The organism is Vibrio rubrogenes (assembly GCF_059641415.1).
On record NZ_JCARSY010000007.1, the window covers coordinates 1 to 57,671 of the forward strand.

General features: G+C 45.1%; 55 protein-coding genes, 1 tRNA gene and 1 riboswitch (1 of these 57 running past the window's edge). Of the genes, 28 read left to right on the forward strand and 28 right to left on the reverse strand.

The genetic code is table 11. The features are described 5' to 3' along the window. Positions 1–291: 291 nt before the first annotated feature. From AC55NX_RS06935 to AC55NX_RS06945, 3 genes are all read right to left on the reverse strand, one after another. On the reverse strand, positions 292–1,554 hold the full coding sequence (locus AC55NX_RS06935; RefSeq protein ID WP_496995081.1) for a cyclic di-GMP phosphodiesterase: 1,263 nt from the start codon (positions 1,552–1,554) through the stop codon (positions 292–294). A gap of 310 nt (positions 1,555–1,864) precedes the next feature. Continuing rightward, complete coding sequence (locus AC55NX_RS06940; RefSeq protein ID WP_496995082.1) at positions 1,865–3,364, reverse strand: hypothetical protein; 1,500 nt, start codon at positions 3,362–3,364, stop codon at positions 1,865–1,867. Between the two features lie 296 nt (positions 3,365–3,660). Next, positions 3,661–3,745, reverse strand: a tRNA-Leu gene (locus AC55NX_RS06945). A 198-nt stretch (positions 3,746–3,943) separates the two neighbouring features. Between AC55NX_RS06945 and AC55NX_RS06950 the strand changes: the two genes are divergently transcribed. Beyond that, complete coding sequence (locus AC55NX_RS06950; RefSeq protein ID WP_496995083.1) at positions 3,944–4,423, forward strand: RDD family protein; 480 nt, start codon at positions 3,944–3,946, stop codon at positions 4,421–4,423. A gap of 22 nt (positions 4,424–4,445) precedes the next feature. Here AC55NX_RS06950 and lptG read toward each other — a convergent pair whose 3' ends face one another. Both lptG and lptF read right to left on the reverse strand, forming a co-directional pair. After that, positions 4,446–5,519 (reverse strand): LPS export ABC transporter permease LptG, encoded by a 1,074-nt coding sequence (gene lptG / locus AC55NX_RS06955; protein ID WP_496995084.1) that lies wholly within the window; start codon positions 5,517–5,519, stop codon positions 4,446–4,448. Beyond that, entirely contained in the window at positions 5,512–6,621 is a 1,110-nt protein-coding gene (lptF, locus tag AC55NX_RS06960; protein WP_496995085.1) for an LPS export ABC transporter permease LptF, read from the reverse strand. Before lptF ends, lptG begins: the two co-directional genes overlap by 8 nt. 192 nt (positions 6,622–6,813) lie before the next feature. Between lptF and pepA the strand changes: the two genes are divergently transcribed. The 3 genes from pepA (at position 6,814) to AC55NX_RS06975 (ending at position 11,797) form a co-directional block, all read left to right on the forward strand. Beyond that, positions 6,814–8,325 (forward strand): leucyl aminopeptidase, encoded by a 1,512-nt coding sequence (gene pepA, locus AC55NX_RS06965; RefSeq protein ID WP_496995086.1) that lies wholly within the window; start codon positions 6,814–6,816, stop codon positions 8,323–8,325. Positions 8,326–8,397: 72 nt separating this feature from the next. Continuing rightward, positions 8,398–8,847 (forward strand): DNA polymerase III subunit chi, encoded by a 450-nt coding sequence (locus tag AC55NX_RS06970; RefSeq protein ID WP_496995199.1) that lies wholly within the window; start codon positions 8,398–8,400, stop codon positions 8,845–8,847. A gap of 88 nt (positions 8,848–8,935) precedes the next feature. Continuing rightward, the gene (locus AC55NX_RS06975) at positions 8,936–11,797 is read left to right on the forward strand and encodes a valine--tRNA ligase (protein WP_496995087.1); all 2,862 of its coding nucleotides are present in this window, start codon (positions 8,936–8,938) and stop codon (positions 11,795–11,797) included. A gap of 107 nt (positions 11,798–11,904) precedes the next feature. Here AC55NX_RS06975 and AC55NX_RS06980 read toward each other — a convergent pair whose 3' ends face one another. The 4 genes from AC55NX_RS06980 to rluA all read right to left on the reverse strand — a co-directional run bounded on the left by AC55NX_RS06980 (position 11,905) and on the right by rluA (position 16,011). After that, positions 11,905–12,900, reverse strand: a complete 996-nt coding sequence (locus tag AC55NX_RS06980; RefSeq protein ID WP_496995088.1) for a M48 family metallopeptidase — start codon at positions 12,898–12,900, stop codon at positions 11,905–11,907. Then, the gene (locus AC55NX_RS06985) at positions 12,900–14,072 is read right to left on the reverse strand and encodes a YjgN family protein (protein ID WP_496995089.1); all 1,173 of its coding nucleotides are present in this window, start codon (positions 14,070–14,072) and stop codon (positions 12,900–12,902) included. Before AC55NX_RS06985 ends, AC55NX_RS06980 begins: the two co-directional genes overlap by 1 nt. A 205-nt stretch (positions 14,073–14,277) precedes the next feature. Continuing rightward, positions 14,278–15,240 carry a D-2-hydroxyacid dehydrogenase gene (locus AC55NX_RS06990; protein ID WP_496995090.1) on the reverse strand — a complete coding sequence of 321 codons (963 nt, stop codon included), beginning with the start codon at positions 15,238–15,240 and terminating at the stop codon, positions 14,278–14,280. A 33-nt stretch (positions 15,241–15,273) separates the two neighbouring features. Continuing rightward, positions 15,274–16,011 carry a bifunctional tRNA pseudouridine(32) synthase/23S rRNA pseudouridine(746) synthase RluA gene (gene rluA, locus AC55NX_RS06995; RefSeq protein WP_496995091.1) on the reverse strand — a complete coding sequence of 246 codons (738 nt, stop codon included), beginning with the start codon at positions 16,009–16,011 and terminating at the stop codon, positions 15,274–15,276. A 373-nt stretch (positions 16,012–16,384) separates the two neighbouring features. Here rluA and AC55NX_RS07000 point away from each other — a divergent pair, with 373 nt between their 5' ends. Then, positions 16,385–17,674, forward strand: coding sequence for an NRAMP family divalent metal transporter (locus tag AC55NX_RS07000; RefSeq protein ID WP_496995092.1), 1,290 nt, complete (start codon positions 16,385–16,387; stop codon positions 17,672–17,674). Positions 17,675–17,763: 89 nt separating this feature from the next. On the opposite strand, the gene rapA is transcribed toward AC55NX_RS07000, so the two are convergent. Then, the gene (rapA, locus tag AC55NX_RS07005; protein ID WP_496995093.1) at positions 17,764–20,670 is read right to left on the reverse strand and encodes an RNA polymerase-associated protein RapA; all 2,907 of its coding nucleotides are present in this window, start codon (positions 20,668–20,670) and stop codon (positions 17,764–17,766) included. Between the two features lie 485 nt (positions 20,671–21,155). Here rapA and AC55NX_RS07010 point away from each other — a divergent pair, with 485 nt between their 5' ends. From AC55NX_RS07010 to AC55NX_RS07050, 9 genes are all read left to right on the forward strand, one after another. After that, complete coding sequence (locus AC55NX_RS07010; protein WP_496995094.1) at positions 21,156–21,425, forward strand: PIN domain-containing protein; 270 nt, start codon at positions 21,156–21,158, stop codon at positions 21,423–21,425. A 62-nt stretch (positions 21,426–21,487) separates the two neighbouring features. After that, a complete protein-coding gene (locus AC55NX_RS07015; RefSeq protein WP_496995095.1) occupies positions 21,488–22,864 on the forward strand; it encodes a PhoH family protein in 1,377 nt (458 codons plus the stop codon). A 283-nt stretch (positions 22,865–23,147) separates the two neighbouring features. Then, the gene (locus AC55NX_RS07020) at positions 23,148–24,536 is read left to right on the forward strand and encodes a glycoside hydrolase family 1 protein (protein WP_496995096.1); all 1,389 of its coding nucleotides are present in this window, start codon (positions 23,148–23,150) and stop codon (positions 24,534–24,536) included. Between the two features lie 218 nt (positions 24,537–24,754). Next, the gene (locus AC55NX_RS07025; protein ID WP_496995097.1) at positions 24,755–26,617 is read left to right on the forward strand and encodes a beta-glucoside-specific PTS transporter subunit IIABC; all 1,863 of its coding nucleotides are present in this window, start codon (positions 24,755–24,757) and stop codon (positions 26,615–26,617) included. Positions 26,618–26,694: 77 nt separating this feature from the next. Continuing rightward, positions 26,695–27,561, forward strand: coding sequence for a BglG family transcription antiterminator LicT (gene licT / locus AC55NX_RS07030; protein WP_496995098.1), 867 nt, complete (start codon positions 26,695–26,697; stop codon positions 27,559–27,561). 293 nt (positions 27,562–27,854) lie between these two features. Beyond that, a complete protein-coding gene (gene argF, locus AC55NX_RS07035) occupies positions 27,855–28,859 on the forward strand; it encodes an ornithine carbamoyltransferase (protein WP_496995099.1) in 1,005 nt (334 codons plus the stop codon). A 274-nt stretch (positions 28,860–29,133) separates the two neighbouring features. Next, on the forward strand, positions 29,134–30,063 hold the full coding sequence (gene pyrB, locus AC55NX_RS07040) for an aspartate carbamoyltransferase (protein ID WP_496995100.1): 930 nt from the start codon (positions 29,134–29,136) through the stop codon (positions 30,061–30,063). A 15-nt stretch (positions 30,064–30,078) separates the two neighbouring features. Further along, positions 30,079–30,543 (forward strand): aspartate carbamoyltransferase regulatory subunit, encoded by a 465-nt coding sequence (gene pyrI, locus AC55NX_RS07045; protein ID WP_059119826.1) that lies wholly within the window; start codon positions 30,079–30,081, stop codon positions 30,541–30,543. Positions 30,544–30,632: 89 nt separating this feature from the next. Continuing rightward, a complete protein-coding gene (locus tag AC55NX_RS07050; RefSeq protein ID WP_496995101.1) occupies positions 30,633–31,019 on the forward strand; it encodes a RidA family protein in 387 nt (128 codons plus the stop codon). A 117-nt stretch (positions 31,020–31,136) separates the two neighbouring features. Here AC55NX_RS07050 and AC55NX_RS07055 read toward each other — a convergent pair whose 3' ends face one another. From AC55NX_RS07055 to mlaF, 8 genes are all read right to left on the reverse strand, one after another. Next, complete coding sequence (locus AC55NX_RS07055; protein WP_496995102.1) at positions 31,137–31,880, reverse strand: 1-acylglycerol-3-phosphate O-acyltransferase; 744 nt, start codon at positions 31,878–31,880, stop codon at positions 31,137–31,139. A gap of 92 nt (positions 31,881–31,972) precedes the next feature. Further along, positions 31,973–33,238 (reverse strand): UDP-N-acetylglucosamine 1-carboxyvinyltransferase, encoded by a 1,266-nt coding sequence (gene murA, locus AC55NX_RS07060; RefSeq protein WP_496995103.1) that lies wholly within the window; start codon positions 33,236–33,238, stop codon positions 31,973–31,975. Positions 33,239–33,247: 9 nt separating this feature from the next. Continuing rightward, positions 33,248–33,502, reverse strand: a complete 255-nt coding sequence (ibaG, locus tag AC55NX_RS07065; RefSeq protein ID WP_496995104.1) for a BolA family iron metabolism protein IbaG — start codon at positions 33,500–33,502, stop codon at positions 33,248–33,250. Between the two features lie 17 nt (positions 33,503–33,519). Further along, positions 33,520–33,828, reverse strand: coding sequence for an STAS domain-containing protein (locus AC55NX_RS07070; RefSeq protein ID WP_496995105.1), 309 nt, complete (start codon positions 33,826–33,828; stop codon positions 33,520–33,522). Then, on the reverse strand, positions 33,825–34,460 hold the full coding sequence (mlaC, locus tag AC55NX_RS07075; protein ID WP_496995106.1) for a phospholipid-binding protein MlaC: 636 nt from the start codon (positions 34,458–34,460) through the stop codon (positions 33,825–33,827). Before mlaC ends, AC55NX_RS07070 begins: the two co-directional genes overlap by 4 nt. Before the next feature lie 3 nt (positions 34,461–34,463). Continuing rightward, positions 34,464–34,973, reverse strand: coding sequence for an outer membrane lipid asymmetry maintenance protein MlaD (gene mlaD / locus AC55NX_RS07080; RefSeq protein ID WP_496995107.1), 510 nt, complete (start codon positions 34,971–34,973; stop codon positions 34,464–34,466). A gap of 2 nt (positions 34,974–34,975) precedes the next feature. Continuing rightward, positions 34,976–35,767, reverse strand: a complete 792-nt coding sequence (gene mlaE, locus AC55NX_RS07085) for a lipid asymmetry maintenance ABC transporter permease subunit MlaE (protein WP_496995108.1) — start codon at positions 35,765–35,767, stop codon at positions 34,976–34,978. After that, positions 35,757–36,560 carry a phospholipid ABC transporter ATP-binding protein MlaF gene (mlaF, locus tag AC55NX_RS07090; RefSeq protein WP_496995109.1) on the reverse strand — a complete coding sequence of 268 codons (804 nt, stop codon included), beginning with the start codon at positions 36,558–36,560 and terminating at the stop codon, positions 35,757–35,759. Before mlaF ends, mlaE begins: the two co-directional genes overlap by 11 nt. Positions 36,561–37,090: 530 nt before the next feature. On the opposite strand from mlaF, the gene AC55NX_RS07095 reads away from it, so the two are divergent. The 12 genes from AC55NX_RS07095 to mgtE all read left to right on the forward strand — a co-directional run bounded on the left by AC55NX_RS07095 (position 37,091) and on the right by mgtE (position 46,355). Next, positions 37,091–38,056: a calcium/sodium antiporter gene (locus tag AC55NX_RS07095; protein WP_496995110.1), complete on the forward strand. Its 966-nt coding sequence runs from the start codon at positions 37,091–37,093 to the stop codon at positions 38,054–38,056. A gap of 21 nt (positions 38,057–38,077) precedes the next feature. After that, a complete protein-coding gene (gene kdsD, locus AC55NX_RS07100) occupies positions 38,078–39,049 on the forward strand; it encodes an arabinose-5-phosphate isomerase KdsD (protein WP_496995111.1) in 972 nt (323 codons plus the stop codon). After that, the gene (gene kdsC / locus AC55NX_RS07105; protein WP_496995112.1) at positions 39,049–39,606 is read left to right on the forward strand and encodes a 3-deoxy-manno-octulosonate-8-phosphatase KdsC; all 558 of its coding nucleotides are present in this window, start codon (positions 39,049–39,051) and stop codon (positions 39,604–39,606) included. The genes kdsD and kdsC overlap by 1 nt, the downstream gene beginning before the upstream one ends. Next, positions 39,603–40,166 (forward strand): LPS export ABC transporter periplasmic protein LptC, encoded by a 564-nt coding sequence (gene lptC, locus AC55NX_RS07110; protein ID WP_496995113.1) that lies wholly within the window; start codon positions 39,603–39,605, stop codon positions 40,164–40,166. Before kdsC ends, lptC begins: the two co-directional genes overlap by 4 nt. Continuing rightward, on the forward strand, positions 40,147–40,644 hold the full coding sequence (gene lptA / locus AC55NX_RS07115) for a lipopolysaccharide transport periplasmic protein LptA (protein ID WP_059119812.1): 498 nt from the start codon (positions 40,147–40,149) through the stop codon (positions 40,642–40,644). The genes lptC and lptA overlap by 20 nt, the downstream gene beginning before the upstream one ends. A 3-nt stretch (positions 40,645–40,647) precedes the next feature. Then, positions 40,648–41,373, forward strand: coding sequence for an LPS export ABC transporter ATP-binding protein (lptB, locus tag AC55NX_RS07120; RefSeq protein ID WP_496995114.1), 726 nt, complete (start codon positions 40,648–40,650; stop codon positions 41,371–41,373). A gap of 73 nt (positions 41,374–41,446) precedes the next feature. Then, positions 41,447–42,919, forward strand: a complete 1,473-nt coding sequence (locus tag AC55NX_RS07125; RefSeq protein ID WP_496995115.1) for an RNA polymerase factor sigma-54 — start codon at positions 41,447–41,449, stop codon at positions 42,917–42,919. 24 nt (positions 42,920–42,943) lie between these two features. Beyond that, entirely contained in the window at positions 42,944–43,231 is a 288-nt protein-coding gene (hpf, locus tag AC55NX_RS07130; protein ID WP_496995116.1) for a ribosome hibernation promoting factor, read from the forward strand. A gap of 2 nt (positions 43,232–43,233) precedes the next feature. Next, positions 43,234–43,683 carry a PTS IIA-like nitrogen regulatory protein PtsN gene (gene ptsN, locus AC55NX_RS07135; protein WP_496995117.1) on the forward strand — a complete coding sequence of 150 codons (450 nt, stop codon included), beginning with the start codon at positions 43,234–43,236 and terminating at the stop codon, positions 43,681–43,683. A gap of 18 nt (positions 43,684–43,701) precedes the next feature. Continuing rightward, positions 43,702–44,568: an RNase adapter RapZ gene (gene rapZ / locus AC55NX_RS07140; protein WP_496995118.1), complete on the forward strand. Its 867-nt coding sequence runs from the start codon at positions 43,702–43,704 to the stop codon at positions 44,566–44,568. Positions 44,569–44,605: 37 nt separating this feature from the next. Next, entirely contained in the window at positions 44,606–44,884 is a 279-nt protein-coding gene (locus tag AC55NX_RS07145) for an HPr family phosphocarrier protein (RefSeq protein WP_496995119.1), read from the forward strand. A 112-nt stretch (positions 44,885–44,996) separates the two neighbouring features. Continuing rightward, positions 44,997–46,355: a magnesium transporter gene (gene mgtE, locus AC55NX_RS07150; RefSeq protein WP_496995120.1), complete on the forward strand. Its 1,359-nt coding sequence runs from the start codon at positions 44,997–44,999 to the stop codon at positions 46,353–46,355. A gap of 138 nt (positions 46,356–46,493) precedes the next feature. On the opposite strand, the gene AC55NX_RS07155 is transcribed toward mgtE, so the two are convergent. From AC55NX_RS07155 to pmbA, 5 genes are all read right to left on the reverse strand, one after another. Continuing rightward, positions 46,494–46,988, reverse strand: a complete 495-nt coding sequence (locus AC55NX_RS07155; RefSeq protein WP_059119804.1) for an Hcp family type VI secretion system effector — start codon at positions 46,986–46,988, stop codon at positions 46,494–46,496. A gap of 124 nt (positions 46,989–47,112) precedes the next feature. Further along, the gene (locus AC55NX_RS07160; RefSeq protein ID WP_496995121.1) at positions 47,113–47,586 is read right to left on the reverse strand and encodes a hypothetical protein; all 474 of its coding nucleotides are present in this window, start codon (positions 47,584–47,586) and stop codon (positions 47,113–47,115) included. 4 nt (positions 47,587–47,590) lie between these two features. Continuing rightward, on the reverse strand, positions 47,591–48,058 hold the full coding sequence (locus tag AC55NX_RS07165) for a DUF1240 domain-containing protein (RefSeq protein WP_059119802.1): 468 nt from the start codon (positions 48,056–48,058) through the stop codon (positions 47,591–47,593). Continuing rightward, on the reverse strand, positions 48,058–48,933 hold the full coding sequence (locus AC55NX_RS07170) for a hypothetical protein (RefSeq protein WP_059119801.1): 876 nt from the start codon (positions 48,931–48,933) through the stop codon (positions 48,058–48,060). The genes AC55NX_RS07165 and AC55NX_RS07170 overlap by 1 nt, the downstream gene beginning before the upstream one ends. Positions 48,934–49,176: 243 nt before the next feature. Further along, on the reverse strand, positions 49,177–50,523 hold the full coding sequence (gene pmbA, locus AC55NX_RS07175) for a metalloprotease PmbA (RefSeq protein ID WP_496995122.1): 1,347 nt from the start codon (positions 50,521–50,523) through the stop codon (positions 49,177–49,179). Between the two features lie 109 nt (positions 50,524–50,632). Here pmbA and yjgA point away from each other — a divergent pair, with 109 nt between their 5' ends. Beyond that, positions 50,633–51,160 carry a ribosome biogenesis factor YjgA gene (gene yjgA, locus AC55NX_RS07180; RefSeq protein WP_496995123.1) on the forward strand — a complete coding sequence of 176 codons (528 nt, stop codon included), beginning with the start codon at positions 50,633–50,635 and terminating at the stop codon, positions 51,158–51,160. 58 nt (positions 51,161–51,218) lie between these two features. Here the strand turns inward: yjgA and thiQ are convergent, their stop codons facing one another. The 5 genes from thiQ to mpl form a co-directional block, all read right to left on the reverse strand. Continuing rightward, positions 51,219–51,923 carry a thiamine ABC transporter ATP-binding protein gene (gene thiQ, locus AC55NX_RS07185; RefSeq protein WP_496995124.1) on the reverse strand — a complete coding sequence of 235 codons (705 nt, stop codon included), beginning with the start codon at positions 51,921–51,923 and terminating at the stop codon, positions 51,219–51,221. Then, entirely contained in the window at positions 51,910–53,508 is a 1,599-nt protein-coding gene (gene thiP / locus AC55NX_RS07190; RefSeq protein ID WP_496995200.1) for a thiamine/thiamine pyrophosphate ABC transporter permease ThiP, read from the reverse strand. Before thiP ends, thiQ begins: the two co-directional genes overlap by 14 nt. Positions 53,509–53,522: 14 nt before the next feature. After that, positions 53,523–54,500, reverse strand: a complete 978-nt coding sequence (gene thiB, locus AC55NX_RS07195) for a thiamine ABC transporter substrate binding subunit (protein WP_496995201.1) — start codon at positions 54,498–54,500, stop codon at positions 53,523–53,525. Positions 54,501–54,590: 90 nt separating this feature from the next. Continuing rightward, positions 54,591–54,726: riboswitch (TPP riboswitch) on the reverse strand. 40 nt (positions 54,727–54,766) lie between these two features. Then, entirely contained in the window at positions 54,767–55,390 is a 624-nt protein-coding gene (locus AC55NX_RS07200; RefSeq protein ID WP_059119798.1) for a flavin prenyltransferase UbiX, read from the reverse strand. After that, complete coding sequence (gene mpl / locus AC55NX_RS07205) at positions 55,383–56,747, reverse strand: UDP-N-acetylmuramate:L-alanyl-gamma-D-glutamyl-meso-diaminopimelate ligase (protein WP_496995125.1); 1,365 nt, start codon at positions 56,745–56,747, stop codon at positions 55,383–55,385. Before mpl ends, AC55NX_RS07200 begins: the two co-directional genes overlap by 8 nt. Positions 56,748–57,051: 304 nt before the next feature. On the opposite strand from mpl, the gene fbp reads away from it, so the two are divergent. Continuing rightward, positions 57,052–57,671 carry the 5' portion of a class 1 fructose-bisphosphatase gene (fbp, locus tag AC55NX_RS07210; RefSeq protein ID WP_059119796.1) on the forward strand. It continues 394 nt past the right edge of the window, so only the first 620 of its 1,014 coding nucleotides appear in the window; its start codon is at positions 57,052–57,054; its stop codon lies off the right edge, out of view.

Below are 57,671 nucleotides of genomic sequence, written 5' to 3' on the forward strand. Positions count from 1 at the left end.
GCAGAAGCAAAAAGTGACATTACATAAGTAATGTTGAATTGACTGTGCTCTTGTTGAATAACAGTTGCCTGCTTCCAACTTGATTTGGTCACTCGATTCATTGATAAAATCTTTTTGGATATTTATCGACAAGTGCCCACACAGATTGATTGGTCTATATTGTTAAAGAGCGATTCTTCCAAACGTTCTCCGTTCGAAGTGGCGGCCATTCTAACGGGATAAATTTTAGAGTCAAATACTTTTTAGGGATGATTTAGAATTTTTTATGATTTGCTGTTTTTTCAAGCATAATTACTGATCATCATTATCAAAAAAGTACGAAATCCGTGAACGAGGGTTCAAATATTCACGCACTTTATCCGGTAGTTTTGCCGGTAAAATGACATTAACGATCGTTAATTCTTTCTCTGCCAAATCCACAATAGGTGCTTCAGTCCTTGGCACTGACGGATCATAAATCAGGACACTCGGATAGAGTAAGTCATTTGAGTTAATCGAAATCACCAACCCGACCATGTCATTTGATAGCTGTACGACCGTACCCGGAGGATAAACCCCCATAAACTTCACTAAGATACTTAAATTATCAAAATTGTATAAATCTCGGCAGTTTTTATACAAATGTGATAGCGCAGCATACGGAATTTTCTGTTCACTCATAATATTGCCATGGCACAATGAATCAAAAGCGTTGGCAACGGCAATAATCTGCGCTAACTCATCAATGTCATCACCTTTCAGCCCTTCAGGATAACCAGAACCATCCATAAGCTCATGATGCTGGCTAATCACCCGTTTCGCGCTTTCCGGAAATCCTTCTATCCCATTGGCAATATCAGAGCCATAACGTGTATGTTGCTTGAGGTAGTTTTTTTCCGGTTCAGTGAGTGGCGTCTGTTTCCGGACAATCGCGGCCGGAACTTTAATCTTACCGATATCATGGAACAGCGCAGCAAAAGCTAACTCTTTGATCTTCTCTGCATCAAATCCTTTGACACGACCAATCATCATTGCAATCACAGACACGTTCAATGAATGAAAGTAGATATCTTCAAACTCACTTTTGCTATTCATCAAGTGGAGAGTCACACTTTCTTCTGCCAGCAGCTCATCCACAACATCCGCCACCAATTGGGAGGCTTCATCGACAGCATCTTGAGGACGATTGCGAATCTTATTCATCACACTTCGAATTCGAGCCAGAGAACGTTCGAATTCTTTTTCACAACGAACCACACGACGACGATAGGCTTTCAGCTTATCAATCCGGTTTTCTTTCTCTTCCCAGAGTTTTTTCGCCTCATCATCAATCGCGGACTCATCGATTTGATTATCCCCATCGGGTTCAGAGGCTTGCAAAGGTAATGGTTGTGTATCACTTTGAGCCGGATTCAAATAAACATGTTGAATACCAAGATGCTTAATAATATTAATCTGATCTTGGTTCTTAATTTTAAAGCTGTTGAGCAGAAATGGATGATCATTCCACTTCACGGGCAAGCGGATATGTAATCCCGGCTGTAATCTGTCTACTGTAATTTTTATATTTGCCACAATCGAATTAACACTCTTATCTGTAAGAACTATCCATGACTTTTACATTGTAGATGTAACTGTGTGCAACTGCATTCAATCGACCATCAATTCACATTAATTAGTCAGCATCTTGAACAATTTAGCAAAAAGTTACTTTATGACAAAAGACTCAAAAAGTTAAAATAATTCTTATCGCAATATTAAATATATCTTGACGTAATGAAGCAGAGCTCATATGTCAAACGAGTGGTAAAATAAATTGAGAAAAGGGAAGCAAATGCTTCCCTTTCGACTCACCGATAATTGCTGTTATTCAAATCAGGTCATATTAGTCCACGTTGAGTACATCTTGGGTACAAATATGACCAAGTGTTACGCTAGGTGCTTGAACATTACCAATCGAGGTTCCAGGGACCCAAACGCTCCATCCCCCCACATCAAAACCTGTCCGGTAAGTCACTTTATGATTATAAACATAAGCCTCTTGAATCACTTTGAATTCAACTTCACAGTTTTTCCGCCCGACTGTGACTGCTCCTTTAGCAACTCCTTGGCTATCAGTATAAGCACTGACAACTGACGGCTCGTATAGCGGATAACGATAACTATCACTTTGATAGTTATACTCAAATACATTGAGATCATACAAGAAATTTACTGGCGTATTTGCTGCCGGTTGTCCTGCAGAATCTGTCAACACTACCTGCCAAGTTAATTGATTATACACCTGTGTGGTCAAATAAAGCCCTGACGGACCGCCACGAAGTATATTAGGCAAGTGTGAAGTGTCTTTTAACATCAAACGGACCACATCCGGCTCACCCTGAACAGAGAATGATTTCATCGATGCCACTGACGGACCGATCAGCACACGATATTGCTTGCTCGTATCGGCTGTTTTTTCCGGATTGTGTTTAACTTGAAGGAGAAGTTGTGTTCCTTCTGTGACGAGATAATGAGCAGTGTTTTCTTCACGTTCAACAGAGCCACTCAAGACACTTAAGTTAAACAGCCACTGTTTAGGCGAATCACTATCATCAACTTCAATATCAATTTTTTTACCTTGGTCAACGGTATAAAGGTAATAATCAACATCCGAAGCAGAATCAAGATTACCCTCGATCAAATTACGTGATTCCGGTAGCCGAGTCGATGTTTGCGGTGAATCATTCGGCTCATAGACATCGATTGCCGAATTGACCGAAACACCAAACTGAATGCTGGCATTCTCTGCGGCTTTCGCTTCCATGTACCAATAATAGTGCCCCGGTTCAACAACTGCTGAAACAACCTCATCAGCATTACTGGGTTGATCAGATGAGCCGACAATAAAAAGCTGGTCATTCGCACCATGCTTGAGCACGGACAGTTTCATGTCGGTCGTTTCAGCCTGATTGACTAACAGAGCTATAATTTTTGACCGCTGTTTGACTTCAAAGTGATAACAATAGACACCGTCTTTTTGAACACCGCTCAGCGTATATAAATTCCCCGTATCTAATGTGTCACATAAAGGGGTAACGGTATCCAAACCATCTTCAGCCGTTGCAGATGGCTGGAAACTTTGTGTCGATGTTTTCGCTACATGTTCAGCTAAGGACTCCAATTTTCCGATATGGGGTAGGAGCGACGCTTTATCGGAAAGATCGAGTTCCATCGGCACAGAGGTTGGGTGCTGCGCTGACTCAATGGGTGCGATTTGCTGACTAAGCTGTGCCTGATCTGCCGAGAGTAATTGATTAAAATAAGGGGCATTTTCAGTTTCAGCCAGTGTATATCCACTGAAAATACTCGGTAATAATATAATCCATGACAATTGCTTACGCATATTGCCCTCCATAATGAGAAAATAGAAAATAACAATATCACCCCATATGCAACTAATTTAAACCAGCTCAGTGATTTTTTTTACTTTATTTGATCATACATATAACAAATTGATAATTATAAAAATAAATAAATCAATAGATTAAACTGATGAATTTGAAGGCGCAGACGAACCGGAAGCAACCGGAGAAAACAGATAGAAGGGATGGAAGAGATGGAATTGACTGTGTCAATGGATAATTGATGTCCAGATACAACAAAGCCCCGACGAACGTCAAGGCTTTGTCATCTAAATCATGGTACCGATGGGCGGACTTGAACCGCCACGCCCGAAGGCAACGGATTTTGAATCCGTCGTGTCTACCAATTTCACCACATCGGCATCAGGGGCTACCCCTTTAGTGAGGTGAATTATACGGAAGAAATGAATCAGCGCAATAATAAAAAGTGAAAAAAAGCTAAAATTCAATTGATTGTTGATTATTTCACCATAAATACCAGTTTACTCGGTTTGCCCTCTTTTTTACCCTCGCAATAATGACTATCCTCTCGGGAATTATTTTACTGAGATAGATAAACGATGTCACATCAACCTCACTTACAAACCGCAGGCTTTATCCGCCGTATTGGTGCGCTTGTTTACGATACCTGTCTGATTTTGGTGCTGGAAATACTTGCTGCCGCTGTCATTGTCCTCATGCTTGAAGCAATGGTTGCCGTTGGACTGCTCAATTACGGTGTCTACAAGGATGTCAGCGGTTTCTTAACACACCATCCATTATGGAGTTCCATATTTACCGCTTATCTGGCTATTATCTGGATCGGTTTTTTTGTTTGGTTTTGGACTCAAAAAGGACAAACGCTCGGCATGAAAGCTTGGCGGCTGATTGTTAGTAATGCAGATGGTACGCCCATTACCATCACACAAGCACTAATTCGTTTATTTACTTCAGGATTTGGTCTCTCGAACCTAACCGTTCCGCTCGATCCTCAGAAACGGGGATTCCATGATATTTGGGCTAAAACCAATCTCTATGTCATCCCCAAAGACGATGCGTAAGCCGCTCTCTTCTGAAGAGAGATTACAGTTTCCGACGCAACAGAGCCAACGCGACCGAGAGGAAAACGATACTGGGGGCAACAGCCCCTATTGCTGGGTGGAAGCCGTATACTAAACTCAGTGGCCCAAAAAATTCACTGGAAATATAGAAGGTAAAACCGGCAATTACACCTGACAAGATCCTCGCCCCCATCGTGACACTGCGTAGCGGGCCAAAGATGAACGAAAGCGCCATCAGCATCATCACTGCAATCGAAATCGGCTGGGTGACTTTACGCCATAATGCCAGCTCATAACGGGATGAATCCTGTTCAGATATTTTCAGATAATGTACGTAGTCATACAGGCCACTGAGGGAAAGTTCTTCCGGTTTGACCGTGACAACCGCTAATTTATTAGGTTCAAGTGAAGTGTGCCACGGATAAGTGGAGAACTGCTGTTTCGAGATAACAACTTCATCACTCATATGGGTGATATGAACGTTCTTCATTTCCCACTGCTGATTACTTTGTTCATAATCAGCCTCGGTGGCAAAAATCACTTCTTGCAGCTTCTTGTGCTCATCAAAACGCCAGATGTTCAAACCGTAAAGCTTGTCATCACTCACTTTATTAATAAAAATAAAGTCATTGGTATCTCTGGCCCAAACCCCCATGCGAACAGAAAGCAGTTGACCGCCAGATGTGGCAAATGCACGTAGATCACGCGCCATCTTCTGCGCTTGAGGCGCTCCCCACTGTCCTAATAAGGTAATTACAATCATCAATGGCACTGCCGTTTTCAGTACCGAAAGCCCGATATCCAGTTTGGAAAAACCAGAAGCCTGCATCACCACAAGTTCGGAGCTGGCTGCCAGCATCCCAAGACCAATTAAAGCCCCCAGCAAAGCAGCCATCGGGAAAAACATTTCGATATCCCGGGGAATACTCAGCATCACAAAATACAATGCCTTAATCATGTCATAACTTCCCTGACCAACTTTTCGCAGTTGCTCTACATACTTGATAATCCCGGATAAGCCGACAAAAGTGACCAGTACCAAACTGGTTGTCGCAATGATCGTTCGGCCTATGTATAAATCTAAAATCTTAAACACGACTTGCTACCTTTCTCTGTCTATACCGATCCTTCAACCGGCGGACAAATACACTATCGAGGCTGTTAATGAATAGAGCGGTTCCCAACAATGCAGCATTCAACGGCCACATCCCGACACCGGGGGGAATTCCCCCATCTTCAATGGCTGATTTCGTTGCACTGATCGCTAAGAAATAAGTCAGATAGACTAAAATCGCGGGGCCCATTTTTGCAAATCGGCCTTGGCGGGGATTCACAGCAGACAGCGGGACAACCAGCATAGTTAACAGTGGAATACAAACCACCAGAGAAATCCGCCACTGTAACTCAGCCTGAGCATGGCTATCGGGATTCCTCAGCAGTTCCAACGTCGGGATCGCTTCCCAGTCACGTCCCCGGTTTTCAACCTTGCGCTGGCCGATCAAGCCTTCATACTCATCGAACTTGGTCACCATATAACTGACCTGCGTAGGAATCCCTTCATAACGGGTACCGTGCTGCAAACTGATGATTTGACGACCATCCTTGAGTTCTTTTACATTTCCCGAATCGGAAAAAATCACACTGGGCAGTATCGAGTCTTTCGGTGTCAGCTGCGCCACAAACACATTGCGTAACTTCTTGTCTTCAATATCATCGATGAAAACAACGGAAGAACCGTCCGGTGTGCGCTGGAAGTGCCCTTCCTGAAGTAAATCAACACTATTCTCAGCCGCGAGTTTATCCATTAGCAACGCTTCACGATCTTGGCTCCACGGAGACAACCAGAGTGAATTAATCGCGGCCGCACTGGCGGTAATTATCGCCAGGTACAATGCCGCACGCACCAGAAACTTATTACCGATACCGGTTGCGTTCATCACCGTAATTTCACTTTCTGCATACAGCCGGCCAAAGGTAATCAAAATACCGATGTATAAGCTAAGTGGCAGCATCAACTGCCCCATCGCTGGCATATTCAATCCGACGATTGAAAAGATCAATCTGGCTGGGATCTCTCCATCGGATGCATCCGCCAGAACACGGATAAATTTTTGGCTCAAAAACACTAAAAAGAGGATGAAAAAAATCGCCAATTGGCTTTTTAGTGTCTCTCGGATCAAATATCTAACGATAATCACACTGAAATTACCTATGAAAAACTTGTTTTTTTAATCGAATCACTATAATTTTTCGTTGAAACATGTATTTTTTAAAATCTTATGCCTCTCGGGAAGCTGAGTAAAAATGATTCGGATTTCGCTGTTGTTCAGCCAGTAAGAGTGCATTATCTACGATTTAGTTCTATTTGTCTTCACGATGTAGGAGTACGCATGGAGTTTAGTGTAAAAAGCGGCAGTCCGGAGAAGCAACGCAGCGCATGTATCGTTGTCGGAGTATTTGAACCACGCCGGCTTTCTCCAGTTGCTGAACAGCTTGATAAAATCAGCGATGGCTATATCAGTTCATTGCTACGACGCGGTGATTTGGAAGGAAAACCGGGACAGATGCTTCTGCTGCATCAGGTTCCGGGCGTTCTTTCCGAACGCGTATTGCTTGTTGGCTGTGGGAAAGAAAGAGAGTTAGGAGAACGTCAGTACAAGGAAATTATCCAGAAGACGATTAGTACCCTGAATGAAACAGGCTCAATGGAAGCCGTATGTTTCTTGACCGAATTGCATGTCAAAAGTCGGGATACCTACTGGAAGGTTCGTCAGGCTGTCGAAGCAACCAAAGATAACCTGTACACCTTCGATCAGTTTAAAAGCATCAAACCGGAAACACGTCGTCCGCTGCGCAAGCTGGTATTCAATGTGCCGACTCGACGCGAGCTGAGCCTCGGTGAGAAAGCGATCAATCATGGACTGGCGGTATCTTCGGGGATTCATGCCTGTAAAGATCTCGGCAACATGCCACCGAATATTGCCAACCCGGCTTATCTGGCTTCACAGGCACGTCGTCTTGCTGATGATTACCCCAGTGTTACCACGAAAATCATCGGTGAAGAAGAGATGGAAAAGCTCGGTATGACGTCATACCTTGCTGTCGGACGAGGTTCTAAGAATGAATCGATGATGTCGGTGATCGAATATAAAGGACATCCGGATCCAGAAAGCAAACCCATCGTCCTGATTGGTAAAGGGCTGACTTTTGACTCTGGCGGTATTTCATTGAAACCCGGTGAAGCCATGGATGAAATGAAATATGACATGTGTGGCGCAGCGTCGGTTTTCGGTACGATGAAAGCCATTGCCGCGTTAAATCTGCCACTCAACGTGACAGGTATTCTTGCCGGATGTGAAAACATGCCGGGCAGCAACGCCTATCGCCCCGGAGATATCCTGACAACAATGTCCGGACAAACGGTTGAAGTGTTGAATACCGATGCAGAAGGACGCTTGGTTCTCTGTGACGTACTGACCTACGCCGAACGTTTTGAGCCTGATTGTGTGGTTGATGTTGCGACGCTGACCGGAGCTTGTGTTGTTGCATTGGGTCATCATCTCAGTGGCGTGATGTCCAATCACAATCCGTTGGCACATGAGTTGATCAACGCATCGGAGCAATCCAGCGACCGGGCATGGCGCTTACCGATTACCGATGAATATCAAGAGCAGTTGAAAAGTCCGTTTGCAGATATGGCGAATATTGGTGGTCGTCCGGGCGGTGCCATTACCGCAGGATGTTTCTTATCTAAGTTTGCCAAAAAATATAACTGGGCTCATCTTGATATTGCCGGTACAGCTTGGCGCAGCGGTGCACAGAAAGGCTCAACGGGACGCCCCGTACCACTGCTGGTTCAGTTCTTACTCAATCGTAGTGGACTGATCGAGAACGAAGAGTAACTGTATGGTTACCGAGCATAGAAGAGGGTCGCACCGACCCTCTTTATTTTTTGATGTTTGTCCGACATGCCGATGAAAACCGCCACATTTTATCTGATTTCACCCGATAGCCGTCAGGCACACCCCGAAGGATTTCGGGAATATGTACTGTTTCTCGCCCAATACTTTGCGCGTCAAGGGGCAAGAATCTATCTGAACTGTCATCATCGCGATGAAGCAGAACTGCTTGCCGAGCTTTTCTGGCAAGTCCCTGCTGAAACGTTTCTGGCACACAACCTTGTCGGAGAAGGCCCGAAAAATGGTACACCTATTGAAATCGGTTACCCACAGGTTTCCCCGTCCCGGAACCGGCAAATCGTCATAAATATGGCAGAAAACAACACAACCTTTGCGAATCGCTTTACAGAGGTGATAGACTTCGTTCCTTGCGAGAAAAATGCCAGACAATTGGCCAGAGAACGGTATAAAATCTATCGTCAAAACGGGTATAAGCTCCAGACCATTGAAATCGCTTACCCATAAACATTATTGCTCAGGTTTTCTGCATTCAGAGACCTTAGTCATAACGTTTAATCCCGATTAATTCAGACAGTATCCATCTAAGAGCACTATGGAAAAGACATACAACCCGACATCAATTGAACAAGCTCTCTATCAGACTTGGGAAAAGCAAGGCTATTTCAAGCCTAACGGTGACACATCAAAAGCATCTTATAGCATTATGATTCCGCCACCGAACGTCACAGGTAGCCTGCATATGGGTCATGCCTTCCAAGATACCATCATGGATACCCTGATCCGTTGCCAGCGTATGAAGGGTAAAAATACCCTCTGGCAAGTCGGAACTGATCATGCTGGTATTGCAACGCAGATGGTTGTCGAACGCAAAATCGCTGCAGAAGAAGGTAAAACCAAACACGATTACGGCCGGGATGCCTTCATCGACAAGATCTGGGAATGGAAAGGTGAATCCGGCGGAACCATCACGCAACAGCTTCGTCGTTTAGGCGCTTCTGTCGATTGGGATCGTGAACGCTTTACCATGGACAAAGGCTTTTACGCTGCGGTTCAGGAAGTCTTTATCCGACTGTATGAAGAAGACTTAATCTATCGGGGTAAACGTCTGGTCAACTGGGATCCGAAACTGCATACGGCCATCTCCGATTTAGAAGTTGAAAATAAAGATAAGAAAGGCCATATGTGGCACTTCCGCTATCCATTAGCCGATGGCGTGAAAACAGCAGACGGCAAAGACTACATCGTAGTGGCAACAACACGTCCTGAAACCATGCTGGGAGATACTGGTGTTGCAGTCAATCCCGAAGATCCGCGTTATCAGGATCTGATTGGCAAGCAGATTATACTGCCGATCGTCAATCGTCGTATTCCGATCATCGGTGATGAACATGCCGATATGGAAAAAGGGACGGGCTGTGTAAAAATTACCCCAGCGCATGACTTCAATGACTATGAAGTCGGCAAGCGCCACAACCTGCCGATGATCAACATTTTTACTTTCGATGCCAATATCCGCCAAGAAGCTGAAGTCTTTACCAGCAAAGGGGAAGCCAGCGAAGATTATCCATGTGAGTTACCGGAGAAATATCAAGGTGTTGAGCGATTTGCTGCCCGTAAGCTGATCGTAGCTGAATTTGAGTCACTCGGTTTGCTCGAAGAAATCAAAGATCATGATTTAACGATCCCATATGGCGATCGGGGCGGTGTCGTAATCGAACCGATGCTGACCGATCAGTGGTATGTTCGTACAGCACCGTTGGCAGATGTTGCAACCAAAGCGGTTGAAGATGGTGAAATTCAGTTTGTCCCCAAACAGTACGAGAACATGTACTTCTCTTGGATGCGCGACATTCAGGACTGGTGCATTTCACGCCAGCTGTGGTGGGGGCATCGCATTCCGGCATGGTACGACGATCAGGGGAACGTTTACGTTGGTCGTCATGAAGAAGAAGTACGCAGCAAACATTCGCTCGCTGCTGATGTAGCGCTTCATCAGGATGAAGACGTGCTGGATACGTGGTTCTCTTCTGCACTGTGGACCTTCGGTACTCTGGGATGGCCGGAACAAACCCCTGAACTCAAAATGTATCATCCGTCGGATGTACTGGTGACAGGCTTCGATATTATTTTCTTCTGGGTTGCCCGGATGATCATGATGACGATGCACTTCATGAAAGATGAAAACGGCAAACCACAGGTACCGTTTAAAACCGTCTATGTTACCGGACTGATTCGGGATGAAAACGGCGATAAAATGTCGAAGTCCAAAGGGAATGTTTTGGATCCTATCGATATGATCGACGGGATTGACCTTGAATCGCTGGTCACCAAGCGGACTGGCAATATGATGCAGCCCCAACTGGCAAGCAAAATCGAGCAGAATACCCGCAAGACTTTCGAAAATGGGATAGAAGCTTATGGCACAGATGCACTGCGTTTCACGCTGGCAGCCATGGCATCAACCGGACGAGATATCAATTGGGATATGAAACGTCTTGAAGGTTACCGGAACTTCTGTAACAAACTCTGGAATGCCAGCCGTTACGTGCTGATGAATACCGAAGATCAGGATTGTGGATTCGCACCGGATGCGCAGCTTGAATATTCACTGGCCGATCAATGGATCGAGTCTCAGTTTGAGCTGGCAGCCAAAAACTTTAACCTCCATATCGATAACTTCCGGCTTGATATGGCAGCGAATACACTATACGAGTTTATTTGGAACCAATTCTGCGACTGGTATCTGGAACTGACCAAACCAATCTTGTGGAAAGGGACTGAAAATCAGCAACGTGCAACCCGCCGTACCCTGATTACCGTCTTGGAAAAAACCCTGCGTCTCGCTCATCCGGTGATTCCTTACATTACTGAAACTATTTGGAAGAGCATCAAACCGCTTGTTGCGGGTATTGAAGGGGAGACCATCATGTTGCAGGCGCTGCCACAGTATGATGAAGCGAACTTCCATCAGAAAGCGCTGGATGACATTGAATGGGTAAAAGCCTTTATTACCAGTATTCGTAACCTGCGTGCCGAGTATGATATTAATCCGGGTAAACCGTTGTCTGTCATGCTCAAGGCTACTGATGCGAATGATGCAGCTCGTCTCGCTGCCAACCAACAAGTCTTAACCGCTCTGGCAAAACTGGCAGATGTACGCGTCTTAAACGCGGATGAAGAAACACCAGCCTGTGCGACGGCATTAGTCGGCAAATCTGAACTGATGATTCCGATGGCCGGGTTGATCGATAAAGCTGCGGAACTGGATCGTCTCGCCAAAGAGATCGCCAGAACGCAAGGTGAAATCAAACGGATTGAAGGCAAGCTTGGTAACGAAGGTTTTGTCGCCAAAGCACCTGAAGCAGTTGTTGCCAAAGAGCGGGAAAAACTCGCAGGCTATCAAGAAGCATTGGTGAAACTGGCAGAGCAACAAACGACGATTGCAGCGCTGTAATCTCCGCTACGACTCCAGACACAAAAACAGCGGCATTGCCGCTGTTTTTTTATAGCCTTTATCAATGGGTTGTCATCAACGATCACTTGAGTTGTCGAGGGTGTTCCCTATGGCTTGCGCATCGATTCAATCCGTTCAGAAAAATTAGGATGCGAACTCAACCAGTCCGGCATATGTTGCATTTGCTGCTGCTGAAGCAACTCAAACATCTCGGCCATTGGCTCACTGGTATGATAGATTTTCAACATTGCCTGTTTGGCAAACTGATCGGCCTGACGCTCCATGTCACGCGATAAGCCGGTATTCATCACAAAGACGCCGGCACCGATCATCTGATGCACAACACCCGATGTATCTCCGGTTAACGAAGCCACCACGACCGCCATTAAACTCGATTCAACCAACCGTTCCATCATATGGCGATGATAAACATGCCCCATTTCATGCAAAATCACCCCATCGAGTTGCTGATCGTTCCGGGCAAGTTCAACCAAAGGATCAAGGAGTACGATCTTACCTCCGGGCAACGCGAATGCGTTGGCGATTTCACTGTCGCGAAACTCAATCTGTACCGGGAAAGGCATCGGTGGGAGTTGCTGTTGGAGTAAAGCGACTCGCTGTCTAATCGCTTGTTGCTGCTTAGCCGGAATATGGCTCGTTTCAAACTGTTCCCCCAACTGGTCGAGAATTTTTTCTCCGACGAAGACTGGCACACGCTCGGGTAGCATTCGGGCCGCATGATGACTGAACCATGGAATCCCATAACGATAACCGGCAAACAGCATCGCAATACAGAAAACAATACTAACCAAAATCAACCATAGGTTAGATTCAATCTGGCGGATTCTGAGCGATTTCTTGCCCTTCTTTTGCAACAAACAGTCGATATCTTCATTCCGCTCAGGGACAAAAACCCATCCATCGGGAAAAGAGACCCGAACTGGGAGATTGCCAACACTATCACTCAGCGTCAGCTGCTCAAACGAAGTCTGACTGACCAACTCGTTATCACAATGCAGTTCGATCTGTTCTCCGGAGATTTCGATATCCGCAGCGCACCGCTGTGATAAACGGGGCGGATAAGCCGCCCCTTCCACTCGCATTATCCAATCCCTAAATTGATATCAAAGGCCTGTACCAGCTCATCTCCCAACGCTGAACGCACATCGGAATCTTGATCCACCGCCTCAATCATATCTAAATTGCCGATCACCTGAGTCTGCTCGGCTGAATATCTCGCCATACGAACTTTCACCCACGGATGGGCTAACCCTAACGTGAAAACTAACCCCAGCATGTTCGTCAATAACAGACCAACGTATTGCAATACAGAGAAGCTGGAATTGAGTGCAATTGACTGCTCATCCAATGAAACAGACGTTTGGGAAAAAACGTAATTTCTAATCCGGACACTCATATACGCAGCGGAAATCATCCCTAACACAATAAATAACAGGTATCCAAAGATAATACCTGCGAGCATGCTGTCGTTCATCGAATACATTAAGTTGTCCATATTCATGATGATATTCATCACCATTGAATAAAAGAAAATACCGATAAACACGGATAGAATCAGCGCGCCGCCAATAAAAATTCCGATAGCACCCAAATTGATGAAAAAGAGTTTTTTACTGGCCAGTACCGCGGAAAAATTCGCATTCCCGTATCGGTAGCCATTCATAAAATAGCGCCATACTCCGGTCATCACCCATGCCTGAATAAATGCACACAGCGCAATAAAAGCAATCACCATGATCACAATCATCACCACACTCTGGCTCATCTGCGCGATCAACGAAATACCAGCAATCCCCAGAATAAAAGCGAGAATGGCAACAATGCTGCGTCCCATAAAGGTGAGATAAGCTTGTTTGAGTGAACCTGCAAAAGAAAAGTGAGTATTTCGATAACTGGTCATTGCAGAATCAAAGCGGACATTACTCCACATCATCCAAGGTAACACCGCGTAAAATAAAATTAATAAGGCAGCAGATGCGACTTCAGAGACAGAACTGAGCATCACCCAAATTAATAAACACAGCATGGCAACCGCACGCCCTTTGAGAATTTGTTTGGGGGTGCCGTGATATTCAAAATTATCTTCGGCGAGATATGTATTCCCATAGAAATAACGTTTGGTTCTCACTTTGGCCCAAGCCGAATAGATTCCCAATGTCAGTACGGAGAGCAAAATATTCACAATCCAAATGCCAAAAAACTCCCCGGTCCGCCCATTAAAACGGAGAGGATTCACAGTATTATTTTCGTTCATGAGTCAATCCTGACGTTACATTCAATATATATCCGAATCACCATAACGATAATTCGGGTACATGATATAAAGTAGCAATATTATCAACAATGCGAATATTCTGCACGCGTCTGCGTGACAAGCGCATGAATATGAGACGTCTTGCCAAAAAATAGTGCACAAATATCCCAAATTACTCGGTTGAGGTGATGAGATTCACCACTCACTAAACAATTCGGTTCTGTTTTTGCCCCTGATGAAATGCGGCAATATTATCCATTAATCGCTGAACCAATTGCTGAATAGCAGAATCACTTCCCCAGGCAATGTGCGGTGTCAGCAACAGATTCGGTAAATCAATATTTGCCAATAGTGGATTGCGCTCATCGGCTGGCTCCTGAGTGAATACATCAACACCGGCAGCAGTAATAACGCCGGACATCAACGCTTCAACCAGTGCTGTTTCATCCACAAGTCCGCCTCTTCCGGTATTGATCAGAATCGCGTTGGCTTTCATCATGGATAACTCATCGGTACCAAGCAAATGATGGGTCTCTTCGGTTAAAGGGCAGTGTAATGAAACCACATCAGCCTGACGTAACACTGTTTCAAACGGTAAAAATCCCTCTCGGCAAACTGACACACCTTTACGCTCGGCAAAGATAACCTGCATCCCTACAGCACTGGCCAGTTGAGCAGTCGCTTGTCCCAACGTACCATGACCGATAATCCCGATAGTGCTACCGGCCACATCACCGATTGGATGAGTAAAAAAGCAGAACTGACGACGCTGTTGCCACTCTCCCCGCGCAATATCATGATGATAAGCCATCAGATGCCGTCGTAGCGCGAATATCATACCGATCACATGTTCAGGCACAGAGCGCGTGGCATACCCCTGCACATTCGTGACAGCGATGTCATGCGCCCGGCAATATTCGATATCAACATTGTTCACACCGGTTGCCGCAACAGCAATCAAGCGTAACTTGGGAAGTTGAGAGAGTAACTCAGCGTTGAGTACCACTTTATTGGTAATGAGAATATCGGCATCCAGCACTCTTTCCAGTAATTGTGTCGGTGATGTCTCATCATAACTCACCCACTGATGTTCGAAAGGAAGCTCAGGGAAGTGAATATGGTTCGGGATCGTGGCTCGATCAACAAATACGATTCGCGGTAATGACATCCTTTGCTCCTTATTCTGGGTTGGGGAATGCGGCTATGGCCTCGGCAACTTCTTATAATCCGGCAGTTTTCTCTCTGGGTCAAAATGTTCGAAAATGATCGCTTCGGCTACCGGATAAAACTCACACGGCACAAATATGCGTCGCAACCAATGACTTTTGGGATGATAGAAACTCAGTTCAGCGGCATGTAAATGGAGTCGCGGCGCAAACGCTTTGGCTGCTTCCGGAGCATAAAACTCATCGCCCACAATCGGGTGACCGATGGCAAGCATGTGAACCCGCAACTGATGGGATCGCCCGGTCACAGGAAAAAGACGCACAACCGTCGTCTGCGTTTCTCTGGCGACGACCTGAAACAAAGTCCGGGACGGCTTACCGGTTTCAAAACAAACTTTCTGGCGGGGACGATTCGGCCAATCACAGATCAACGGCAAATCAACTTCGCCCTCATCGGATTCAACGTTGCCCCATACCCGCGCATAGTAGACCTTATGCGTTAATCGATACTGAAACTGTTTTTTCAATGTACTTTCTACATGTTTATTCTTGGCAAACAGCATCAGTCCGGAGGTCGCCATGTCCAGACGATGGACCACCTGAATTTCCGGATAATCATCCACCAAGCGACTCCACATACTGTCATGATGTTCCGGATCTTTGCCGGGAACAGAAAGCAAACCGGAAGGTTTATTGACCGCCACAATATGCTCGTCTTGATAAATAATCTCCGTCCACGGTGTTGTCGGAGGCGTGTACGATGTCATTGCCATATCAGCATCTCTAGAGAAAAAACGCGCTGCATTATATACCGAAATCACTGCAAGATGCAGTCTGATTGGTCTGTCTTATGATGGGCGCAATCGTAGATTCTCCCCCTCACCAAGTGCTCATACCACTATCGGATTCGTTCCTCTTTTTTAACATTTATGTATATATAAATTGACACCTACGACAAATATGATATTCATGAGTTTCATTGACAAAATAATAAAGACACGCACGAAAAATATAGCGTGCATTGTCAGTCTATCGTTACCCGCGATAGTGCAAATACACAGAATAGTGCAAACACACAGAATAAAAACGACACAACATCACTACACACAATTGCTTTAAATAATTGCTTCAAACTAAGGAACAAGAATGGAAAATGCTGCCGCTTATCCCTCTCTGCAGGGATCTTCATTGTCCAGAGTGATCAAATCACTCGGTCCCGGAATTATGATGGCTGCCGCTGCCGTCGGTGGATCTCATCTCGTGGCATCAACCAAAGCCGGTGCAATCTATGGCTGGCAACTGGCAGTCTTAATCTTGCTCGTGAACCTTTTTAAATACCCTTTTTTCCGGGCAGGTGTTCAATACACAATGGGCACAGGGGAATGTCTGGTTCATGGTTATGCTCAGCTCGGCAAACCTTACCTGTGGATTTTTATGCTGCTGAGTATCATTTCAGCGGTAATCAATACGGCAGCACTGACGCTCTTTAGTGCCAGTCTGTTGGGATATTTCATGCCGTTTGAATTATCCAGTCTGACTTTATCGATCATTGTCGTCGCTACCTGTCTGATCATTTTATTTGCCGGCCACTACAAAGCACTCGATTCACTGGCGAAAATGATCATGGCCGTTCTCACCATTGCCACCCTGTCAGCGGTTGTGATTGCCATTGGCCACCCGGTCGCCACCGTCGCCGACGCACCCGATCCATCCCCCTGGACACTTGCGGCGATCGGCTTTCTGGTTGTGACCATGGGATGGATGCCGGCACCGATTGAAATCTCCAGCCTCACCTCGATTTGGCTGAAAAATCAGTGTGCTCAGCAGCATGTCACGCCAAAATCGGCACTGTTCGATTTTAATGTCGGCTATATCGGGACTGCGATTCTGGCGATTGTCTTTCTTGCCCTCGGCGCATTATTGATTCATGGCACGGGAACCGAGTTGTCCAAGTCAGGTATTGGATTTACGCACCAGTTAGTCAGCTTATATGCATCGACCATCGGTGAATGGGCCCGTTACCTGATTGCCGTGATCGCTTTCTTCTGTATTTTTGGCAGTACGATTACCGTCATCGATGGCTATTCCCGGGTGATTGCAGAGTCACAACGCCTGTTAAAACGAGAAAAGGCAGATGAGAAAACGGACGAGAACAAGCATCGTTATCTAACGCCATGGATGCTTATCGTTTCGGTAGCATCTCTGAGCATTCTCGCTTTTGCCAAGTCCGCCTTACTGCCGATGCTGAATTTTGCCATGATCATGGCATTCGTCACGACACCCGTCTTTGCACTGCTCAACTATGTTTTAGTCACCAGAACACCATTGCCCGAATCACTGACACTGGGCCCGAAAATGAAATTGCTGTCGATTGCAGGGCTGATTTATCTATTTGGCTTTCTGGCTCTATTTCTCTGGTGGAAATGGTTCATGTAAGCAATAAGTATCATGTAAACAATAAGTACTCGCTGAATATCAAAAAAGCCATCAGTTGATGGCTTTTTTGTTCTTGAGATGAACACAACTTACTGATGTGAAACCACGATCAAGCGCAGAGAATCCAACTGATACTGCGCTTGCTGAATCAGCACCGACAACGCTGAGATCTGATTTGCCAGAATCTCAATCTCTTCATCACGAATATTCGGATTGACCGCTTTAAGCGCCTGTAAACGCTCGAGTTCGCGATTCAATACTGATTCCATCTCCTGCTGTGCTGCTTGTCGAATACTCACCACCTTCGATTGTATTACATCTTCACTTCTCTGAATCAGTTGGTGAACCTCTTGCTGAACAGAAGTGACCAGCTTGTTGGCTAGATGGCGGTTGACCGGACTAAGCTGACGATTGAATCCTTCGAATGCCACCTGTGATGACAAATCATTGCCCTGCGCATCCAGCATCAGACGGATTGGTGTTTTCGGCAAGAAACGGCCGATACCACTTCGTTTTGGCGCCTGAGCATCCACAACATAAACTAACTCGAGTAAAATCGTCCCGATCGGCAATGCTTTATTTTTCAGCAAAGAAACGGCCGAGGTTCCCACGCCCTCACTCAGGAGCAGGTCAATTCCGCCCTGAATCATCGGGTGTTCCCACGTCATGAAATGGATATCTTCCCGGGAGAGTGCCGTTTCTCGCTCAAATGTAATTGTCGCCCCTTCATAAGGTAATCCCGGATAACTCGGAACCATCATATGCTCAGAAGGCGTCACCACCAGCGTATGCTCACCGCGATCATCCTGATTCAATCCGATGGTATCAAACAGGTTCAGCGCAAAAGCGACCAGTTCAGTATCCCCGTCTGTTGCTGCAATTTCACGGACAATCTGTTCGGCCTTTTCGCCGCCATGAGAGTGCATTTCCAGTAAGCGATCTCGCCCGTGTTCCAGCGCAGCTTTCAAGTCGTGATTCATCTTACGGGCATCGGCAATCAAATCTTCCAACTGATGATCATCTGATGACGATAGCAGCGCCATCAAGCGCTCAGCGAAGGATTCAAACACAGCATTTCCCGTCGGACAAGTCTCCGCGAAAGCATTCAAGCCTTCATGATACCAACGGGCAATCACTTCCTGTGACGCACCCTGTAAATAAGGCACATGAATCTCAACATCCTGCTTTTGACCAATCCGGTCCAGACGTCCGATACGCTGTTCCAACAGATCAGGATTCATCGGCAGATCAAACATGACCAACTGGCTGGCAAACTGGAAATTTCGTCCTTCAGAACCGATTTCACTACAAACCAGCACCTGTGCTCCGCCTTCATCCTGAGCAAAATAAGCTGCGGCTTTATCGCGTTCAATGATCGACATACCTTCATGAAAAACCGTCGCCCGGATACCTTCGCGTTCACGCAATGCCTGTTCAATCTGCAGTGCGGTCTCCGCCTTGGCGGCAATCACCAAAATTTTATCACTGCGCTTCGACTTCACTTTATCGAGCAGCCAGTTTATACGCGGATCAAACATCCACCACACCTGCGAACTATGCGCCTGAGCATGATACGCATTCTCCGGATACATACCGCTTTCGATTTTCAGGCGGTGGTCTGCGTCAAGCGAAGCAATATATTGTTCGATAAAGTCCATATATTCCTGTGGCTGTGCCAGCGGAATCAGATTGACGCAACGCTGTGGAAATCCCTGAATAGACGCACGCGTATTACGAAACAGCACTCGTCCGGTCCCATGACGGTCCATCAGGTTGCCGATTAATTCTTCTCTCGCACTGACTTTATCTTCATGGCTGGTATTGCCGTCAATAATCCGGAAAAGCGGCTCAACATCCTGCTCAGAAAGCAATTCCACAATATGATTTTTCGATTCATTGGATAACGCCCGGTCTTCAGCCAGTGCAGAAACCGCTTCAGCCACCGGTTCATAAGACGCTTCTTCTTGAATGAACGCCTCAAAGTCATAAAAACGATCCGGATCTAACAAGCGTAAGCGGGCAAAATGGCTTTCCCGGCCGAGCTGCTCCGGAGTTGCGGTCAATAACAGAACGCTGGAAATCTGTTGTGCCAGCGTCTCAACGATCTGGTACTCAGGACTAGGCTGATCAACCTCCCAAGCCAAATGATGCGCTTCATCAACAACCATCAAATCCCAGCTTGCCGCTTTCGCTTGCTCAAAACGATGAGGATATTGGCGAAGGAAATCAAGAGAACAAAGTATATACTGCTGAGTCTCAAACGGATTTTCAGCCTCACTCTGTGACTCGATACAGCGCTCTTCATCAAAAATAGAAAAGTGCAGGTTAAAACGACGCATCATTTCAACCAGCCACTGATATTGGAGAGTTTCAGGGACAACAATCAGAATCCTTTCCGCTCGACCCGACAACACTTGTTGGTGGATGATCATCCCCGCTTCAATCGTTTTCCCCAATCCCACTTCATCAGCCAGCAGGACGCGGGGGGCATGACGTTGCCCGACTTCATGAGCAATATATAGCTGGTGAGCAATCAAACCGACACGCCCACCACAAAGTCCGCGCATTGGGCTTTTATGCTGTTGATGCTGATTGAGTAATGCGCGGTAGCGCAATACGAAGTTGTCCATCCGATCAATCTGACCGGCAAATAGCTTATCTTGAGGTTTGTTAAATCGAATTTGGTGGCTTAAAAATATTTCTCGCAATTCAACCTGTGCTTCCTGCGTATCCTGACGCGTACCGATATAAGTGAGTACCCCATCCTCTTCGTTCACCTGCTCAATCAGCAACGTCCATCCTTCTTGGCAATCGACTGTATCCCCAGCATGAAAAATAACTCGGGTGACCGGTGCATCGTGGCGTGCATAAACACGATTCTCTTCTGATGCAGCAAACATTAATGTGACTGTTCTGTCATCTAATGCCACCACTGTGCCTAGTCCTAAATCGCTTTCTGTATCACTTATCCAACGTTGCCCCAACGCAAAAGCCATGAATCAACCACCTCATTTTGATCAAAGTATTACTAAAGTCTGCCTCTCACTAACCCGTATCATTATGACTGTGATTCCAGCTAGGTGCAGAAAATGGGGGCTCATCTTACTTGATGCTGTGATACAGGTCACGTGAAATCCACAGAGTTGGGCGCTGACATAAAAATGTAAAAAAATGATGTCATTTGTAAACTAATTGATTGCTATACTTACACCATTCGGTATACAAATGAGTATAACTTCTAGAACTTAATAGTTATGCGATACAAGGAAACGGCTGAATCAGGCGACGAAGTTATCACATACTTACCGCTGGTTCTGTTGTAACGAATCAACCGATGTTCCGTCATCGTGTTTATTCAGCAGGTTTGTTAAAAGGTTTGCAGTACGTCGCGGAGACATACAAACCCAGTCTGGTATGACTCTCGGACAATGCTGGCAAGCTATCTCTTCTCAGTCAGCCGCTTGACGGCAAGGAGACGCTTATGGGCGATACTGACCGGAAACAATTTGTCTCGGATACCGATATCTTCCGCCATGAATCTCTAACGATTTCCCCTTTCCAGCAACATGATGTGGTCATCCCAATGACCGTCCCCGAAAAAAGCCCCCGAATTCACAACAATTCACGAGATACCACAAGGAATAGCCGAGTCACAATCCGTGCTTTGAACTACCGGATCCCCGACAGGCAATATATGCGAATGATACAGTTATTAAACACTCAGTGCTTATTCTCGACGAGCAGAGATTAAATCATTGAATCGATCATGATGGCAGAAACATCGGTCTTTCCATTATATGTAGGAAGCATATTATGATAGCAAGAACCAACACTCCCCGAGTTTTAGATACTTCAGCGTTAGTCCACGATCCAAAAAGTTTATTAGCATATCAAGATGATGTTTATATTTGTCTAACGGTACTGGAAGAATTAGATAATTTAAAGGAACGTAGAGAAAAATCAGTAAGTGCAGATGCTCGAGTCTGTATACGTATGCTCGAAGATTTAGTAAATGGTCATAACGCAGAAGAATTACAAGCAGGTATAGAATTACCATCAAGTGAAATTAACACACGAGGTAAATTATTTATAGCTGTAGATACCAATATTGAAGTCGAAGAATCACTCCGTCATGGTATTGGTAGTGATGCAGATAATCATATAATTAACTTTGCATTCCAACTTCAGAAAAAACTAGGCCGAGAAGTTTCGCTTGTAAGCCGTGATATCAATATGCGATTGAAAGCTCGAACGATTGGCGTATTCTCTGAAGATGTGCCGATTGATAACCAAATTACAGATATCGATTTACTTTATTCCGGAGTGCAATATTTCGAGGGTGACTTATTTAACCGAATCGAGACAGATAAAGATTTCAAACTCTCCGGAGATCATTATCAGTTTGATCGTCATTTATTTAGTGAAGAAGTCCAAAAAAATATGTACTGGTTTGATGATGAACATCATATCGGGGTGGTAACACAAGTAACCCCGACACATGTCATTACCAAACTTCTACCGAAAAAGCAGGGAAAAGTATGGGGAATCAGCCCTAAAAATCAGAGACAGGCGATTGCATTAAATCAATTAATCGATCCGAGCTATGATCTCAATATTATGCTTGGCCCCGCCGGTTCAGGAAAAACCTTCTTAGCCGTGGCTGCTGCATTACATCAAGTGATCGAGACCAAACAATATAAAAAAATTGTCGTCGTCAGAAGCCGGGACTTTATGGATGACGATCCGGGCTTTTTACCCGGTGATTTAAAAGAGAAATCACTCCCGCTGATGGTCGGTATCACCGATGCCCTCGTATCCATGCATTCAGGTGAAGGTGAAGATTGTAATGTTCATGAAACCGTAGAACATATCATCGAACGGGCCAATATTGAATTTACAAGCATGGCTTACTTTAGAGGACGCTCTCTCGACAATGCGGTTTTAATCATTGATGAAGCACAGAATATGACTCGAGCCCAAGTCAAAGGAATGCTTAGTCGTGGTGGGAAAAATTGTAGGACAATCTTACTTGGCAACTTAAGTCAGATTGATGACAAGTTCGTAAGTGCTGCATCCAGCGGTTTATCCGCAGCAGTCAATGTATATAGAAACTATGAAAAAGGCTCTATTCTCATTTTTGATGAAGTGGAAAGAAGCTCACTGGCTGAGTTCACTGAAACCTACTTTTAAATTCTAATATTTACGGCTCACAACCATTTCTTTGATTGTGAGCCTCTTCCATGTTCCATGGCGTTGAGCCAGCCCAAACGCTAATTATTCCCTGTGATAGTTATCACATAAACATGTCATATCAGTTTTTTTGTTCTATTGATTTGTTTATGATTTGTACAAAGGAAAGGACGTTACCTCTTTTTGGGCGAAACCTGAGATAAGCATAGTTAAATACTGTGCTTATCTCAGGTTTTTTTTTGGATTTAGAAAGTTAAAGCAGAATAATGAATCGGAGATAGAGATGAAAGGCTTTCCAGAAAACTTTTTATGGGGCGGGGCGGTAGCCGCAAATCAAGTAGAAGGCGCATGGAACATCGATGGGAAAGGCGTCTCAACTTCAGACATGCAACCAGACGGAATACATGGTGCGATAACGCAAAGAGATGCTGACGTAGAGTGCATTAAAGATATTGCGATCGATTTTTATCATCAGTATCCGGAGGACATCAAACTTTTTGCTGAGATGGGTTTTAAGGTATTACGGACATCAATTGCCTGGTCAAGAATATATCCTAACGGGGATGAGGCTGAACCATGTGAAGCTGGGTTAGTGTTTTATGATAACTTATTTGCAGAGATGGCCAAATATAATATCCAGCCTTTAATCACATTATCCCATTATGAAATGCCATACGGTCTGGTAAAAAAATTAGGCGGATGGATTAATCGAAAAACGATAGATCATTTTGAAAAGTATGCTGTTACTGTATTTGAGCGTTATAAAAATCAGGTTAAATACTGGCTGACTTTCAACGAAATTAATATGTCTCTCCACTCTCCTTTTACAGGAGTAGGGCTTGAAGGAACCCCAGATAAGCAGAGCATTTATCAAGCGATTCATCATCAGTTGGTCGCAAGTGCCCGGGCGGTAAAAGCTTGCCACAACATTATCCCTGATGCCTCGATTGGCAATATGCTGCTAGGTGCACTTCGTTATCCAATGACATGTCATCCTAAAGATATGCTAGCAATGCAGAATGAAAACCGAGAATGGTTATTCTTTGGTGACATTCAAATTCGTGGTGATTATCCTGCGTGGGCACAACGATACTTCCGTGAGAATAATATTCATCTCAATATAACTGAAGATGATTACGCAGATTTGCAGCATACCGTCGACTTTGTTTCCTTCAGCTATTACATGAGTGGCTGCTCTACTTGGGAGCCAGAAAAATATGAGGGCTCTCGAGGAAATATTATTCGGCTCATTCCCAATCCCCACCTAGAAGCATCAGAATGGGGCTGGCAAATTGATCCTGAAGGTTTACGTTATTTACTAAATGATTTGTATGATCGTTACCAAAAACCACTTTTCATTGTAGAAAATGGATTTGGCGCACGAGATATCGTTGAAAAAGATGGCAGTATCCATGATGACTACCGGATTGAATATTTACGTCAACATCTTATCCAAGTGAAAGAAGCGATAAAAGATGGTGTCCGGCTTTTGGGTTATACCAGCTGGGGGCCCATCGATCTGGTGAGTGCCGGTACGGCACAGATGGAAAAACGGTATGGTTTTATTCATGTCGATCGTGATGATCAAGGAAATGGAACTTTAATTCGTAGACGCAAAGACAGTTTTTATTGGTATAAAGAAGTCATCTCAAGTAATGGTGAATGTTTATAAACATCTTATGCCGTAAAAGAATAGAAATACATAATTTAACATATGCCCTGATATCTAGGGCATATAACAAGATAACTTTAGATTCTCTAATTATTTGAATTACTGGGATTGAATGTTGCGATCCTATTAAATCTTATTCATAGCCATACCATCCTCTCATAGATTTATGACTTTAATATATCAATTTGTTCAGTACCTTATTATTAAGAGGAATTTTTATGAACACTAAAGAGCTAGCTTCCAACATTTTGCAAGAAGTTGGTGGTGAAAGTAACGTAGCTTCGTTAGTTCATTGCGCAACACGTTTACGTTTTAAAATTGTAGACATAAATAAAGTAAACATGAACGCACTCAATGAACTCGATGGCGTTATCACAGCAATTAACTCTGCTGGACAAATTCAAGTTGTTATTGGTAATCGAGTTTCAGATGTCTACATGGAATTTGGTTCTATTTCATCAATCCTGAGCGAAAATAAAAAATCAAATACAAATAATGATGCGACAGAAAACAAAGGAAATATACTAGAAAAGTTGGTTGATGTTGTTTCATCTATTTTTACACCATTATTAGGCGCCATGGCAGCATCAGGTGTACTGAAAGGGGTCCTCTCTATTCTAACGGCACTGGATCTACTCTCTCGTACACAAAATGAATATATTATACTCTCCGCTGCATCTGATAGTATTTTTTATTTTTTACCAATTCTATTAGCAATCACATCCTCAAGAAAATTTGGTGCCAATACATTTGTCTCTGTCTCTATTGCAGGTTCAATGATCTATCCAACGATTCAGGCTCTCTATGAGAACGGTCAAGATGTGGCGTTTTTTGGTATCCCTGTTATTTTAATGAAATATACAGGTTCAGTGCTTCCAATCATTCTTTGCATCTGGGTGACCAGCTATTTAGAGAAGAAATTAAAAGATTTATTCCATGATAGTATTCGTAATATAGTGACACCGTTTTTGTTAGTTACAATCATGGTACCACTGACTTTAATGTGTATTGGTCCTGTCAGTGTAACTGTCAGTACATCGGTGGCTAATGTCTTCGTTGGCATATATAAATTCAACCCAATCATCGCTGGTGCGCTCTTCGCAGCATTCTGGCAAGTCTTCGTTATTTTTGGCGTTCATTGGGGCTTTGTTACGCTGTTCATCAATGATTTATCGATTCTCGGTCGAAGTTACCTTAAAGCCGCAACCGGGCCGGCTGTATTTTCACAATCAGGCGCCTTGTTAGCCGTTATGGTACGAACTAAAGATGAAAAAATGAAAGCCTTAGCGGGGGCTGCATTTATTACTTCATTATTTGGTATTACCGAACCCGGTGTCTATGGTGTGACACTGAAGCTGAAAAAACCATTCATATGTGCAGTCATTGCCGCAGGTTGTGGTGGTGCCATCGTCGGCTATGCTCAAAGTTCTGCGATTTCTATGGGAATGGTCAGCTTACTGACAATACCTATTTTTTACGGCCCGGGCTTCACTGGATTTATTTTAGGCTGTCTCATCGCTTTTGTTATCAGTTTTGTACTGACTTTGATTGTTGGGTTTCAGAATACAGCCAAAGAGCAACCCGAGGTATCTGCACCTACTAATCTTTCGAAAAATGAGTTACCAAAACTCGTCGGAGACAAACTGCTCGTTGCCGATAAAATGATGAGTCTTCCGATTAAAGGTGAGGTTATTGCATTGGAAAGTGTTGATGATAAAGTATTTTCCTCTGGAGCTGTCGGCGATGGCATCGCAATTATACCGGCAGAAGGGTGCGTGTACGCACCAACAAGTGGAATAATTGCTCATACCTATAATAGCAGCCATGCAATTGGATTACTTTCAGATACTGGTGTAGAAATTTTGATTCATGTCGGCATTGATACCATACAGTTACAAGGTAAATATTTTACGATGCATGTCAAAGAAGGTGATCGTGTCGTAGAGGGGCAATTATTAATTGAATTTGATAAAGATTCGATAATCAATGCGGGTTACCAAGTTGTAACACCGTTTGTAATTACTAACGTTGCCACAGTTCAACAGCCCGAAACATCAACTTTAACACCTCACATGTCTTGACAATATAGTCAACAATAAACCTTAATGAATGTGAGGTAAGTAAAATCAACAATAATCGTATGGGCGGATGATTATTGTTGAATTTTTTAGGTGCGATGATGAAAATTGACCGAGTTTTGAATAACAATTCAGTATTAGTCATTACAGATGATGGAAATGAATCTGTTGCATTAGGAAATGGCATCGGATGGGGAAAAAAGAAAGGCGACCTCATCCAAGAATCTGATATTGAAAGCCATTTTTTTAAATCTCAGGGTGGTATTCATGATTTCTTTGCTGATATTTTATCAGAGATACCTCCCATTTACCTTACTCTGACTGATCAAGTGATCAAAATGGCACGTGAGGATTTACAGATCGAGCTCCAAGATACATTATTTTTATCTCTTTGTGACCATATTAATTTTGCTGTTTTACGTTACAGAAAAGGGATGGCTATCCGTAATCAATTTTATTGGGAAATTAAGCAATTCTATCCTTTAGCATATTCCGTCGGAGAAAAAGCTTTAGCATTGATCAACAAGACATTAGAACTTGACATACCAACAGATGAGGCCGCTTTTATTGCGCTTCATCTCGTCAATGCTGCCAGTGAAAATAACATGAAAAATGTTATACAAACGACTGAAATAGTGAAGGATATATTGAGTGTTATCAAATATGATTTAAATATTAATTGGAATGTTCAAGATATCAATTATCAACGCCTACTGACACATTTAAAGTTTTTCGCCCAACGTCTTTCTAATAAGAATCTAGTTGATCATGATCAGATATCTTTATATGATGACATTGACCAACGATTAAGCCTATCCTGGAACACAGTGAATAAAATTGAAACTTATTTAAGTAAAAAACATAATTACACTCTGACTTATGATGAAAAGGCCTTTTTAACTATACACATAGAACGTGTGCGTAATATAAATTTGTCCAATTCATAGCTATCGTGTCTAGTGTACAGGATGTTGATACTCGATAAAGTCAATCAGAGATAGAAAGGTGTTACGTTAATCAATTGCCAAAAGACTCCCCTCTCCTGCCCTTGATACACCACAATCAAGCAATAGCCTCTTTGCAATAACTGAGGCTGGATTTATAGAAAAATATGCAGTAAAAGAGAAAAAACGTGGGTGACCATGAATAAATTGCCATTTTTTTAAACTATTTATTCACATTATAGGGTATTCTATGGTTTACTAGTCATATTAGTGGTGATCTCTTGCAGGACTGAAGTATGGCTTTTAATTTACGCAACCGCAATTTTCTCAAACTTCTCGATTTTACACCAATCGAGATCCAATTTTTGCTGGATCTGGCAACAGATTTGAAAAAAGCAAAGTATGCCGGTACCGAGCAGAAAAAACTGCTGGGCAAAAATATTGCGCTGATTTTTGAAAAATCATCCACCAGAACCCGTTGCTCGTTTGAAGTAGCCGCCCATGATCAGGGCGCACAAATTTCTTATATTGGCCCGTCTGGTTCGCAGATTGGCCATAAAGAGTCGATGAAAGATACCGCTCGGGTTCTCGGCCGCATGTATGATGGTATTCAATACCGTGGTTATGGTCAGGCTATCGTTGAAGAGTTGGGAACTTATGCCGGCGTCCCCGTCTGGAACGGGTTGACTGATGAATTCCACCCGACGCAGATTCTGGCCGACTTCCTCACCATGCAAGAACATAGCCGTGGTAAACATCTCTATGAAATTTCCTTTGCCTATCTGGGCGATGCCCGTAATAACATGGGTAATTCACTGATGGTCGGTGCCGCTAAAATGGGAATGGATATTCGCCTTGTGGCACCTAAATCATTCTGGCCGGAAGAGTCGCTTGTCAAAACCTGTCAAGAAATCGCTAAGACCACAGGGGCAACCATTACGTTGACCGAAGATGTTGCCACCGGTGTCAAAGGGTGTGATTTTCTCTATACCGATGTCTGGGTATCGATGGGCGAAGCACCCGAAGCTTGGGACGAACGCGTCGCCTTGATGACACCTTACCAAATCAACATGCAAACCATTCAACTCACGGGCAATCCACATGTTAAATTTATGCATTGCCTCCCCGCATTTCACAATGATGAAACAGTTGTTGGTAAAGAAATCGCTGAGAAGTATCGCATGCAGGGACTGGAAGTAACGGAAGAAGTCTTTGAGTCTGATTATTCGATTGTGTTTGATGAGGCGGAAAACAGAATGCACACCATCAAAGCAGTGATGGTCGCAACGCTTGGCGCTTAACATTCTCTGCTTACAGAGGCTGGGATTTATTCTGGGCAGACACGATGTAATCGCTTGCACTCAATCAAGTTAAGCGTATAATTCCGAGCAATTTGTCTCAGAGGGAACATCATGAGCGTTCGGGGTCATTCCGCAACACAGTCTTATCAACGCTGCATTGGGGTAAGCAAAGACACTTGCCTCATCTTATGGTTCTCCTTTGTTACTATTTTTGAAAGCCTCCCTGATCGGGGGGCTTTTTTATGGCTGTCAGAAAATACTAGGGAAGATGATCATGACGAATTCGCTATATAGAAAGCACATCATCTCAATCTCTGAACTCACACGTGACGAGTTAGAGTTGATTGTCAACACAGCAGGTCAGCTGAAAGCAACACCTCAACCGGAATTGATCCGCAATAAGGTCATTGCCAGTTGCTTCTTTGAACCATCAACACGGACGCGGCTCTCTTTTGAAACCGCGATTCAACGGATTGGTGGTAACGTGATTGGATTTGATAACAGTGGTAATACATCACTGGCGAAGAAAGGCGAAACACTGGCGGATTCCGTACAAATCATCTCTTCTTATGTAGATGCCTTTGTCATGCGTCACCCACAGGAAGGTGCCGCGCGTCTGGCTTCAGAATTCTCTAACGGTGTCCCCGTCATCAACGCCGGTGACGGTGCCAATCAACATCCGACCCAAACCTTGCTCGATCTCTTTACCATTACCGAAACACAAGGACGTCTCGATGGGATCAACATCGCGTTCGTCGGTGACCTGAAATATGGTCGTACCGTTCACTCTCTGACTCAGGCTCTGGCGAAATTTAACAACAATCGTTTCTTCTTTATCGCACCGGATGCACTGGCTATGCCAGACTATATCTTAGAAGAGCTGGAAGAAGCAGGTCATGAGTATAGTCTGCATACTGATATTGAGAGTGTGATTCCTCAAGTGGATATTCTCTATATGACTCGGGTGCAGAAAGAACGCTTTGATGAATCGGAATATGCGCATATTCGCTCGGCTTATATTCTTTCTGCCGCCCAACTTCAGGACGCAAAAGAGAATATGAAAGTCCTTCATCCCCTGCCACGCGTCGATGAAATCACCACGGATGTCGATCAAACACCACACGCTTATTTCTTCCAACAGGCAGAAAATGGCGTCTACGCACGCGAAGCACTGCTTGCGCTTGTGCTGAATGAAACACTGTAAAGGGAGCAAATGATCATGCCAAAAGATTCACAATTACAGGTAGAAGCCATTAAAAACGGCACCGTTATCGACCATATCCCGGCACAAATCGGCATTAAGGTGTTGAAGCTTTTCGATATGCATCAATCTTCTCAGAAGGTAACTATCGGGCTGAATCTGCCTTCATCAGCATTAGGGATTAAAGACTTACTGAAGATCGAAAATGTCTTCATCAACGAATCCCAAGCCAACAAACTGGCGCTGTATGCACCTCATGCGACGGTCAACCAGATTGAAAACTACAAGGTTGTGAAAAAACTCGCGTTGAAACTGCCACAACGCGTGAATAATGTCTTTGCCTGCCCGAACACCAACTGTATCTCCCATGATGAACCCGTAGAAAGTAGTTTTAGCATTGTGGAGAAGAAACAGGATATTCGGTTGAAATGTAAGTATTGCGAAAAGGTTTTCTCAAGAGAAATCGTCACAGAGCGAACTTAAATTCCCCCGGAGGATTGAAGCTTTACCTCCGCTCTGAATCAAGGCAAACTGACCTTTCTGAAGAAGCAACATGTAATGGATAGAAAACAATGACAAAAGTAATTCATACAGAATCAGCGCCGGTAGCTATCGGGCCATACGTTCAAGGTGTTGATTTGGGTAATCTCATCATGACGTCCGGACAAATCCCGGTTAACCCGGTCACAGGCGAAGTACCGGTTGAAATTGCAGCGCAAGCCCGTCAGTCTCTGGAAAACGTCAAAGCCATCATTGAGTCTGCTGGTTTAACGGTCGCCAATATTGTGAAGATGACTGTTTTTGTCAAAGATCTCGGTGACTTTGCGACCGTCAATGAAGTGTATGGCAAGTTTTTCGATGAGCACAACGTTGCAAACTATCCGGCTCGCTCTTGCGTTGAAGTCGCACGCCTGCCCAAAGATGTTGGCATTGAAATTGAAGCCATCGCTGTCCGTTAAGCCGATTTGAAGTGTGTTTGGTTTGGCTTGATACACTGACTGATGCGCACGCCGCTAGAAAGAAAAAGGTTGATATTGCTATCAACCTTTTTCATAAGCGCGGTAAACCAGTTCGTATCAGTTAATCACTGATCCTCGCCCCTGATTTAAAACAGAAACCTCTTGATCCAACGATTCAAGCTTCTCTTTCATCACTTTATGACACTCTTTCGCCAAGCGACGAACGTCTTCTTTTTGCAAGCCTTCAGTCGGAATCGGTGCCATCATCTCAACGATGACATGACCATTATTCCAGCGGTTTAATTTCAGATGACTGGTCGAGCTACATACAATTGGTACAATCGGTACACCCGCGGCAATTGCAGCATGAAACGCTCCGACCTTAAAAGGTAATAATCCTCGCCCACGAGAGCGTGTTCCTTCCGGAAACATCCACACCGAGACATTGTTATTTTTGACACTATCGACCACCTGATCAATCGTGCCTTTCGCTTTGGCTTTATTGGCACGATCAATCAAAATATTGCCCGCCAGCCAATAGAGCTGCCCGAACAAAGGCAGCCATACCAGACTTTTCTTCCCGACGGTAACCACTCTCGGTGTGACAGCCGCAGAAACGGTAAACATATCCCAGTTACTCTGGTGATTAGCAATATAAATACTTTGCGTCTGCTGAAGTGCATTCTCCGGCAGGCGCAGCTCAAGTTTGATCCCGAACAGGCGGGACATACGAGCAAACAATCGACCAAATGTATAAACATGCTTCGGATTGCGAGGGCTCAATAAACAGTAGCCACACCCGAAGATAAACATGAATAGCGCAAATATCACGACAACAAACACACGTAATAGTGCAATCATTCTGTTCTCCTAAATCAGGGCTGCCATCAACACCAGCCCCACAATAAAAAAGCCGAAACCCTTCTTCAGTTTCGACTCAATTCGACAATCAATTAACCGGCGTCACTGAACCTTTCAATCGTTGCGCCCAGTGAGGACAATTTGTCTTCAATACGCTCATAGCCGCGATCAATATGATAAATTCGATCAACGATAGTTTCACCTTTGGCAATACATCCGGCAATAACCAGACTGGCTGAAGCACGTAAGTCCGTCGCCATGACCTGAGCACCACTCAATCCATCAATATCACCACAGATCACGGTGTTCCCTTCGATCTCCGTTTTCGCTCCCATTCGCATTAACTCGGGCACATGCATGAATCGATTTTCAAAAATCGTTTCGGTAATCACGCCACTGCCCTTTGCTATGATATTGAGTAACGTAAACTGAGCCTGCATATCGGTCGGAAACCCTGGGTGTGGTGCCGTCCGGACCGATACCGCTTTCAGTGTTCGTCCCGTCATATCCAGCGAAATCCAGTCGTCACCAATTTCAATCAATGCACCGGCTTCTTCCAATTTCGCTAAGACAGACTCAAGCAGATGCGCATGAGTGTTGCGGCAAACGACCTTACCACCAGAAACGGCTGCTGCCACCAGAAATGTACCAGTTTCAATCCGGTCAGCCACAACGGTATGTTTACCGCCCCCTAACCGTTCAACCCCTTCAATGGTGATCGTATCTGTGCCTGCACCGGAAATTTTCGCCCCCAATGTGTTCAAAAACATGGCAGTATCGACAATTTCCGGCTCACGCGCGGCATTATCTAAAACGGTCACGCCTTCGGCTAATGTTGCTGCACACATCACCGTGATCGTCGCACCGACACTCACTTTATCCATGACAATGTGCACGCCTTGCAAACGGCCATCCACAGTCGCTTTCACATAACCGTCTTCCAACACGATTTTAGCACCCAGTTGCTCCAGCCCCTGAATATGTAAATCGACAGGACGCGCACCAATCGCACAACCGCCTGGCAGAGAAACCTGTCCTTGACCAAAACGGGCAACCAGTGGGCCCAATGCCCAAATGGAGGCGCGCATCGTTTTGACCAAATCATAAGGTGCACAGTATTGATTGATACGGCTAGGATCAACGTGCACTGAACCATTTCTTTCAACTTTTGCACCTAATTGCTGCAATAAAGCCATGGTCGTATCAATGTCACGCAGATGGGGAACATTGGCGACTTCAACTGGTTCTTGAGCCAGAATCGATGCAAACAGAATCGGAAGCGCTGCATTTTTGGCCCCGGAAATAACCACTTCGCCCTGTAAAGGTCGATTTGCTCCGGTTACTCGAAATTTTTCCATGAATCAACCTTACAAAGACATCAGTTTTTTATCGCGTTTCCATTCTACCGGGGTGTAGGCTTTGATGGAAACGGCATGAATTTCATTACGCTGAATATATGCCATTAAAGGGGCGTAGATAAATTGCTGTTTCTTCACTCGGCTCATTCCATTGAAGCATTCATCAACTGCGATCACTTCAAAATGGCTGCCTTCCCCTTTAACATGGATTTCGTGAAGATGAAGTGCCTCATCTAAAATCTCTTGTACTTGTGCACTATCCACTATCTACCCCTAATTACTTATTCTGAAATATGGTCTGTTACGAGCGACTCAATGTTACTTAACTGAAATAACATGTGAAGTTGCTCTGGCACGAAACTGAGCATTATATGGCAGTTTCGCTTTTTTGCATGTTCTATTAAATGAATCAGCAACACCATGCCTGCGGAATCGACCCGCACCACATTTTCGAGTGAAAGCATGATTTGCTTATGAGTCGGTTGCCACTGCTGCAGAAACTGCCATAGTCCGGGGACAGTTTCTCGATCCAGCGCACCACTCAACTCAATATTGCCTTGTTCAAGCGGATGCCACTGAGGATGTGTCATGACTTTTTCTCAATTGTTATCGGTTGCTGAGAGAGTGTTTTCAACTCGTTTGCCACAGCTAATATACCATCGCTATTAATTTTACCACTCCACTCCGAACGTTTACTGGATAGCATACTGATACCTTCAGCGATCATATCGAAAGCCTGCCATTCGCCTGACTTCGATTTTCTCAGTTGAAACTCAAGTTTAATATCAGGATTCGGTGTATCGATAATATTGACCATCACAGTTGTAATCCGGTCTGTTGTATCGATTTTTGGCTCCGGTCCAAATGTAATTTCTTGATCACTGTATTGCGTTAAAACCTGCGCATAACTACTAATGAGATAGCCTTGAAATGCATCGATAAATGCCAGCACATCATCCTTCTTGGCACCTTTCAGGTAAGGGCCTAACAGTTTTAACGCCGCGTACTGATAATTGACATAAGGCATCAACTCATCTTTTACGATCACTTTCAGATAGTTCGGATCTTGATGAATCTTACTTTGCTCAGATTTCAAACGCTGAAACGTCTTTTCTGACACCTGCTTCATCATCTGATAAGGATTGTGCATATCAATGGTTTTCGCCTGACCGGTCATCGAACAGAATAAAACTACCAGTAGCATCATATAGCGCATTAACATCCCTTACTCCTTCGTGTCTGCCTGACTTTTCTTATCATCAGCGGAATTACCACTCCGATAGAGGAACTGCCCAATCAGATTTTCCAACACTAATGCAGACTTAGTATCTTCAACCTTGTCACCATTGCCCAGTAACTCAGTTTCATCTCCCCAGACAAATCCGGGCACCAAACTAATATACTGTTCACCAATCAACCCGGATGTCAAAATCTGAAGACTGGATGTCGCGGGAAATTCTTTATATTGGCTGCTGATTGACAATTTTACCATTGGCTTTAATGATTCCGGATCCAGACTGATTTCAGAAACCCGACCGATAACCACACCGCCAACTTTGACGGGAGAACGAACTTTCAGACTACCGATATTGTCAAACTCCGCAGTCAGTTGATAACTATCATCCGCTCCCAGACCTTTTACATCAGCAACTTGAAAGATCATCACCAAAATTGCGCAAATTCCGGCAATAACGAAAGTGCCCACCCAAAATTCTATTGTTCGTGTTTGTTGCATGTTTAGTTCCCAAACATCAGTGCAGTTAAAACAAAATCAAGACCTAAAACAGCGAGAGACGAATAAACGACTGTTTTCGTTGTCGCTCGGCTGATACCTTCAGAAGTTGGTATCGCATCATACCCATTAAACAGGGCAATCCATACGATGGTAAAAGCAAACGCAAAGCACTTCACCATACTGTTACCAATATCATGACCTAACTCGACGGTTGCCTGAATCGTTGACCAAAAACTGCCATCATCAATCCCTTTCCAGTCCACACCAACCAACTGTCCTCCCCAAATGCCGACAGCCATAAAGATCATCGCCAATACAGGCATCGAAATCACACCGGCCCAAAACCGAGGTGCGATAACGCGTTTCAATGGATCAATGGCCATCATTTCAAGACTCGACAACTGCTCGGTGGCTTTCATCAAACCAATTTCAGCCGTCAGTGCCGAGCCTGCTCGTCCGGCAAATAGTAATGCGGTCACAACCGGCCCTAATTCACGTAACAACGATAGTGAAACCAGTGTTCCCAAACTGCCTTCTGCCCCATAATCGACCAGAATGACATAGCCCTGCAAACTCACAACCATGCCGATAAACAATCCCGACACAATGATAATGGCCATGGATAACACGCCGACACTGTAGATTTGCTTGATCAACAGCGGAAAATTTTTCACCGGATGAGGCCGACTCATTAAAGCACCAAGCAACATAAATGTCGCACGACCAAATGCTTCACAAATATCAAAGGTTCTCCGCCCGGTCTGAACGGCAAACTGAATAAAACTAGCCAACATGAAATAGGTCCTTCTCAAGTGACGGCGCAGGATAGCGGAAAGGAACCGGCCCGTCAGCTTCACCCTGTAAAAACTGTCTGACTCGTGGATCATTGTTCTGGAGTAATGACTCAGGCGTGCCTTTCGCAATAATTTTTCCGTCGGCCAGAATATACACCCAATCCGCAATACTCATCACTTCCGGAACATCATGAGAAACAACAATAGACGTGATTCCCAAGGCTTGATTCAGATGACGAATTAGTTCAACCAAGACTCCCATCGTCATTGGATCCTGTCCGACGAATGGCTCGTCAAACATAATCAACTCAGGATCCAGTGCGATTGCCCGGGCAAGTGCCGCACGACGCGCCATCCCACCGGATAATTCACTCGGCATCAGATAAGCCGCGCCTCGTAAACCGACCGCTTCGAGTTTGAGCAATACTAGTGTTCGAATGAATGTTTCACTCAATTCGGTATGCTCCCGTAGCGGGAATGCCACATTATCGTATACGTTCAGATCGGTAAATAACGCACCGGACTGAAACAACATACTCATTTTCTTGCGCGCCTGATAAAGCTTGTTTCGCCCCAAAGCAGGGATATTTACTCCATCAAACCAGATTTCTCCGGATTCAGGCAGAAGTTGCCCACCAATCAGACGGAGCAAGGTCGTTTTCCCGATACCGGAAGGCCCCATAATCGCGGTGACCTTTCCCTGTGGGACATGGAGTGACACATCATCAAAAATCTTTCTGTCACCACGAGAAAACGTCAGATTGTTAATCGTTACCAGATCAGACTCGGACATACACAGCCTATCGTTCCTTTCCTATGTTCAATTGTTCGTCACGTCTCCGTCATGAACAAAAAACGCAATCATAAATATAATTTCAAAAATTTAAAGCTCTGCATCATGATGCTGCTGCTCCCGTGATGCCTTCTAAAACATCAGTACAGAGAATCACGCCAGACGAGTTCTATCATACCATCACTGGCGCAAGAAGCATTGACTTACTTTTCCGCATCAAACTCCGACACATTCGCCTTGTCGAAAAAACGTACTGTCCGAACCAGTTTGACATCCCTATTTCCCATTTTGATGGTAATATGCTCCTCCTTTGTCAGCGCGCTTACAGGTGTCCGACAAATATCGATAGAGAATACCATCCGGTCACTGACATGGTTTGCTGAGCAACATTTTGAATTCACTCTAAAAGAGAAATAAATCTAAATTTGCAACCTTTTGATGGATAAATGAAGCGGTTTCACTTTTCTTTTGCAAGCCAAAACGTCAAAATCGACGGTTAAATATTTTATCTTTACCCACTAGGAATACACATGCTTACAGCTGTTGCTTTATTGATTGTCGGACTCATCTTACTGGTATGGAGTGCAGACCGGTTGGTTTTTGGCTCTGCAGCACTGGCACGCAATGTTGGGATTTCACCGTTGGTGATCGGTATGACGATCATTGCAATGGGCTCATCAGCGCCAGAGATGATGGTCTCTGCAACGGCAGCGCTCGCTAATAAAACCGATACCGCTGTCGGTAACATACTGGGCTCTAATATTGCCAATATCGCCTTAATTCTGGGTATCACAGCACTGATTAAACCATTATCCATTAACTCAGAACTGCTGCGCAGAGAACTTCCGTTTATGATTGGAGTCACATTATTATCCGGTGTGATTCTCTGGGATGGGCACCTTGGTTTCTATGAAGGCGTCTTGCTCTTTGTTGTGTTTGCCATATTCATTCTGGCAATGCTCAAAATCAGCCGCAGTGAAAGCAATCAAAAAGACCGGCTGCTGGCTGAGCAGGAGTCAGAAGTACCAGAAGGCGTCAATAGCAAAGTAGCAATATTCTGGGTCATTGTCGGCCTGATCCTGCTACCACTGTCTGCAGAGCTTCTCGTAAATAATGCCGTCATCATTGCAAAATACTTTGGCATGAGTGATCTCGTCATCGGTCTGACGATTATTGCGATCGGGACTAGCCTGCCAGAACTCGCAGCCTCTCTGGCTGGGGTACTTAAAGGTGAAGATGATATGGCCGTGGGTAATATTATCGGTTCGAATGTGTTCAACATTCTGGCAGTGATGGGGCTCCCCGGGATTCTGAACCCTTCAGTCATCAGCGAATATGCCATGGGACGAGATTTTTGGGTCATGTTGGGGCTTTCTCTGCTCTTAGTCGTCATGGCGTTAGGAAAATCCCGGAGCATTAACAGAATCGAAGGGTTTATTCTATTCGTTATATTTATTGTCTATCAGACTTATTTATTCATGAATATGGGCGCTTAGCAAGAGAGAACGGAGTTGAGGATGCCACAACTAAACTATACTCAATCAGCAAAACAGGTTTTAGACATAGAAATCAAATGTTTACAACAAATAGAACAATACATTGACGAGCATTTCTGTCAAGCCTGCGACATGATCCTGAGTAATACGACGGGTAAAGTTATCGTCATGGGTATGGGTAAGTCTGGTCATATCGGTAAGAAAATGGCGGCAACCTTCGCCAGCACCGGAACCCCGTCTTTCTTTGTTCATCCGGGTGAGGCTGCACACGGGGATCTCGGTATGATCTCCGAAGGAGACATCGTGATTGCGATCTCTTATTCAGGTGAATCATCAGAGATACTCCCACTTTATCCGGTATTGAAACGTCGCTCGATCCGTATTATCAGCATGACCGGTAATCCACAATCCAATATGGCCAAGCTTGCTGATCTCCATTTACAAGTCTCCGTCCCGGAAGAAGCGTGCCCGTTAGGTCTGGCACCGACATCCAGCGCCACGGCAACACTTGTAATGGGTGATGCTCTTGCAATTACGCTGTTACAGGCTCGCGGATTCACTCAGGAAGATTTTGCGCTCTCTCATCCGGGCGGCGCATTGGGTCGTAAGCTGTTGCTCAAACTGGGTGATATTATGCATTCCGGAGATCAACTTCCTCTCGTCAGCCCTGATGCCTTAATCCGCGATGCCTTAATGGAAATCAGTCAAAAAGGGTTAGGCATGACGGCAGTGGTCGATCAACAGCAAAAGCTACTCGGTATTTTTACCGATGGCGATCTCAGACGAATTCTGGACAAACGTGTCGATATTCACAGCGCCAAGATTAGTGATGTGATGACCCGAAACCCAACCACTGCATCACCTCACATTCTTGCGGTGGAAGGGCTCAATTTAATGCAGGAAAAACGAATCAACGGTTTGATGTTGGTTGATAACGGCCTTCTGGTCGGCGCTCTCAACATGCACGACCTTCTGAAAGCAGGAGTGATGTAGTGACAGATATGGTTGAAACACTTTATGGCCCGGTGACTTCATCCATTTGGGAAGTGGCAAGTCAAATCCAATTACTCATCTGTGATGTGGATGGTGTTTTCTCCGATGGCCGGATTTATTTAGGCAATCAGGGGGAAGAACTGAAAACCTTTCATACCCGGGACGGGTATGGCATAAAATCGCTGATGAATGCAGGTATTGAGGTTGCCGTCGTAACTGGCAGGCACTCAAAAATAGTCGAAAACCGAATGAAAGCGCTGGGTATTTCACTGATTTATCAGGGGCAAGATGATAAAGTGAGCGCATATGCTGACATTTGTCAAAAAACGCAGATTTTACCGGAACATACCGCCTATATCGGTGATGATTTGATTGACTGGCCGGTCATGGCACAAGTCGCGTTGAAAGTCTGTGTGGCCGACGGTCATCCATTACTGGTCAAAAGAGCCAGCTACGTCACGACTATTCCGGGTGGTCATGGTGCCGTACGGGAAGTCTGTGATTTAATCTTACAGTCCCGGGGTGAGCTGGAAATGCATAAAGGTTTGAGTATATGAGTCTGGCTCGTACAATCTATATACTCTTATTTTTCATTATCTGCTGGTCCATTTACTATCTGCTCGATAATGAAAGAAAAGCGAATGTACAAGTAGCTCCGAATACGGAGCTACCGATGTTTAGTGGAGAACATCTTTCAAATATTTCGTATGGCGCAGACGGTGTGAGAAGTTATACCATCACATCAACGCATTTGGATTATTATGCCAAAAGCGGCAACACCGTATTCGAGCATCCGATTTTACAGGTTTACCGTGACGGGCGAATCATGGAATGGAAAGTGACGGCTCAACGGGGAATTCTGACCAAGAATAAAATATTAACGCTTTACGACAACGTGATTGGTAAAAACTTACTTGAGGATTCCAGTTTCGAGTCACTTGAAACAGCAAAGCTCAGTATGCAGTTGGATAACCGTGATTTTTGGACAGACACACCCGTCTTACTGAAAGGTCCACAATTTGAAACACAAGGTCAGGCGATGAAAGGAAATTTTGCCGATCATAACGCCTTACTTTATAACCATGTACAGGGTAGATATGAAAATCTCACACCTTAGTTTGATCGCTTGCCTGTTTATCTCAAGCGGCGCTTTGGCATTATCAACAGATACCGAACAACCGGTTTACATCGATTCGGATAGTCAGCAACTTGATTTAAAAAGTAATCAGGTTACTTTTGTGGGCAACGTAACCCTCAAACAAGGAAGCATTAATATCCATGCTGACAAGTTAATCGTGACTCGGAATCCTCAAAACGGACAGATCGAGGAAATCCAAGGTTTCGGTGATCTGGCCACGTTCTCTCAGTTAACCGATGAAGGGAAAACCCTCTATGGCGAAGCCAAGAAACTCAATTATCAAATGGCTGCGGACCAATTGACCATGACGGATAAAGCGATGCTATCGCAAGATGATAGTGTGATCCGCAGTACCAAAATCCGTTACAAAATTTCTGCACAAAAACTCATTGCAGACGGAAATTCAAACGAGCGTGTATCCACAGTCCTGCAGCCGCAGGCAACGAATAAAGAATAAACCATGGCCATACTAAAAGCAGAGCATTTAGCCAAAAGCTATAAAAAGAGAAAAGTCGTCTCTGATGTCAGCCTACAGGTAGAGTCCGGACAGATTGTCGGCCTGCTGGGTCCGAATGGTGCGGGTAAGACAACTTCGTTTTACATGATTGTCGGCCTCGTTGCCCGAGATGAAGGCTCGATCCAAATTGATGACAAAGACATCAGTGTTCTGCCAATGCACCAGCGCTCTCGCATGGGTATCGGTTATCTGCCACAAGAGGCATCTATTTTCCGCAAGCTCTCGGTTGAAGACAACATCATGGCGGTGTTGCAAACCCGGGAGAAACTTTCGCGAGAGGAGCGTCAGGATAGACTCGAAGACTTACTGGAAGAATTCCATATCGGACACATTCGCTACAGCGCCGGGATGGCACTCTCCGGTGGTGAGCGACGCCGCGTAGAAATCGCCCGGGCGCTGGCTGCCAACCCACAATTCATTTTGTTGGATGAACCGTTTGCCGGGGTTGACCCCATCTCAGTCATTGATATCAAAAAAATTATTGAACACCTCAGGGATCGGGGACTCGGTGTTTTGATTACTGATCATAATGTCAGGGAAACCTTGGATGTTTGTGAAAAAGCCTATATCGTAAGCCAAGGAAACCTAATCGCAGAAGGAACACCTCAAGAAGTTCTCAATAACGAGCAGGTCAAACAGGTTTATCTCGGTGAACAATTCCGTCTATGATTAAAGTAAGAGCGGAATTTGAGTCAGACAAACATCAGAATACGGCAACACAGAATAAGGCAATCGAAACTGAATGAAACCGTCACTACAACTCAAGTTAGGTCAACAGTTAGCCATGACACCTCAGTTGCAGCAAGCGATTCGATTGCTGCAACTTTCGACGTTAGATCTCCAGCAAGAGATTCAGGAAGCACTCGATTCCAACCCACTACTTGATGTTGAAGATGCACATGATGAAATCAATTCCCAAGAAGAAAAAGCAGAAGCGTTAAAAGAAGCAACAGCTGATGTGGCCGATACCGAACCGGAGCCACAAGATAGTTCAGAAATGATTGAAAAATCAGAAATAAGCAATGAACTTGAAATCGATACAACTTGGGATGATGTATACAGTGCCAATACAGGTAGTACCGGTATTTCACTTGATGAAGATACACCTGTCTATCAGGGTGAAACCACGCAGACACTACAAGATTACCTGCTGTGGCAATTAGATTTAACGCCCTTCAGTGACACGGATCGAGCCATTGCTCTGGCGATCATTGATGCCATAGACGACTATGGCTATATGACGCTCTCTCTTGAAGACATTCTGGAAAGTGTCAAAAGTGAAGAATATGACGATATCGAGCTGGATGAAATCGAGGCAGTCAGAAAACGCATTCAGCAATTTGATCCTTTAGGTGTCGCATCATTGAACCTACAGGACTGTCTGTTATTGCAACTGGCAACATATCCCAGTGATACACCATGGCTCAACGAAGCCAGACGCCTGCTGACTGACCACATAGATCAATTGGGAAACCGGGATTACAAACTAATCCAAAAAGAAGCAAAGCTAAAAGAAGATGAATTACGGGCTGCTTTGCAACTCATTCAAGAACTCAATCCACGCCCCGGGAATGATATTAACGCGGAACATGCCGAGTATGTCATTCCGGATGTTTCGGTCTTCAAAGACCGGGGAAAATGGGTCGTCACCATCAATCCGGACAGTATGCCAAGATTAAAAATCAACCAGCAATACGCAGAACTGGGACGGGGAAATAGCGCAGACAGTAATTATATCCGAACGAATTTACAAGAAGCAAAATGGTTAATTAAAAGTTTAGAGAGTCGAAACGAGACGTTGCTCAAAGTTGCCAAGTGTATAGTTGAACATCAGCACGATTTCTTCGAGTATGGGGAAGAAGCAATGAAACCGATGGTTCTGAATGATGTCGCCCTTGCCGTTGACATGCATGAATCAACCATCTCACGGGTCACGACCCAAAAGTTTATGCATACCCCTCGGGGCATATTCGAGCTGAAGTACTTTTTCTCTAGCCACGTAAGCACAGACAATGGTGGAGAATGTTCATCAACCGCAATTCGCGCACTGATCAAAAAACTGGTTGCCGCAGAAAATCCGGCGAAGCCACTCAGTGACAGTAAAATTGCAACACTACTAGCTGATCAGGGGATTCAGGTCGCTAGACGTACCATTGCAAAGTACCGAGAGTCTTTGGGTATATCCCCATCGAGTCAGCGTAAACGCCTGCTATAAAGGCCCAACAGAGAAGGAAAGTCTATGCAAATCAATATTAATGGCCACCACATTGATCTGACCGATTCAATGCAAGACTATGTTCACTCAAAATTTGATAAACTTGAGCGGTTTTTTGACCATATCAACAGCATACAGGTCATTTTACGTGTTGAAAAACTTCAACAAATCGCTGAAGCGACGCTTCATGTCAATCAAGGAGAGATCCATGCGACCTCTGAAGATGAAAACATGTATGCAGCAATCGATAGCCTGGTTGACAAGTTAGTCCGTCAGCTGAATAAGCATAAAGAAAAATTAAGTAGTCATTAATCATGCAACTCAATGAAGTTCTGTCTCTGGACTGCACGAAAAGTGCAGTCCAATGTTCGAGCAAAAAACGAGCGTTAGAAATCATCAGTGAAATCGCAGCCAATTATACGGGCCAGAATGCAACCGAACTGTTTGAAAATATGCTCTCCCGAGAAAAAGTTGGCAGTACCGGTATCGGTAACGGCATTGCCATCCCACATGCAAGAATGACATTCAGTGAAAATGCGGTTGCTGTTCTCATTCAATGTGAAGAGCCGATCGATTTTGATGCGATCGATAATCGCCCTGTCGATATCCTATTTGCCTTGTTTGTCCCGGAAGAGCAATGTCAAATCCATCTGAAAACTCTCGCTCAAATGGCTGAACGACTGAATGACAAGCAAGTGTTAAAGCAGCTTCGCAAAGCTGAAAACGATCAAGAACTTTATGATATCATGGTCAACCAGTCTTAATTTTCTGAGTATGTCACGATGCGCTTAATTGTTGTAAGTGGTCAATCCGGTGCCGGCAAAAGTGTCGCCTTAAGAGTGCTGGAAGATCTGGGATACTATTGTGTCGATAACCTCCCTATCGATTTATTGGATGCTTTCCTTCAATCGGTACAGGGCAGCAAACAGAATGTCGCGGTCAGTATTGATATCCGCAACTTACCCCATGACCCGTCACTGCTCGGCGAAACCTTCCGGTCACTGAAAGAGTCTGTCTCGCATGATGTTAATGTACTTTTCCTTGATGCCACCGAAGATGCACTGCTCAAACGCTATAGTGAAACCCGCCGGATTCATCCCCTCTCCTTACACAACAATAATTTGACTCTGGCGCAAGCCATCGCTCAAGAAAAACGCATCCTCGCACCGTTGAAAAAACAGGCAGACATGCTGCTCGACAGTACCAATAAATCGATTCACGAACTCAGTGAAACGATCCGTATGCGGGTTGAAGGAAGAGAGCGTAAACGTCTGATCATCGTTTTTGAATCGTTTGGCTTTAAGTATGGTTTACCCAGTGACGCTGATTTTGTTTTCGACGTTCGTTTTCTACCAAATCCTCACTGGCAACCTGAATTACGTGCATTTACCGGACTCGATGTACCGGTAAAATCATTCTTGGAACAACATACAGAGGTGATTGATATGCGCCAGCATATTCAGTCATTCATTGATTACTGGCTCCCCTCTCTGGAGAAGAATAATCGTAGTTATCTGACCATTGCCATTGGCTGTACCGGCGGAAAACATCGTTCTGTCTATCTGACCCAACAAATCGGGGAATACTTCTCCCAACTTGGACATCAGGTACAAATTCGCCATACTTCACTTGAAAAACATCACACCTAAAACCAGCGCTTGAGACAAGCCAACAGAGGATCATGCGATGCCACAACTCAGTAAAACGGTTTTAATTCAGAATAAGCTAGGACTTCATGCCAGAGCGGCCGTTAAACTTGTGGAGTTGGCCCAATCATTCGATGCCATTCTGACCATTCGGAGTCAGGAAGGAAAAGAAGCCATCGCAGATGGCGTGATGGGACTCCTGATGCTTGAATCAGCTCAGGGGCAATATGTCACCATCTCTGCTGAAGGCAGTGAAGCGGAACCGGCATTAGACGCGGTTTGCTGTTTAATCGAAGATAAATTCGAAGAAGAAGATTAACCGACTATTTTAACGCAAAATAAATTTCATCCTGCAATAACTTCTTATTAAATCAGGCATAGAATTAAGTTACTATGTCACTTACATAATAAATACGGCACAGGGGGAAGTTATGGCAGAGCATATTGAGTTTGATCAGGCTCACCTTACCCTCCGGGAAGTCACAGAAGCCTTAGAAAATGGTCGTTTTGTCCATGTCCGTCGCCAACTTCAGGACATGGAACCAGAAGATATCGCTCACCTTCTGGAAGCCTCACCTCGTAAAAGTCGTAATGTCCTCTGGCAACTGACCGATCCGGAAGACTATGGTGAAATCCTCGATGAGCTCAGTGAAGACGTCAAAGACGCACTGGTGTCCAAAATGGCGCCGGAACGGCTGGCTGAAGCCACTGAAGGCATGGATACCGATGACCTTGCTTACGTGTTGCGAAGTCTGCCTGATGGTCTCTCCCGGGAAATTCTATCCCAGATGGATAATGTCGACCGTCTTCGGGTCGAAATGGCACTCTCATATCCGGAGGATACTGCCGGCGGTCTGATGAACACCGACTTTGTCACGATTCGTGGCGACGTTGATGTTGATGTTGTCCTGCGTTATTTACGGATGAAAGGCGAATTACCACAGGCAACCGACGCACTTTATGTGATTGATGAAGAGAGTAAACTCATCGGTCATCTTTCTCTTGCCAGCTTATTAACCAGTCAACCGGATGTTCGTATCTGCGACATTATGGAAGATGCTGATGAAGCCATTCAGGTCGATGCCAAAGACTCTGACGTTGCCAGTCTGTTTGAACGGCGCAACTGGGTTTCAGCACCGGTCGTCAATGCTGAACAACATCTGTTAGGCCGGATCACCATTGATGACGTAGTCGATGTTATCCGTGAAGATGCCGAGCACTCGATGATGAGTTTAGCGGGGATGGACGATGAAGAAGACACGTTCGCACCGGTGATGAAATCGGCCCGGAAACGAAGTATCTGGTTGGGCGCGAATGTTCTCGCGGCACTGGCAGCGGCTTCGGTATCGAATATGTTTGAGACCACACTCGAACAGATGGCTTCGATCGCAGTGCTGATGACCATTGTTCCCTCAATGGGTGGTGTTGCCGGCAACCAAACCATTGCACTGGTGATTCGAGGATTGGCTTTGGGACACATCGGTGACAGTAACAAACGAGAACTGCTGCTCAAAGAAGCGGCGGTCGGTCTGCTCAACGGCTGCCTCTGGGCACTGCTGATTGGCGGTATTGTCGTGCTGTGGAAAGGCAACTGGTTACTTGGAGGCATTATTTCCGCAGCCATGTTAACCAATCTGACAGTCGCGGGTATCGCCGGGGTTACCATTCCGATCATACTGAAAAAGATGAAAATTGACCCTGCACTCGCCGGTGGGATGGCACTCACCACCGTTACCGACGTGATTGGTCTGTTTGTCTTTCTCGGACTGGCGACCATTTTTATCGCCTGAGGTGTTTTGTGATCTTGATAAATGTGATTCCACAAACCGCTTAAAATATTCCAGAGCGCTTAAGCAAGGGCATTTATGCCCTTGCATGTTTGTTCCATCACATTCATCAATATTTTTCGCGTATTTCACGGGTTAGTATTATTCACCCCAACCACCCTGATCCCAGTTGTCATATCCCATCGTCCCGCTGATGCTGTGCTGCCAGGCAATTTCCTGATAGCTGAGTTCGATGACTTCATGCATTTCTTCCTGATGCGCATGAACGGTATGTGGCAGGGCAAAGCTCATGCCGCTGATAATCGCTTTCGTCAGTTCGATAGAATAAAACTTTTCGTTATAGCCCTGTTCATTGGTACGGTAAAAATGAATCACACAATCGAGATGTTCCTGCCGGGCAAATGCCGTAGATAACAGTGGACTGGATTTATCAATATTCTTGATAATGCGAATCGGAGCATGACTTTTTCCATGCTGATGCGGCGCCTTCGCCATATGATGATCACAGGAAAGAATCGTGATTTCATCCGTATGGGATTCCTGATATTTATTCCCCATTGAGTCTTTGGTGTTACACCCGCTAGAAATTAATCCCTGTTTTTCACCAGAGATTGTCATGTATGCTACATGTGCCATAAAGAACCAACCTTTTTATCGTGAAAGTGATTATGCTTCTTTTGAAGCAAACCACTTTATTGTTATAGAAAACATAATCGTTGTTAAAAACAGACTGAATACATAATGAATTCAGTCCTTTTAATTAATATCTCCCGGCTTTTTTCTTTTCTTCAATCAACTGTTCACAGATTTGTTGACTATTTGTATAGATAGATTTTGAACGTTTATATCCTACAACCTCCAACTCTTCACAATTCATATAATTATATTTTTCCATAAAACTATCGGAGAAGCAGAATAAAACAAAAGGGCCAAAAATAAATAAATTTAGAATCATAGAATTCAACTTTTCCAGACACCACTCTATTTTGGGCGTAAATTTTATTTTTCTCAAAAAACCAACAGATGTAGAATATACAACTATCCCAATCCCCCACAAAAACATAAGTATCTCTGTAAAGGAAAGTTCAATAATAGGTGAATGATTAGCGACTAAGAAAATAAAGTGACCAACATAGTACTCAGGATAAACAAAAAAAACTATAACCAAAGGAACAAAGATACTATAGGCAACTATTTCCTTCCAAGTTAACCGTGAATCGGATTTTCTTTTCATTCAATCAGTACCTATCTGATATTTCTTGAACTAGTTGCTGACAGGTGGCAGACGTATCTGTATAAAAATGAGCACGAAATATTGGCCATGAAGGCTGGTATTCTGCTTTTTCACACCGTTGATAATCATGATTTTTTATTAAATAAGGTATAGTAAAGCCAGAAACAATAGGTAATATGAACATTAATACTAATCCATAAATTATTCCTTTTCCTATTCGACTTTCAGCTGCTGGTGAGATTTTTCGATAAAATATCAAGATTACAAAAGCAACACAGAAACTAGAGAGTCCAATTCCCCCTCCAAATCCATACATAGCCCCACGGTCAAACTCAATCACGCTTGGTAATTCAATTAAACTGTCAATTAACTGATATAAGGCAATCCCAAAAGCAAGGAAAGCGAATAAAGCAAAACCTAAAAAAAACAATAATGCTAATAATAACTTAGGAATAGTAACTTCTTCTTTCACTAGAAATATACCTTTGGTTGAGGAGACAAAAATCGATCAATTGAATGTTTAGTAAAATCAATTATCATCTGTTGCGCTGACTCCAGTACATAATCAATCACAGAACCGGCAGCACGTGCCATTGTATCTTCAAATTGATGTTTAGCCCGAGCAAGATAATTATTAACGCCATTTCCCATTTCATCTAAAACCTCAACGACTCTATCAGTAATATGGTAATGATTATCAATATAGGTTAAAGCTATATTTCCAACAAAACCGATAATTACAACAGCAGCAAGCGGCCCAATGGCAAAAGAAAGCAATCCAGCTCCGTAGGCTGCTACGATAGAAGCTCCCGTTACAATCCCAATCTTCACCACATCAGTAGCCAAAGATCCAATTAATCGAGATAACGTTATTTCATCAGTTAAAACATAATCAGCAATCCGATAGGCGCTCATTAAAATAACGGAAAGCACGCCACCAGCTTTTGCACCACTAATCGCCGCAGCTTTTCCTAAACCCATTGTCACGACCTTGGCGTTTTTCACTCCATATTTTGTCCCAGTCAACACTGTTCTCAAACGAGGATTACCCTTTAAAATAATATGTGGTTTACCACCATAGGTCTTTATATAAGCTTTGGTTCCAATACCACCCAAATCACTAATCAGTTTTACGAGGGTTAGGCCATCATCTGCTGTAGAATACCAGTTTGCCCCATCTCCAGCTCTGTCTCTTAGTTTCTTCCAAGTATCTTTCACAGTCTTCGAATAAGCATGAGGTGAATATTTCACAATATTATCCATCTCTTCAAATGAGATGACATAGATTTCATGCTGGTTGGATTGAATATCTTGCTTAATTGCAGCACGCTCTTGAGGAGATAACATGACTTTATTCCTTACCGACAGAATCGATGATTCACTCAGCGACACAAATCGGACTACGCTGAAAACCATGAAGAAGAACTGGAAAAATTTGCTATAAATTAACATAGCAATTCAAGATGTTGCAGTGCTTTGTTGTGACTCGTGATATTTTACTCAAAATAAATACCAGTCACTGATAATTATCGTATTAAGAAAAAGCGGGCTATCAAGCCCGCTTCAATCGATTTGATGGAAGAAGAATAATTATTCCCCGGCTACCTTCATTGATTCAATCAGAATAGAACCGGTCTGAATCTGAGAACGCACATCAACATCATTGCCGACTGCAACGATGTTGCTAAACATATCTTTCAGCCCCGCGGCAATGGTGATGCCAGATACTGGATACTGAATCTCGCCATTTTCAACCCAGAAACCGGCAGCACCACGTGAGTAATCACCGGTAACAATATTCACGCCCTGTCCCATCACTTCAGTGACCAAGAAACCGGTACCCATTGCTTTCAGCATCTGCTGGAAATCCTGCTCACCGGAGGATTTCACAAACCAGTTGTGAATTCCGCCGGCATGGCCGGTCGGCGTCATATTCAACTTTCTCGCAGCATAACTGGTCAGCAAATAAGTCTCTAACACCCCATCGGTGACGATGTCTAAATCCCGTGTGGCCAGACCTTCACTGTCAAACGGGCTGGAAGCCAATCCACGCAGAATATGTGGTCGCTCAGCAATCGAAAACCAGTCCGGGAAAATTTTCTCGCCCAGATGATCCAGCAAGAATGATGACTTACGATATAAATTGCCACCGGAAATCGCCATCACGAAATGGCCGATCAGGCCGGTCGCAATTTCCGGAGCAAACATCACCGGATAATGACCGGTTTTCAGTTTTTGCGGATCCAACCGATTCACGGTTCGCTCGGCCGCAAGTTGACCGACTTGTTGCGGAGTCCACAGATCATCTTTATGGCGCGCAATGGTATAGCTGTAATCTCGCTCCATGTGATCCTGTTTGCCCTGACCAATCACACAGCAACTGATACTGTGACGGCTGGATGTATAACTGGCAAGCAGGCCATGACTATTGCCGTAGACTTTGACACCGTAGTGGCTGTCATAACTCGCGCCATCACTCTGTTTGATCTTGGTGCTGTAATCGAGCGCGGCTCTTTCTGCGGCAATCGCAATGCTGGCAGCCTCATCCGGATTCGGTTCATCCGGGTGGAACAGATCCAGATCCGGGATCTCTTGCACCATCAACTCTTTTGGTGCAGGGCCGGCAAACGGATCTTCCGAGGTATAGTGGGCAATATCCAATGCAGCCAGTACAGTCTGCTGAATCGCCTGTTCACTCAGATCGGATGTCGAAGCACTGCCTTTGCGTTGACCCCGGTAAACTGTAATCCCCAAGGCACCATCACTGTTAAACTCAACATTCTCGACTTCACAAAAACGGGTTGAAACACTGAGCCCCGTACTCTTGGTAATCGCCACTTCTGCGGCGTCCGCTTGTGACGATGCAAGCTCTAAAGCTTTCGCGACTGCAGCTTCAAGCTCACTTCGCTGTTGTGCAACTTGCTGTTTTACATTCATAACTGATGTCTCTTCTTGAAACTATTTCGATAGCATAACAAGAAATTCTCGTTCTCCCCACGATTCTTGCTAAAATAACAGACATTGATAAGCAGATAAGTTAGAGACTATGGCGCGAAAAAATCAAAAAGCTCCCTGGGAAGAGGAAGAAGAGATCATTTGGGTCAGTAAAACCGAAATGAAGAATGACATGATTGAGTTGCAACAACTCGGGGAAGCACTGGTTGAACTCAAGCCGGCCTCTTTGGAGAAGTTCCCGTTGCCGGCCGAGCTTGCCGAGGCAATCAAAGATGCACAACGCTTTAAGAATGAAGCGAGAAGACGACAGCTTCAGTATATTGGCCGTTTGATGCGTCATATCGATGTGGAACCGATTCAGGCAGCCTTGGATAAGTACCGTAACAAACATGCTCAGGCAACCGCCGCGTTCCACCGTTTGGAACAACAGCGGGATCAATTGATTGAGGAGGGGGATACGGCCATCAATACCGTGATAGAAAAGTATCCTGAAGTGGACCGTCAGCAACTGCGTCATCTGATTCGTCAGGCGAAAAAAGAACAGCAGAGCGGAAAATCATCAAAATCAGCCAGAGAGATCTTCCAACTCCTGAAATCGTTAGAAGAAACTTCGGAGTAATATCAATATCTACGCGATGAAGGCGTCATGCCGTGATAAAGGCATGGCACTTTCATCCTCAATTTCCCGCACGGATAAACGCATTCAGCGACTCGCTCGGGTGCGATGCAGTCAACCCCTCGATTTCTCCGGTCACCTGAACATGATTCTCATCGATATAGGCAAAATGGCTGGCCATATTTTTGGCATCATTGACATGATGTGTAACCATCAGCACCGAAATATTCCGCTCATTGGCCAAACGTCTGACCAAAGCCAGCATATCAGCCCGTAAAATCGGATCTAATGCTGAGAATGGTTCATCCAACAGCCAGTGTGAACGTTCCTGTACAAAACAACGCGCCAGCGCAACCCGCTGCCGTTGCCCGCCGGACAACTGTTCCGGCCGTCGGTCTAACAGTGTTTCGATGCCAACCTGATACGCAGCATGTCCGACTTTATCCCAGTCTTTACGCGTCAGTTTTAACCCCGGATGCAGTCCCAGTCCGATATTGTCACGCACCGATAAATGAGAAAAAAGATTGTGCTCCTGAAATAGCATCGAGAATGGACGCTCATACGGCGGCAGTGCCAACACCGACTGATCATCAACCCGGATATCACCGGACTTCGGCGCAATAAACCCGGCAACCAGACTTAACAGCGTCGATTTCCCGGCCCCACTCGGCCCCATCAGAGCCCAGATACTACCTTGCGGCACAGCAAGCGAGAAATCAAACCATTCCTGTTGATATTCATAACGCACCTGATCAAGTGTCAGCATTGATATATCCCCCGCGCCGAAACAGGCGCTCCGCAATGAAAAAGCATCCGAGACTGATGATCAATAAACAACCGGCCACCACAGCAGCGGATTCCATCTGATAGCTTCCCAGTAACTGATAAAGATAAAGTGGCAAGGTTCTGAAATCCTGACTGCCAAATAACGCGATGGCACTCAAATCCCCCATCGCCACCAAAAAGCTGATCACCCATGCGTGAATAATCGGCTTTCTCACGGCACGCCACTCCACCAGCCAAAAACGACGCCATCCCTGCATTCCCAGACTGGCGCACAGATACTGATACTGCTGCGCCAACATCCACAACGGTTGTTGTAAGGTTTTAATCACATAAGGCAAAGCCATCATGGCATTGACCGCCACAACGACCCAATAGGCAAAATCAAACGCATTAGTAAAAGTGCGTAACAGCAGAAAGAGCCCGGTACTGATCACCAAACCCGGTGTGACCAAAACCATCATGCCGACCGTTTCCAGCATATCGGCACGCCGCCGTTGATGATACAGCCGCCAACTCCGGCTCGTCAGCAAAACACCGATACCCGCAACCAGAGCGAGAGAGCCGGCCACGACCGCAACACGCAAAGAGCTCCCGAATGCCTGCCAAAAACCCGCGCCACTCAGCACTACCCATAGGTGTGAATTGAGGCCGGAAATCATCACCATGGCGAGCGGCGGCAACACTAACAGTCCACAGCCAATAATCCATCCGCAATCCCAGTAACGTGCCCAACGACTATCACGAAATAACGGCTGGCGGGGAGAATCTCCCTGACTACTCGCGTTGATAGTTTTCGTCAGGCTTTGCAGCATGAAAGCCAACACCCCACACAGTAACATTTGCCACAGTGCTAACATGGCACCGGCGCGCAGATCAAAATCAAACTTAATCGCCTGATAGATAGCCAGTTCAATAGTGGTAGACTGCGGCCCGCCCCCCAATGCCATTACGGTCGCAAAGCTGGTAAAACACAACATGAAAACCAATCCGGCGACATGGGGCATCTGCTGACGAATCCGTGGCCAGTTGACATAACGAAACACTTGCCACGGTGTCATCCCCAGATGACAGGCTAATAGTGACTGCTCTCTGGGGATCATTTCCAGCGTATGTAAAAACAACCGGCTGGCATAAGGCAGATTAAAAAAAACATGCGCCAGCAAGATGCCATTCAAACCATAAACTGAAAAGCTGAAATCCAGATCCAGTGTATGCAGTGCATCGGCTAAAAAACCGCTGCGGCCATAAATCGCCAGCAAACCAAACACCCCGACTAACACCGGTATCACCAATGTGGTCGAAAAAAGTTTGATCAGAAAATCGCGGCCGGGAAAAGCGCGACGGTGTAAAGCCAAGGCAACCGGAATCGCCGGAATCACACTCAGCAACATGGATAACAATGCCTGATAAAAACTAAACCGCGTGACATGGAGATAATAAGGGTCACTCAGCACAGTCATCAGTTCGAGACCGGATGCATGAACCAGTAATGCCCCGAATGCACTCAGGATAAAGACCACGACACCCGTCGCAACCCAGAGCCCGATTCGGGGAACCCGTTGCAGGATCACCGTACCAATTACCGTGCCTGCGTGAGCGCTGTTTGCCACTCACGAATCCAATGTTTACGATTTTCTGCAATCTGCGGCGCAGAAAACTGTAATGCTTTCTTCGGTATAGAAAGATGACTGTAAGCATCCGGCAGCGCGACCGATGTCACCGGATACATCCAGTTCGTCGTCGGAATGACTGACTGAAAATCATCGCTCAAGATAAACTGCATAAACTGATCGGCAAGCGCCTGATGTGGACTACCCGCCAATTTCGCAGCCACTTCGACCTGCATGTAATGACCTTCCGAAAACTCAGCGGCCGCATAGCGATCATCCTGCTCAGCAACCTGATGATAGGCCGGTGAAGTGGTGTACGACAGGACCATATCAGATTCGCCTTTGAGAAACATCGAATAGGCTTCCGACCAACCTTTGGTGACCGTGACCGTTTTCTCCGCCAATTGTTGCCAGGCTTGAGCCGCCTGATCACCGTAGACGGATTTCATCCATAACAGCAGTCCCTGACCCGGAGTCGATGTCCGCGGATCCTGATAGATGATTTTCAAATCAGGCGCTTGTTCAACCAGTGCTTTAAGACTGTGTGGCGGATTGGGGAGTAAATCCTTACGGTAAACAAAAGCAAAATAACCATAATCGTAAGGAATGAACACATCATCATGCCAGCCGTTGGGGAGCGTTAATGCTGTGGTATCGACATGATGTTTGGCTAACAGTCCCGTCTGTTTGGCTTCTGCCATCAGGCTGTCATCCAGCCCCAGAACGATATCCGCCTGACTATGATTGCCTTCAAGGCGCAGACGATTGAGAATTGAGACTCCATCGTCGAGTGCCACATAGTTCAGCTCACAGTGACAGCGCGCCTCAAATGCTTGCTTAATCGCAGGCCCGGGGCCCCATTCCGAGGTAAAAGAATCATAGGTATACACGGTCAGTTCAGGGGACTTAGCCTGCACCAATCCGGTGGTCAAACTTAAGATGAAGATGCCTGCATAAATAGAGGCTTTAGAATAGTTCAATGTCACGGCTCGCTCTCCTTGATACGAGCGGCACAGGGTTGAGGCAGGCCTCAAAAAGGGCAGACCAAACTCAATTCCTACGCCAGCATTATCTGGTTCAGGTCGTTGCGGGTTCCGGGCAATCGCCCAATCTCAGCACCATGACAACATACCGAATCGGTTGTTTGTCATCGAAGCTCCCCGATGAGTGCGGACAATTTTACTGTGAATTGAATCAATGTGCTACTGATGATTCAGTGCTGATATCCCCAGCGCGGCACCACAGTCTGCTCGATCCCTAGATGGTCAAGAATCCGCGCGACCATAAAATCGACTAAATCATCGATCGACTGAGGCTGATGATAAAATCCGGGCGCAGCCGGCATGATGGTCACACCAACCTGCGACAGCTTCAACATGTTTTCTAAATGGATGGTTGAAAACGGTGTTTCCCGTACCACCAGCAGCAGTTGTCCTTTTTCTTTGATCACCACATCAGCAGCGCGCTCAATCAAATTGTCTGACATACCATAGGCAATCGACGCTACACTCCCGGCAGAGCATGGGCAAACCACCATTTGTTTGGGTGCGGATGAACCGGAAGCAACCGGAGAAAACCAATCTTCTTTGCCACAGACAACCAACTGCTCACTCCGGCATTGCAGATGTTCCACCAGCGTCTGATGGGCTTTGTCCGGTGCAGCGGAAAGCTTCAAACCGTGCTCGGTCGCCAGCACCACTCTTGCCGCTGACGAGATCAACAGATATACCTGATAATCCGCGGCCAGCAAATGCTGAAGTAAGCGTAATCCGTAAGGCGCCCCGGAAGCACCGGTCCAAGCTAATGTAATTGTTTTTTCTCGCTGAATATCACTCATGATAACCCCTCTCCAACTGTTGCAGCAGTTTGTCATGAATGCCACCAAAACCACCATTGCTCATCACCAGAATCGAATCCCCGGCATTCGCAACCTGCACCACTTGTTGCACTAACGCATCAATATCATCGGCCGCGTATCCCGGCTGGTGACACTGTGCGACCACATCAGCAACAGGCCATGTCAGTTCTTGCGGCTGGTAAATAAACACCATATCAGCCTGAGCCAAGGCATCTGCCAGCACCTGCTTATGTACACCCATTTTCATCGTTGCCGAGCGTGGTTCCAGTACCGCAAGAATCCGTTGCGAGCCCACTTTTGCACGCAGTCCCGCCAATGTTTGTTGAATGGCTGTCGGATGATGGGCAAAGTCATCATAAACCGTCACGCCACGCACTTCGCCACGCTGTTCCAGACGACGTTTAGTATTAATAAAGTGACCCAACGCTTCACAAGCCATCGCTGGGACGACACCAACATGTCGGGCTGCCGCGACGGCCATGATTGCGTTATGTACATTATGATCACCGATCAAATCCCATGACACAGTGCCAGCTATCTCACCATTGAACAATATTTGGAACGATGATCCATCTTTTGACAATTTTGTTGCATTCCAGTTTGCATTCTCACCGCAAAACTCTTGCTCGCTCCAGCATCCTTGGTCTAAAACATCATTTAAAGCGGGATCATCTTGGGGTGACAGGATACGGCCAATGCCGGGAACCGTTCGGACCAAGTGATGAAATTGTTTCTTAATCGCTGCAAGATCGTCGAAGATATCAGCATGATCGAACTCTAGATTGTTCAGGATCAGGGTGTTCGGATGGTAGTGGACAAACTTAGATCGCTTATCGAAAAAAGCACTGTCATATTCATCGGCTTCAACGACAAAAAAGTCACTTTCACCAAGTCTGGCAGAAATTCCGAAGTTGCCGAGCACACCTCCGACCAGAAAACCGGGCTGATAGCCGCAGTATTCCAGTATCCAACTCAGCATACTGGCTGTGGTGGTTTTCCCATGGGTGCCGGAAACCGCCAGTACCCATCGTTCCCGCAGTAAAAACTCACTCAACCACTGCGGTCCGGACGTATAGGGCAGACGATGATTGAGGACGTACTCAACACAGGGATTACCACGGCTCAGTGCATTACCGATCACCACTAAATCAGGACGAGGATTAAGCTGATTTACGTCAAAACCCTCTATAATTTCAATACCTTGAGATTCCAGCAAAGTGCTCATTGGTGGATAAACATTGGCATCGGAACCGGTAACCCGATGTCCCATCTGGCGCGCCAGCGTCGCGACGCCGCCCATAAATGTGCCACAAATTCCGAGTATATGTATGTGCATGAATCCCTCAGTCCTCTGCTCTGATTTTCGCTCATCTTACTGCCCTTCATTATCATGATTCACACCATAAAAGCGAGCCGGAAATCGATAATCCGACAGAGATTTTACCCTCAGTCTGGCAGGATTCACGATTGTCGGTATCTTGTATGAAAAATGAGATCTGAGTCAGTTACTTTATTACCTTAAATAAGATCTGGATCATAGAATCTTATTTAAAGGGCATCTATCGCCCATTTGCATAATGCCAATTTGCTGTCTTTCAGACTAATGGCAAGTATTCATGATTGCTTTTCAAGGAAATAACATGTCAGAGATGAGAACCTTAGGAGAATTCATTGTTGAAAAACAAACCGATTTTCCTCATGCAAGCGGAGAGCTCTCTTCCCTTCTTGCTTCGATACGTTTGGCAGCAAAGATCGTAAACCGTGAAATCAATAAAGCGGGGCTCGTCGATATTACCGGAGCTGTCGGTACAGAGAACATTCAGGGCGAAGATCAGCAGAAACTCGATGTTTATGCCAATGAGAAGTTTAAAGCAGCGCTTGAGGCCCGAGACCAAGTCTGCGGTGTCGCGAGTGAAGAAGAAGATGAGGCTATCATATTCAATAAAGAATTGAATAAGAATGCCAAGTATGTCGTGTTGATGGATCCGCTTGACGGCTCAACCAATATTGACGTGAATGTGTCGGTCGGAACGATTTTTTCAATTTACCGTCGCGTCTCCCCGATTGGTACCACGCCGACAGCTGAAGATTTTCTGCAACCGGGCAATAAACAGGTCGCAGCCGGATACGTCATTTACGGCTCTTCTACCATGTTGGTGTACACCACAGGTAATGGCGTCAACGGCTTTACTTACGATCCGTCGTTGGGCACATTCTGTCTCTCCCATGAGAATATGATGATCCCGGAAGACGGCCGCAT

Excerpts from the sequence above, each read along its gene's own strand:
- AC55NX_RS07125 (WP_496995115.1), top strand. The coding sequence starts at position 41,447 with ATGAAACCGTCACTACAACTCAAGTTAGGTCAACAGTTAGCCATGACA.
- mlaE (WP_496995108.1), bottom strand. The coding sequence starts at position 35,767 with ATGTTGGCTAGTTTTATTCAGTTTGCCGTTCAGACCGGGCGGAGAACC.
- pepA (WP_496995086.1), top strand. The coding sequence starts at position 6,814 with ATGGAGTTTAGTGTAAAAAGCGGCAGTCCGGAGAAGCAACGCAGCGCA.
- AC55NX_RS06975 (WP_496995087.1), top strand. The coding sequence starts at position 8,936 with ATGGAAAAGACATACAACCCGACATCAATTGAACAAGCTCTCTATCAG.
- AC55NX_RS07145 (WP_496995119.1), top strand. The coding sequence starts at position 44,606 with ATGCCACAACTCAGTAAAACGGTTTTAATTCAGAATAAGCTAGGACTT.
- kdsD (WP_496995111.1), top strand. The coding sequence starts at position 38,078 with ATGCCACAACTAAACTATACTCAATCAGCAAAACAGGTTTTAGACATA.
- AC55NX_RS07010 (WP_496995094.1), top strand. The coding sequence starts at position 21,156 with ATGGGCGATACTGACCGGAAACAATTTGTCTCGGATACCGATATCTTC.
- mlaC (WP_496995106.1), bottom strand. The coding sequence starts at position 34,460 with ATGTTAATGCGCTATATGATGCTACTGGTAGTTTTATTCTGTTCGATG.
- lptB (WP_496995114.1), top strand. The coding sequence starts at position 40,648 with ATGGCCATACTAAAAGCAGAGCATTTAGCCAAAAGCTATAAAAAGAGA.
- AC55NX_RS07050 (WP_496995101.1), top strand. The coding sequence starts at position 30,633 with ATGACAAAAGTAATTCATACAGAATCAGCGCCGGTAGCTATCGGGCCA.
- AC55NX_RS07070 (WP_496995105.1), bottom strand. The coding sequence starts at position 33,828 with ATGACACATCCTCAGTGGCATCCGCTTGAACAAGGCAATATTGAGTTG.
- rapZ (WP_496995118.1), top strand. The coding sequence starts at position 43,702 with ATGCGCTTAATTGTTGTAAGTGGTCAATCCGGTGCCGGCAAAAGTGTC.
- AC55NX_RS07000 (WP_496995092.1), top strand. The coding sequence starts at position 16,385 with ATGGAAAATGCTGCCGCTTATCCCTCTCTGCAGGGATCTTCATTGTCC.
- AC55NX_RS06990 (WP_496995090.1), bottom strand. The coding sequence starts at position 15,240 with ATGTCATTACCGCGAATCGTATTTGTTGATCGAGCCACGATCCCGAAC.
- argF (WP_496995099.1), top strand. The coding sequence starts at position 27,855 with ATGGCTTTTAATTTACGCAACCGCAATTTTCTCAAACTTCTCGATTTT.
- hpf (WP_496995116.1), top strand. The coding sequence starts at position 42,944 with ATGCAAATCAATATTAATGGCCACCACATTGATCTGACCGATTCAATG.
- AC55NX_RS06970 (WP_496995199.1), top strand. The coding sequence starts at position 8,398 with ATGAAAACCGCCACATTTTATCTGATTTCACCCGATAGCCGTCAGGCA.
- AC55NX_RS07055 (WP_496995102.1), bottom strand. The coding sequence starts at position 31,880 with ATGATTGCACTATTACGTGTGTTTGTTGTCGTGATATTTGCGCTATTC.
- thiQ (WP_496995124.1), bottom strand. The coding sequence starts at position 51,923 with ATGCTGACACTTGATCAGGTGCGTTATGAATATCAACAGGAATGGTTT.
- AC55NX_RS06985 (WP_496995089.1), bottom strand. The coding sequence starts at position 14,072 with ATGAACGAAAATAATACTGTGAATCCTCTCCGTTTTAATGGGCGGACC.
- AC55NX_RS06980 (WP_496995088.1), bottom strand. The coding sequence starts at position 12,900 with ATGCGAGTGGAAGGGGCGGCTTATCCGCCCCGTTTATCACAGCGGTGC.
- AC55NX_RS07015 (WP_496995095.1), top strand. The coding sequence starts at position 21,488 with ATGATAGCAAGAACCAACACTCCCCGAGTTTTAGATACTTCAGCGTTA.
- AC55NX_RS06940 (WP_496995082.1), bottom strand. The coding sequence starts at position 3,364 with ATGCGTAAGCAATTGTCATGGATTATATTATTACCGAGTATTTTCAGT.
- AC55NX_RS07020 (WP_496995096.1), top strand. The coding sequence starts at position 23,148 with ATGAAAGGCTTTCCAGAAAACTTTTTATGGGGCGGGGCGGTAGCCGCA.
- mlaF (WP_496995109.1), bottom strand. The coding sequence starts at position 36,560 with ATGTCCGAGTCTGATCTGGTAACGATTAACAATCTGACGTTTTCTCGT.
- pyrI (WP_059119826.1), top strand. The coding sequence starts at position 30,079 with ATGCCAAAAGATTCACAATTACAGGTAGAAGCCATTAAAAACGGCACC.
- AC55NX_RS07170 (WP_059119801.1), bottom strand. The coding sequence starts at position 48,933 with ATGTTATCTCCTCAAGAGCGTGCTGCAATTAAGCAAGATATTCAATCC.
- AC55NX_RS07200 (WP_059119798.1), bottom strand. The coding sequence starts at position 55,390 with ATGAGTGATATTCAGCGAGAAAAAACAATTACATTAGCTTGGACCGGT.
- mlaD (WP_496995107.1), bottom strand. The coding sequence starts at position 34,973 with ATGCAACAAACACGAACAATAGAATTTTGGGTGGGCACTTTCGTTATT.
- rapA (WP_496995093.1), bottom strand. The coding sequence starts at position 20,670 with ATGGCTTTTGCGTTGGGGCAACGTTGGATAAGTGATACAGAAAGCGAT.
- pmbA (WP_496995122.1), bottom strand. The coding sequence starts at position 50,523 with ATGAATGTAAAACAGCAAGTTGCACAACAGCGAAGTGAGCTTGAAGCT.
- rluA (WP_496995091.1), bottom strand. The coding sequence starts at position 16,011 with ATGGCAATGACATCGTACACGCCTCCGACAACACCGTGGACGGAGATT.
- lptC (WP_496995113.1), top strand. The coding sequence starts at position 39,603 with ATGAGTCTGGCTCGTACAATCTATATACTCTTATTTTTCATTATCTGC.
- murA (WP_496995103.1), bottom strand. The coding sequence starts at position 33,238 with ATGGAAAAATTTCGAGTAACCGGAGCAAATCGACCTTTACAGGGCGAA.
- AC55NX_RS06950 (WP_496995083.1), top strand. The coding sequence starts at position 3,944 with ATGTCACATCAACCTCACTTACAAACCGCAGGCTTTATCCGCCGTATT.
- mpl (WP_496995125.1), bottom strand. The coding sequence starts at position 56,747 with ATGCACATACATATACTCGGAATTTGTGGCACATTTATGGGCGGCGTC.
- AC55NX_RS07095 (WP_496995110.1), top strand. The coding sequence starts at position 37,091 with ATGCTTACAGCTGTTGCTTTATTGATTGTCGGACTCATCTTACTGGTA.
- ptsN (WP_496995117.1), top strand. The coding sequence starts at position 43,234 with ATGCAACTCAATGAAGTTCTGTCTCTGGACTGCACGAAAAGTGCAGTC.
- lptA (WP_059119812.1), top strand. The coding sequence starts at position 40,147 with ATGAAAATCTCACACCTTAGTTTGATCGCTTGCCTGTTTATCTCAAGC.
- mgtE (WP_496995120.1), top strand. The coding sequence starts at position 44,997 with ATGGCAGAGCATATTGAGTTTGATCAGGCTCACCTTACCCTCCGGGAA.
- AC55NX_RS07025 (WP_496995097.1), top strand. The coding sequence starts at position 24,755 with ATGAACACTAAAGAGCTAGCTTCCAACATTTTGCAAGAAGTTGGTGGT.
- yjgA (WP_496995123.1), top strand. The coding sequence starts at position 50,633 with ATGGCGCGAAAAAATCAAAAAGCTCCCTGGGAAGAGGAAGAAGAGATC.
- pyrB (WP_496995100.1), top strand. The coding sequence starts at position 29,134 with ATGACGAATTCGCTATATAGAAAGCACATCATCTCAATCTCTGAACTC.
- AC55NX_RS07155 (WP_059119804.1), bottom strand. The coding sequence starts at position 46,988 with ATGGCACATGTAGCATACATGACAATCTCTGGTGAAAAACAGGGATTA.
- AC55NX_RS07160 (WP_496995121.1), bottom strand. The coding sequence starts at position 47,586 with ATGAAAAGAAAATCCGATTCACGGTTAACTTGGAAGGAAATAGTTGCC.